We start from the raw sequence: 57671 nt of genomic DNA, 5'->3' as shown, positions 1-57671 counted from the left end.
CAGGATGAGCGACCCCGACATGATCGACGGCATCATCGAGGCCGTGTCGATCCCCGTCATGGCCAAGGCGCGCATCGGCCACTTCGTCGAGGCGAGGGTGCTGCAGGCGCTCGGCGTCGACTACGTCGACGAGTCGGAGGTGCTCACCCCGGCCGACTACGCCAACCACATCGACAAGTGGCAGTTCACCGTGCCGTTCGTGTGCGGGGCCACCAACCTGGGCGAGGCCCTGCGCCGCATCACCGAGGGCGCGGCCATGATCCGCTCCAAGGGCGAGGCGGGCACCGGCGACGTCTCCAACGCCGTCACCCACATGCGCACGATCCGCGCCGAGATCAAGCGCCTCACCTCTCTGCCCGAGGACGAGCTGTACGTCGCCGCCAAGGAGCTGCAGGCGCCGTACGAGCTGGTCGCGGAGGTCGCGAAGCTCGGCAAGCTGCCGGTCGTGCTGTTCACCGCGGGCGGCATCGCCACCCCGGCCGACGCCGCGATGATGATGCAGCTGGGCGCCGAGGGCGTCTTCGTCGGCTCCGGCATCTTCAAGTCGGGTGACCCGGCCAAGCGCGCCGCGGCCATCGTCAAGGCCACGACCTTCTACGACGACCCCGACGTCATCGCCAAGGTCTCCCGCGGCCTGGGCGAGGCCATGGTCGGCATCAACGTCGACGACATCCCGCAGCCGCACCGGCTCGCCGAGCGCGGCTGGTAATCCCGGCGAAAATCGCCGAAAAAGGCGGCATCCATGAAGGATGTCGCCTTTTTCTGTTCTGCTGTTCACCCTCTGGTCATGATCCTGAGTCAGGCTACGGGCGTCCCCCACCCTTGATCGTCCGGGAGCCTCACGTGTCCAAGCTGAACCGCCGGCACTTCCTCGTCACCGGTTTAGCGGCGGGCGCCGCCGCCGCGATCCCCGCGACCGGCGCGCACGCCGACCCCGACCCCGCCGCCGAATCCGCCCAGAGCCTCGCCTCGCGCGGGCTGCGCACCGACCCCTTCGCCCTCGGCGTCGCCTCGGGCGACCCCGACCACGAGGGCTTCGTCATCTGGACCAGGCTCGCCCAGCAGCCGATGGCCGAGGACGGGCTCGGCGGCATGCCGCAACGGCCGTTCCCCGTGTTGTGGCAGGTGTACGCCGACGAACGCGCCCGCAAGGTCGTGCGCAGCGGCGTGACGACGGCCGCGCCCGAATGGGGGCACAGCGTCCACGTGGAGCTGAAGGACCTCGGCTCCGACCGGGACTACTGGTACCGCTTCCGCGTCGGGCCGTACGTCTCGCCGCTCGGCCGCGCCCGCACCGCCCCGCACCCCCTGTCGTACGGCGGTGCCCTGGCCATGGCGTTCGTCTCCTGCTCGCAGTACGAGCACGGCTACTTCACGGCGTACCGCAGGCTGGCCGAGGAGCGCCCCGACGTGATCCTGCACCTGGGCGACTACCAGTACGAGTACACCAAGGACACCTACACCATCCCCGGCGGCAACGTCCGCGACCACGAGGGCCCCGAGACCGAGACCCTCGCCAACTACCGCCAGCGCCACGCCCAGTACAAGAGCGACCTCGACCTGCAGGCCGCGCACGCGGCCGCGCCCTGGCTGGTGGTGTGGGACGACCACGAGCTGGACAACAACTGGGCCGACGAGGTGCCCGAGAAGCCCGAGATCCCCCAGCCGGGCTTCCTGAGCAGGCGCGAGGCCGCCTTCCGCGCCTACTACGAGAACATGCCGCTGCGCCGCACCTCCATCCCGCGCGGCATCGACATGCAGCTCTACCGCCGCATCCGGTGGGGTCGCATGGCCACCTTCCACATGCTCGACACCCGCCAGTACCGCGACGACCAGGGATGCGGCGACGGCTACAAGGACTGCCCCGCCGCGGTCGACCCGGCCCGCTCCATCACGGGCGCCGAGCAGGAGGCGTGGCTGCTGGACGGCTTCCGGCACTCGCGGGCGCAGTGGGACATCCTCGGCCAGCAGGTGTTCTTCGCCCAGCGCGACAACAACGACGGCCCGGCCAAGATCACCAGCCAGGACGCATGGGACGGCTACGTCGCCTCCCGCAAGCGCATCACCCAGGGCTGGCTCGACGCCGAGGTGCGCAACCCCGTCGTACTGACCGGCGACGTGCACGCCCACTGGGCCAGTGACCTCAAACTCGACTACGACGACCCGACGGGACCCTCCGTCGGCTCCGAGCTGGTGGCCACCTCGGTCTCCACCGGCGGGGACGGCACCGACTCCGACCCGGCGGCGCACCCGTTCCTGAAGATCAACCCGCATCTGAAGTTCTACAACAACCAGCGCGGCTACGTGCTGACGAAGATCGAGCGCGACCAGATGACGGCCGACTTCAAGGTGGTGCCGCAGGTGCAGACGCCCGGGGGCGAGGCGTACACGCGGGCCACGTTCGTGATCGAGGACCGGGTGCCCGGGGTGCAGCAGACGTACCTGCGCCCGCTCGACCCGGCCGCGCGCAGCCGCCCCATGACGGTGGACGAGACCGTGCGCCTGGAGACCGAGCGCCCGTGACCCACCCGCCGGCCGGGACCCTCGTCGTGTCCCGGCCGGCGCCCCCGCCAGGAAGATCCCGGCCCGTCGTGGTGTTGAATGAGCAGAACCCGCACCCGGACGGAAGGATCTGCTGTGCCCACGATCGGTGTACTCGCCCTCCAAGGCGACGTGCGCGAGCATGTGCGCATGCTCCAGGAGGCGGGCGCGCGGGCCACGGCCGTGCGCAGGCCCGCCGAGCTGGAGGCGGTCGACGGCCTGGTCATCCCCGGCGGCGAGTCGACGACGATGTGGAAGCTCGCCGAGACCTTCGACATGCTCGACCCCCTACGCATGCGGATCAAGGAGGGCATGCCCGCCTATGGCTCCTGCGCCGGCATGATCATGCTGGCCGACAGGATCGAGGACGGCGTCGCGGGCCAGCAGACCGTCGGCGGCATCGACATGGTGGTCAGGCGCAACGCGTTCGGCCGTCAGGTCGACTCCTTCGAGGAGGATCTCGACTTCGCTGGGCAGCGGGTGCACGCGGTCTTCATCCGCGCGCCATGGGTCGAATCCGTCGGCGCGGACGTCGATGTGCTGGGCAGGTGCGAGCCTGGGGATAGGATCGTCGCGGTCCGACAAGGGCCACTGCTCGCGACGTCGTTCCATCCCGAGCTGACCGGAGACGCTCGCGTGCACCGTTACTTCGTAGACATGCTGAGGGAGCTCTAGGTAATGTCCGGCCACTCCAAATGGGCGACGACGAAGCACAAGAAGGCCGCACTCGACGCCAAGCGCGGCAAGCTGTTCGCGAAGCTCATCAAGAACATCGAGGTGGCGGCCCGGACAGGCGGCCCTGACCCGGATGCCAACCCCACCCTCTTCGACGCCATCTTCAAGGCGAAGAAGAACTCCGTGCCCAACGACAACATCGAGCGCGCCCGCAAGCGCGGCGGCGGCCTCGAGGCCGGCGGCGCCGACTGGCAGACCATCACCTACGAGGGTTACGCGCCCGGCGGCGTCGCGGTGCTCATCGAGTGCCTCACCGACAACCGCAACCGCGCCGCCTCCGAGGTGCGCGTGGCGCTGACCCGCAACGGCGGTTCCCTGGCCGACCCCGGCTCCGTGTCCTACATGTTCAACCGCAAAGGCGTCGTCATCGTGCCGAAGAACGGCCTCGACGAGGACACCGTGCTGATGGCCGTGCTCGACGCGGGCGCCGAGGAGGTCAACGACCTGGGCGACTCGTTCGAGGTGGTGTCCGAGGCGGGCGACCTGGTGCCGGTGCGCAAAGCCCTGCAGGACGCGGGCATCGACTACGACTCGGCGGAGTCGAGTTTCCTGCCCACGATGAGCGTGCCGCTCGACGAGGAGGGGGCCAAGAAGGTCTTCCGCCTCATCGAGGCGCTGGAGGACAGCGACGACGTCCAGAACGTCTACGCCAACTTCGACGTCTCCGACGACGTGCTCGCGGCGCTGGACTGACGTCCCCTCCTCGCCCGTCCCTTCACCGGCAGGTGTGAGCGTCCCGGCGGAGGCTTTCCCGTGTGTGTGCGCGGAGGATTCGGAGCGGCGTAGGGTCAGGCCCCGTGACCTCACCCACCCCTCCACAGGCGTTCCCACCGGCGCTCGGCTGGCTGCTGGCCGCGCCCGCGGTTCTCGGCGCCCTCATCACCCTGGTCCTGCCCACGGTCCAGACGGTCCTGGCCGGCTTCCGGCGCGGAGGCATGCTGCGTGAGAGCGTCGACGTGGGACTGGCCAACCACGCCGAACTGCTGGGAAGCAGCGGCTTCTGGCGCGCTCTCGGCTTCACCCTCACGCTGACCCTGGCGCCGCTGCTGGTCGCCGTGGTGGTGGCGCCGCTGCTGGCCCTGGCGCTCGACCGCGCCGGCACCTGGCCCAGGCGGGCGGGGCGGATCGTGCTCTCGCTGGGCATCGTCACGTTCTCCCCGGTGGGGGTGGCGGTGGCCTGGAGGCGCGGGCTGCGTGCCGACTCCTCCGGTGTGGCGAGCCTGGCCCAGGGGCTGACCGAGGCGGCCACGGCACCGGGAAGCCTGCGCCTGATCGTCGCGGCCGCCACGTTCGGGGTGGTCTGCTCGCTCGCGGTGACGGCGTTCCTGCCCGCCCTGCGCGCTCCCGCCGGCGGGCGCGTCATGCCCGGGATGCTCGCCGTGGGGGCGCTCGTCGCGATCGCCACCGTGGCCGTGGGTCTCCAGACGTTCGCGTACGGCATGGTCCTCACCGGCGGAGGCCCTGAGCGCTCCACAGAGACGCTCGCGAGCCTCCAGTACCACTACGCCTTCAGACTGGCCGAGCCAGGCGCTGGAGCGGCCGTCGCGACCCTCACAGGGGTGATCCTCGGCGTGCTGGGCATCGTCGCCACCGTCATCGCCGTGGCGTGCCGCTTACGCATCACCCTCCTGCCGGGAACCGCGGCCGGCCCCCGCCGCACCGCCACCCCACCCGCGTCCCCGTCTGTGCGCGCGGCCACCGAGGGGCCTGGTGCGGCGGCCGTGGCCGTCGGGGTGACCGCGCTGGTCGTGGTCGTGGCCGTCGCGCTCGTGTGCGCCTGGCCGTGGATCGACGGGCTGCTCACCTCGCCCGGGACCGAGGCGGGCGGGCTGCGTACGCAGGTGAACACGTGGGTGCCCGCGGTCGCCGGCGCGCTGGTCTCCGTGGGCGTCGCTTACTTGGCGGCACTCGGCATCGGCGGCCTGCGCCCGCTGGGGGCCATGAGCGAGTGGCTGCTGCTCGCGTTCGCACCCTGGTTGTTCGCCGGTCCTGGCGTGCTGGCCGTCGCCAACTGGCAGAACGTGCGCAGCCTGGGCCTCATGGACACGTTCGCCGCGCTCGTCCCGCCCCTCCTCGTGAGCGTCCCCGCGCTGCTCGTGCTCACGTTGTTGTGCAAGGGGCTGGCGGAGCGGGCCGGCGGCGACTTCTTCGGCGGCGTGTTCCTGCCCTCGCTCCCCATGGCCGGGATCCTCGCCGGCGCGGTCACGCTGGTGAACGCCCAGGGCCTGCTCTGGCCGCAGCTCGTCGCCCGTCAGCCGGACCTGTTCACCGCGCCCGTCGCCCAGGTGGCCCATCTCGGCGCGTACACCGCCGCCTCACCCGACGTCGGCGCGGCCACGCCGGCGGCCGTCGTCGCCGTCGCTCTGGCCGCCGTCGTGGCCGCCCAGCTGCTCCATCTCGACAGGCTCGTCCTCACGGCGGACGGTTCGCGAACGCGTACGCCCTCCGCATAAGTTGGCTGACTGTGGAGATACGCGACCTCACCCCTGACAACCTCGATGACGCCCTTGACCTTCGCAGACGCGCGTTCGGCCCGCTGCCCGCCCAGAACCGGGAGCGGTGGCGCCAGGCCGTGCTCCCCAGCCTCGGCGAGGGCCGCTACCTGGGCGCCTTCGACGGCACCAGACTGGCCGCCACGGCGCGGCTGCGCGGGTTCACCCAGTGGTGGCACGGCAGGCCGCAGCCGATGGCCGGTATCGCCGGGGTCACCGTGGCGCCCGAAGACCGCGGCCGCGGCCTCGGCACCACGATCATGCGTGCCGTCGTCGAACGCGGCCGGGCGTTCGGGGACGCGGTCTCCGCGCTCTATCCGGCCACCACCGGCATCTACCGCTCGCTCGGCTACGAGCACGCCGGGGCCCAGCACGGCGTACGGATGCCGGCGGAACTGCTGCGCCAGATCAAGCCGTCCGGCCCGGTCAAGCTCCGCAGGATGGGCCGGGGCGACGTGGGGGAGGTCGTCTCCATCCTGCACCGCGTGCACGGCGCCGCCCGCGCCAGCGGGCCGATCTCCTGGGACGAGCACACCTGGAGCCAGTGCCTCGGGAGCGAGGACGACTTCCTCTACCTCGCCGACGACGGTTTCGTCGTCTACCGCTGGGCCGGCGAGGACATGCTGGTCGACAGCCTCGTCGCCGGGTCCGGGGAGACGCTCAGGGCGCTGTGGGGCGTGGTCGGCAGCGCGTCGTCGATAGCGCAGAACGTCGTCGCGCACGTGGCTCCCGACGACCCGGTGTTGTGGTTGCTGCGCGAGCGGACGATCGAGCAGGTCACGCAGCGGCGGTGGATGTTCAGGGTGCTGGACGTCGTCGCCGCGGCCGAGCGCAGGGGTTACCCGGCGCACCTGTCCGATGAGGCCGTCGTCACCGTGGACGACCCCCTGGGCGGGGGCGGCACGTGGCGGCTGGAGTTCTCGGGCGGTTCGGCCGCGGTCACCCCGGCCGAGCAGCCGGGGGTGAGGCTGAGCATCAACGGCTTCTCCGCCCTGTACGCCGGGATTCCGACCTCCACGTTGCGGCTCAGCGGGCTCATGTCCGGAGATGAGCGATACGACGAGACACTCGACTCAGCCTTCGCCGCCAGGCCGTACACGCTGGAGGACTTCTGACGGGCGTTTCCCGGTGCGCGGCCATCCCCGGCGGAGTAGAGTCTCGTGCCGAACAGATGTTCGGCGTACACGGGAGGGCATGCCGGTGCGGGTCATGGGCGTCGATCCGGGGCTGACCCGGTGCGGGCTGGGCGCTGTCGAAGGGCGTCCGGGCGCGCCGCTGACGCTCGTGTCCGTCGGGGTGGTGCGCACCGGCGCCGACGAGGAGCTCGGGGCCCGGCTCGTCGGCATCGAGGCAGGCATCGAGCGATGGCTCGACGACGTGCGTCCCGACGCGGTCGCGGTCGAGCGCGTCTTCAGCCAGCACAACGTACGCACCGTCATGGGCACGGCGCAGGCCGCGGGGATCGCGGTGCTCTGCGCGGCCCGGCGTGGGCTGCCCGTGGCGCTGCACACGCCGTCCGAGGTGAAGGCGGCCATCACCGGCAGCGGCACGGCCGACAAGAAGCAGATCGGCGCCATGGTGACGCGGCTGCTGCGGCTCTCCGAGATGCCCAAACCCGCCGACGCCGCCGACGCGCTCGCCCTGGCCATCTGCCACGTGTGGCGCGGCGGCGCCCAGCACCGCCTCGCCGCGGCCCTCGCCAAGGCCACCAAGAAAGGGCCCGGGTCGTGACCCCGCGTCCAGCCCGGCGGGCGACGTTCTGCTGCGGGGCGTTGAGCGTGGTGGGTGGCTTTCTGCGGCGAAGGGCGGGGTTGTGATCGGAACCAGGACAGGAGGCGTGTGGTGATCGCGTCGGTGGCGGGGAAGGTGACGGCGATCGCGCCCGACGGAGCCGTGATCGAGGTCGGCGGCGTCGGGATACTCACCCACTGCACCCCGGGCACGCTCGCGACGCTCCGGGTCGGTGAGGAGGCGCGCCTGGCCACGTCGCTCGTGGTGCGCGAGGAGTCCCTCACGCTGTTCGGCTTCGCCACCGACGACGAGCGGGCGGTGTTCGAGCTGCTGCAGACGGCCAGCGGCGTCGGGCCGAAGCTGGCGCTGGCGATGCTGGCCGTGCACACGCCCAACGCGCTGCGGGTGGCGGTGGCCGCCGCCGACCTGAAGGCGCTGACGCAGGTGCCGGGCATCGGGCAGAAGGGGGCGCAGCGCATCGTGCTGGAGCTGAAGGACCGGCTCGGCACGCCGGAGGCGGCGGTCGACGCCGCGCTCAACGGCGAGCGCGGGGATGCGGCGGCCTGGCGTGAGCAGGTGCACTCGGGGCTGGTGGGGCTCGGCTATTCCAGCAAGGACGCCGACGAGGCGATCGCCGCCGTCGAGCCCGACGCCGACGCCGAGCTCGCCGCCGGCCGCCAGCCGCGCGTGGCCACGCTGCTGAAGGCCGCGCTGCGCTCGCTGAGCGTGCGATGAGTCATGCGATGAGTCTTTACGGCAAGGCCGGCGTCACCGCACGCGCCGACGTGGCTTGCCGCCCGTCATGGCCGGTCGTGAAGGCTCACGTGGTGCCCGCCGTGACGAGCGAAACGTGCGCCGGCTTCCGTGGTACAAGGGCGGCCGCGACACCGGCCGCGACACCGGCCGCGACACCGGCCGCGACACCGGCCGCGACACCGGGCGGGGACCGCGGCCCGTTGAAGCGTGCGGCGCTGGGCTGGTCCCGTGGGGGTGCGGGATTCGATAGGTTGGCCCGGCCGGGTCGGGACGGGCGGTGTCATGACCGGTCCCGCCGGCCCGGTGCGGTGCGTAGGGTCGTCGGCGGGAGGAGGTGCCGCGGTGAGCTCTGATCGGGAGCTCGTCTCGCCCGACGCCGAGGGCGACGAGCTGCAGATCGAGGCGGCGCTGCGGCCCAAGCGGCTCGGTGAGTTCATCGGCCAGGGCCGGGTGCGCGAGCAGCTCTCCCTCGTGCTGGAAAGCGCGTTGCGGCGGCAGCGGCCCCCCGACCACGTGCTGATGAGCGGCTCTCCCGGGCTCGGCAAGACGACCCTGGCGATGATCATCGCGGCCGAGCTGAACGCGCCGCTGAGGATCACCTCGGGCCCGGCCCTCGAACGCGCGGGCGACCTCGCGGCCATCCTGTCGACGCTGGCCGAGGGCGAGGTGCTGTTCATCGACGAGATCCACCGGATGGCCAGGCCCGCCGAGGAGATGCTCTACCTCGCGATGGAGGACTTCCGGGTCGACATCGTCGTCGGCAAGGGCCCAGGGGCGACCGCCATCCCGCTCGACATCGCGCCGTTCACCCTGGTGGGCGCGACGACCAGGGCCGGGCTGCTGCCCGCGCCGCTGCGCGACAGGTTCGGCTTCACCGCCCACATGGACTTCTACGAGGTCGGCGAGCTGGAGCAGGTGCTCTACCGGTCGGCGAGGCTGCTCGGCGTCGGCCTGCCGGACGACGGCGCCCACGAGATCGCCAGGCGGTCGAGGGGCACACCCCGGATCGCCAACCGGCTGCTGCGGCGGGTGCGCGACTTCGCCGACGTGCGCGCCGACGGGGTGATCAACCGGGAGATCGCGGCGGCGGCGCTCAACCTTTATGAAGTTGACGCAGAAGGGCTCGACCGGCTCGACAGAGCGGTGCTGGGCGCGCTGCTGAAGAAGTTCGGCGGCGGTCCCGTGGGGCTGTCGACCCTCGCGGTCGCCGTGGGCGAGGAGCCGGAGACGGTCGAAGTGGTGGCCGAGCCGTTCCTCGTACGCCAAGGCCTGCTGGCCAGAACACCGCGCGGCCGGGTCGCGACCGCGGCCGCGTGGACCCATCTCGGCATGACTCCACCACCGGACGCATTCGGAGCACCGCTTTTCGACTGATCACAAAACGGTTGCAACCGTTTCAATATGGGAACTTCCCCGCGCGCCGAAACGCTGCTTCGTTGCCGCGTTTCGCAACAAGCGCCTACACTCCGTGGCTTGGCTGGCTGTGTAGGCTGACGGCCCGAGTGGCGCGGTCCGACGCGACGCACGGAATTTCCGGCGCGAGGCCGGTGTCAACTCCTTGTACGACAATGGAAGGTCGCCCCTTATGGACATGGGACAACTCGGAAGCATCCTGCCGCTGATTCTCTTGGTGGTGGTGTTTTACTTCCTGCTGATCCGCCCTCAGCGCAAGCGCCAGCAAGAGGCGGTCAAGATGCAGAACTCCCTCACTCCGGGTACGCGCGTCATGACGACGACGGGCCTGTTCGGCACGGTCGTCACGGTGGACAATGAGGACGTCGTTCTCGAGGTCGCCCCCGGTGTCGAGACCCGCTGGGTGAAGGCCGCCATCGGCCGAGTCGTCACGCCCGGCGACGCCCCCGCAGGTGACGAGGTCGCCGCGTCCGAGGAGGACGGGAACGAGTCCGAGGCCGCCGTCGATCGCAACGGAGACCAGGACTCCAGCACGAAGAAGTCCTGACTAAGCTTCTGCGACAAACCTCTATCTGAAAGAACTGACGACCAGTGGCCCGACCGACCAGCCGCCACAGCCGACCGGGGCGTACGCTCCTGGTGCTTCTGGCGCTCATCCTCGCCCTGTGCGGGACGATGTTCCTGCAGCAGGCGTACACACCCAAGCTGGGGCTCGACCTCGCCGGCGGCACGACGGTGACTCTGTCGCCCGTGACCCAGAACAATGCGGCTCCTCCAGAGGAGATCCTTGACCGGGCGGTCAACATCATCCGCGACCGGGTCAACGGCACCGGCATCTCCGACGCGGAGGTCGCCAAGTCCGGCGACAACATCATCATCTCCATTCCGGGTGTCGGTCAGAACGAGGCCATCAAGCTGGTCGCGACCACCGCGGAGCTGCGTTTCCGCCAGGTGCTCGCCATGGAGGCCACGCAGGCCCCGGCGGACCTGGCCACCAACGCGCCGACGCCGAGCGCCTCTCCCTCGGGCGCCACGTCGGACAAGCCTTCCGACGCCGCGAGCGAGCCGGCCGAGCCTGCGGCTTCCGACCCGGCCAACCCGAAGGCCTCCGAGCCCGTCAGGCCGCCGACGTCCCAGGCGAGCGGTGCGCCGCAGCCGAGCACGTCGCCCACGGGCAAGGCGTTGTCGTCGGCGCTGACCGCGCCGACGCCCAGCACGTCGGCCGAGCCGTCCGCCAGCCCGAAGGGGCAGGACAAGCGGGGCACCAAGGACGGGAAATCCACGCCCGCGCCGAGCGACGACCCCAGCCAACCTCCTGCGGACGATCCCGCCGCCACGGGCATGAACACCGAGGGCATCGACCCCGCGGTGCTGGCCCAGTTCAGAAAGCTCAACTGCGCCGACCCCGCCAACCGCGGGCAGGGCGTCCAGGACGACCCGAACAAGCAGTACGCCGGCTGTGAGAGCGACGGCAGCTTCAAGTACGTCCTCGATGTCGCCAAGGTCGTCGGCACCGACATCGACACCGCCTCGGCGGGCGTCCGCCAGGGCACTACGGAGTGGGTCGTCCAGCTCGACTTCAAGAGCAAGGGTGCCGGCGAGTGGAGCAAGCTCACCACCGCCGCCTACAACTCCCAGGAACCGCGCAACAAGGTCGCGGTCGTGCTCGACGGCGTGGTCATCACCGCCCCCAACATCATCAGCCCGATCCCGGGCGGCCGCGCGGAGATCACCGGCGGCTTCGACCAGGCCGGCGCCACCACACTGGCCGACCAGCTCAAGTACGGCGCGCTGCCGCTGAAGTTCAACCGCAGCTCCGTCGACACCGTCTCCTCGACCCTCGGCCAGGACCAGCTCGAAGGCGGCCTGATCGCCGGCCTGATCGGCCTGGCCCTGGTGGTCGTCTACTGCCTGCTCTACTACCGCGGCCTCGGCATCGTGGCGGTGCTGAGCCTCGTGGTGGCCACGGTCATCACCTACACCTCGGTGGTGGTGCTCGGGCACAACGCCGGCTTCCGCCTCTCGCTGCCCCACATCATCGGCCTGGTGGTCTCCATCGGCATCACCGCCGACTCCTTCATCGTCTACTTCGAGCGCATACGCGACGAGATGAAGGAAGGACGGCGATCTCTCCGCTCGGCCGTCGAGGTGGCCTGGGTTCGCGCCAGGCGCACCATCCTGATCGCCGACGCCGTCATGTTCATCGCCGCGGTCGTCCTGTACTTCCTGGCGGTGGGCGGCGTCGCCGGGTTCGCGTTCGCGATGGGCCTGACCACGCTGATCGACGTCGTGGTGGTGTTCCTGTTCACCAAGCCGTTCATCGCCTCGCTGGCGAGGGTGAAGTTCTTCGCCAAGGGGCACCCGCTGTCCGGCCTCGACGCCGAGCGTATGAGCGAGGTCGGCTCGACCGGCCGCACGACCACTCCGCAGGAGGCCTGAGATGGGACTGGGGCGTCGCCTCTATCGCGGCGAGATCGACGTCGACTTCGTCGGCAAATGGCGGCTGTGGTACGGCCTGTCCGGCCTGCTGCTCGCCGTCTCGCTGGCCGGAATGCTGATCAACGGGCTCAACCTGGGCGTCGAGTTCAAGGGCGGCACGATCTTCTCGTTCAAGTCCTCGCAGGGCACGGTCGAGCAGGTGCGCGAGTCCGTGCTCGACCAGGGCGTGCACCAGGTGATCGTCCAGCAGGCGGGCACCGACGGCTGGCGGGCCACCACCGAGAGCCTGCCGGAGGACGCCCGCGTCCAGGTGCAGAGCGAGATCGCCAAGGACTTCGGGGTGCCTGCCGACCAGGTGAGCATCCAGGCCATCGGCCCGTCCTGGGGCGGTGAGGTCTCCCAGAAGGCCTGGATCGGCCTGGGCGTGTTCATGCTGGCGATCATCCTGTACCTGTCGATGGCGTTCGAGCCGAAGATGGCGCTGGCCGCGATCGTCGCGCTCATCCACGACCTGGTCATCACGGCCGGCATCTACGCCTGGTCGGGCTTCGAGGTCACGCCCGCCACGCTGCTGGGCTTCCTGACCATCCTCGGTTACTCGCTCTACGACGCGGTCGTGGTGTTCGACATGATCAAGGAGGTCACGGCCAAGCTGGGGCACACGTCCAAGCAGACCTACTCGATGGCCGCCAACAACGCGCTCAACCACACACTGATCCGGTCGCTGAACACCTCGCTGGTCGCGATCCTGCCGGTGGCCGCGATCCTGTTCATCGGCACCACGCTGCTCGGCGCGGGCACGCTGAAGGACCTGTCGTTGTCGCTGTTCGTCGGCATGATCGTCGGCACCTACTCGTCGTTGTGCGTCGCCACGCCGCTGCTGGTGACGCTGAAGGAACGCGAGCCGCGCTACCAGGCCATCGCCAAGCGGCTGGCCTCCACGGGAGGCGGCGGCAAGGCAACGAAGAAGGGCGCCAAGACCGCGGCGGCCAAGGGCTGACCCACCCGCCTATGACGACGCCCTCGCCCGGCACCGGGCGGGGGCGTCGTCGTGTCCGCGCCCCCCGAGGCCGAGTCCATGGAGGTCCCTCGGGGATTCGTCCCTGACGGCGTCCCTGGCAGGACCGGCCGGTGCGGGCCTTGAGTGCGGTTCTGACGGCGTACAGGGCGGCGGTGCGCCTTGACCGCCGCAGCAGGCGTCGTCGCGTCAGAAAGGCGCTGAGGCGCGCGGAGGCATGGCGGCGCGGCCACCGGTAAGGAGCGCGGCGCGCCCTGGTGCGGTGCGGTCCCGCTCGGGTTCCGCCGGAACCAGGTGCGGGCTGGACGGGCGGTCGAGCGGACGCTGTCAAGGTGGTGCCGGCGCGGGTGAGGGCCGGGGCACGTGGGGGAGTGCCGGTGACGGGAGGGTGTCCTGTCAGGGCTCGCCATGCACCATCATGGAGCGCGGCAGACGGTCGGTGAGGAATGTGAGGAAAACGCCATGAGTGAGCTGAACTCGTTGATCCTGGAGCGCATCAGGGACGTCCCCGACTACCCGAAGCAGGGCGTCCTGTTCAAGGACATCACCCCCCTCCTCGCCGATCCCGTGGCAATGACGGCCGTGGTGGACGAACTGGCCGGGCTGCACCAGGTGGACAAGATCGTGGGGATCGAGGCGCGCGGGTTCATCCTCGCCGCTCCGGTGGCCTACCGCGCGGGCGCGGGGTTCGTGCCCGTACGCAAGAAGGGTAAACTGCCCGCCGCGACCCTCGAGGAGTCCTACGATCTGGAGTACGGCTCCGCGACCGTCGAGGTCCACCGCGACGCCCTCGCGCCCGGCGAGCGGGTTCTCGTCATCGACGACGTGCTGGCGACCGGTGGCACCGCCGCGGCGACCGTGGAGCTGGTGAGGAGGACCGGAGCCGAGATCGTCGGTGTGGCGGTGCTGATGGAGCTGGCCTTTCTGCGCGGACGCGAGCGGTTGACGGGAGTGCCGCTGCACTCGCTCGTGATCGTCTGAGCCCGCCCCGCGACTGCTCAAGTCGGCTGCCTGGATACACTTGGGGGATCTGGACTCGAACGTGAGGAGTCATTGCGTGAGGAGTCTGTGTGCCCCGTGATGTGGTCGCGCCCGACGTAACCGATTCCGGCAACGCCGAGGCGCCCGGCGTGCCGACGACGGTGCGCCGAAGGCGGTTTGGGGGTGGGGCCATGAATCCGGTGCTGGAGCCGCTGTTCCGTACGGTCCGCGCCACCCACCCCAAGGCCGACCTGCGCCTGATCGAGCGGGCCTACGACGTCGCGGCCTACCACCACCGTGACCAGAAGCGGAAGTCGGGCGACCCCTACATCACCCACCCGCTGGCGGTGGCGACGATCCTGGCCGAGCTCGGCACCGACGACGAGACGCTGTGCGCGGCGCTGCTGCACGACACGGTGGAGGACACCGCCTACAGCCTCGACGAGTTGCGCGGCGACTTCGGCGAGACGATCGCGTCCCTGGTCGACGGCGTGACCAAGCTCGACAAGGTCAAGTTCGGCGACGCGGCGCAGGCCGAGACCGTGCGCAAGATGGTCGTCGCGATGTCGCGCGACATCCGCGTGCTGATCATCAAGCTGGCCGACCGGCTGCACAACATGCGCACCATGCGCTACCTGCCCGAGCACAAGCGCCACCAGAAGTCGCGCGAGACGCTGGAGATCTTCGCCCCGCTGGCCCACCGCCTGGGCATGAACACGATCAAGTGGGAGCTCGAGGACCTCGCCTTCGCCATGCTCTATCCCAAGCGCTACGACGAGATCGCGCGCATGGTGTCGGAGCGCGCGCCGCGCAGGGACCTGTTCCTGCAGGAGGTCATCGAGAAGGTCTCCGGCGACCTGCGCGAGGCGAAGATCCGCGCCGTCGTCAAGGGCCGGCCGAAGCACTACTACTCGGTCTACCAGAAGATGATCGCCCGCGACGTGGCCTTCGACGACATCTACGACCTGGTGGGCATCCGCGTGCTGGTCGACAGCGTGCGTGACTGCTATGCCGCGCTCGGCACGATCCACGCCCGGTGGAACCCGGTGCCGGGGCGGTTCAAGGACTACATCGCGATGCCCAAGTTCAACATGTACCAATCGCTGCACACGACGGTGATCGGTCCCGAGGGCAAGCCGGTGGAACTGCAGATCCGCACCCACGCGATGCACCACAGGGCCGAATACGGCGTGGCCGCCCACTGGAAATACAAGGAGGAGGTCGGCAGCCCCGGCCCCGCGGGCAAGGTCAAGCCGGGCAGCGACATGGCGTGGCTGCGCCAGCTCCTCGACTGGCAGAAGGAGACCTCCGACCCGGGTGAGTTCCTCGAGTCGCTGCGGTTCGACCTGTCGGTGTCGGAGGTTTACGTCTTCACCCCGAAGGGGCAGGTCATCGCGCTGCCGGAGGGGGCCACCCCGGTCGACTTCGCCTACGCCGTGCACACCGAGGTGGGCCACCGCTGCATCGGCGCGCGGGTCAACGGGCGGCTGGTGCCGCTGGAGTCGCGGCTCGGCAACGGCGACACCGTGGAGATCTTCACGTCCAAGTCGCCCGACGCGGGCCCCTCGCGCGACTGGCTGAAGTTCGTCAAGTCGGGCCGGGCCCGCAACAAGATCCGGCAGTGGTTCTCCAAGGAGCGCCGCGAGACCGCGATCGAGGCCGGCAAGGAGGCCATCGGGCGGGCCATGCGCAAGCAGGGCCTGCCGCTGCAGCGGCTGATGTCGGGGGAGGCGCTGCTGGCGCTGGCCCGCGATCTGCGCTACCCCGACGTGTCGGCCCTCTACGCGGCGGTGGGCGAGGGCCACGTCGCGGCCCAGAACGTCGTGCAGAAGCTGGTGGCCTCGATCGGCGGCGTCGACAGCGCCGAGGAGGACATCGCCGAGACCTCGCTGCCGACCCGGCTGCGCGGCCGCCCCAGGGGCGGTGGCGGCGCGGGCGTGGTCGTCGCGGGCGACGCCGACGTGTGGGTACGCCTGTCGAAGTGCTGCACCCCGGTGCCCGGCGACGAGATCGTCGGCTTCGTCACCCGCGGCCACGGCGTCTCGGTGCACCGCGGCGACTGCACCAACGTGCAGCAGCTCAAGTCGCAGCCCGACCGGCTGGTGGAGGTCAGCTGGTCGCCGAGCGACGACAGCGTCTTCCTGGTGGCCATCCAGGTCGAGGCGCTCGACCGGCCGCGCCTGCTGTCCGACGTCACCCGTACGCTCTCCGACCAGCACGTCAACATCCTCAGCGCCTCGGTGACGACCTCGCGCGACCGGGTGGCCGTCAGCAAGTTCACCTTCGAGATGGGCGATCCCAAGCACCTGGGCCACGTGCTGAAGGCCGTACGCAGCATCCAGGGAGTCTTCGACGTCTACCGGGTGAGCGGCGCCGGAAGCTGAGCCGTGCGGTCAGCCGTGCGGTCAGCCGGGGGTCAGCCGGCGAGGCCGGGCAGGTTGACCACGATAGCCTCCTGCGTGCTGCGGGCGATCACCACCACGGCCTCCTGCGACGGGTCCGGGTTCTCCTCGCGATGCGGCACGTACGGCGGGACGTAGATGTAGTCGCCGGGGCCCGCCTCGATGCGCACCTCTTCGGAGTCGGAATCCTCCAGGAAGACGAACGCGGGCGTGCCGCTGACCACGTAGATGGCCGTCTCGGAAGCCCCGTGATGGTGGTCGGAGGAGCGGGTGGCGGGCGCGACATGCGTCTGGCCCATCCACAACCGCGTGGAGCCGGCCGTGGCGCCGCTGATGGCGGCCAGCCGGCGCATGCCGGAACTCTGCGCCGTGTCGCCCGTGAGCTCCCCGGAGGGCACGTGACGCAGCGGCTGGTGGAACGGGTCTCCCTCGGCTCGATAGCCCTCCCACAGCCGCCCTCCGGCCCGTTCCAGCACGCCGGAGGCGACGGCGGCCAGGCGCGGGGAGTCGTCGTGCGCGGCGAGCAGCTCGGCGGCCAGCTCGGGGTCGTGCGCGCGCAGCTCGCGCAGCAGCCACTTGCCGCTGCCCTGCCAGTGGCGCCCGACGCCCAGCGCGGTCCTGGCGGCTTCCTGGACCACCTCCCAGCGGATGAACGCCTGCTCGCCGGCGTCGGCCACCCCCGCCAGGTCGTCGAGGAGGTCGGACAGCACATAGCGGGCCCGTTCGGCCTGGTCGGGCGTCAGCCCGCCGGGCCCTTCCGCCAGGCGCTCGCCGAGCGTGCTCTGCAGGTCGCTGGCCCGCCCGCCCGTCCTGTCGGCCAGCACCGCGCCCTCGGCGCACATGCGCGCCAGGCTCGGCCTGCGCCTGCCGAAGTCCTTGTCGAAGTAGGCGTGCAGGCTGGTCTCGCTGTGCACGAACAACTCCACCGGCCACCCGCGCCAGCGCAGCGACTCGCGGTAGGGGACCGCCAGGCCGTCGAGCACCACCACGACGTCGAGGTCGGACGTGCTGGTGCGGCGCTCGGTGAGCACGCTGCCGCCGACGAAGGCGTACAGGGCGCCCGGGAACATCTCCTCGACGAGGGCGCGCGCGTCGGTGACGGGATCCATGACGTCAGCCTAGATCCCAGGCACAGGCGCGCGCCGCCCTATTCGGCAGCGGCCGCGGCTCAGCTGAACTCGGCCAGCGTGCGCTCGGCCTCCTCCAGCCACGACCGGCGGGCGGTCAGCGCCTCCTCGGCCTCCTTGACGTCCTTGGCGCGCCCTGCGGCCTGCGCCTTGGACAGCCGCTTCTCCAGCTGGTCGATGGAGGTGCGCAGCTGGTCGACCGTGCTCTGGGCGCGCGCCCTCGCCTCGGGGTTGGAGCGCTTCCACTCGGCGTCCTCGGCCTTGCGCACCGCGTCGTCGACCTTGCGCAGCCCGCCCTCGAGGCGGTCGCGCTGGTCGCGCGGCACGGGGCCGGCGGCCTCCCAGCGCTCCAGGATGTGCCGCAGCGCCCCTCTCGCCGTGCGTGCGTCGGTGACGGGCAGGATCTTCTCCGCCTCGGCGAGCAGTTGCTCCTTGACCGCGGCGTTGGCCGCGAGCGAGGCGTCGCGCTCGGCGAACACGGCGGAACGGGCCTGGAAGAACTGGTCCTGGGCGCCCTTGAAACGGGCCCAGAGCTCGTCCTCGGCCTCGCGAGATGCCCGGCCGGCGCTCTTCCACTGCTGCATCAGGTCGCGGTAGATCGCGGCGGTGCCGCCCCAGTCGGTCGAGTCGGCCAGCGCCTCGGCCTCGGCGACGATGCGCTCCTTGGCCGCGCGCACCTCCTCACGCTGCTCGTCGAGCCCCGCGAAATACTGCTTGCGGCGCTTGGCGAACGCTGTGCGGGCGGCCGACAGGCGCTTCCACAGCGCGGCCTCGGTGACCCGGTCGATGCGGTCGGCGGCCTTCCACTCCTCGATGAGCTGGCGCAGCCGCTCACCGCCGGACTTCCAGTGGGTGGTCTCGTCGGCGATGCGCTCGGCCTCGGCGACGATGCGTTCCTTGACCGCCCTGGCCTCGGCCCGCGCCTGTTCGCGGGCGGCCTTGACCTCCTCGCGGCGCTGGGCGACCAGCCCGGTGAGGCCGTCGAGCCTGGCCGTCAGCGCGGCCAGGTCGCCGACGGCGTGGGCGTCCGCGACGGCCTCACGCAGCTTGGTGATGCTGGCCTCGGCCTGCGCCGGAGCCAGGTCGGTGCTCCTGACGCGCTGTTCGAGCAGCTGGACCTGACCGGCCAGCTCGTCGTACTTGCGATGGAAGTAGGCCAGTGCCTCTTCGGGTTCACCGGCCTGCCAGGACCCGACGGCTCGCTCTCCCTCAGCCGTACGCACGTAGACGGTGCCGTCGTCGTCTACCCGGCCCCATGGGTCGGTGCTCACCGTGTCCTCCCGCACTCTCCATCAGACCCTTCGGGACTACTTCGTCCCTAGTTTGTATTACGTCAGCTCTTGCCGGCGAATGTCACGTCTTTGATTTCGACGCTTTGCTTCGGTGCTCCGGTCCCGTCTCCCGCGTCCGCAACGACGCCTGCTTTGCTCACCTTGTCCAGGATGTCCAGCCCCTTGGTGATCGTACCCACCGGCGTGTATTGCGGGGGGAGAGCGATGTCACCGAAAACGAGGAAGAACTGGCTGCCCGTCGTTCCGGGTGCCTGCGTCTTGGCCATCGCCATCACGCCCCGCTTGTACGTGGCGCCCTCCAGGTTCTCCTCGGCCATGACGTAGCCGGGGCCGCCCGAGCCGTCCTGGCTCTTGCCGTCGGCCTTGGCGAACGGGTCGCCGCACTGGAGCATCGGGAACTGCTCGCTGCCCAGCCTGTGGCACTTGCTCCCGTCGTAGTAGTTCTTCTTGGCGAGGTGCTCGAGCGAGTTGGTCGTGCACGGCGCCTTGGCGTTGTCGAGCTCCACCACGATGTCGCCGCGGTTGGTCGCGAACGTCATCGTCTTCTTCGCCGGTTCGGTCTTCACCTTCTTCGGCGGCAGGCCGACGTCCTTCACCTTGCCCCCGGTCGTGTCGGCGGCGTAGTCGCACGTGCCGGCCGCCGCGTCGTAAGGCTTGGGCCCCGTGGTCGCCGCCGCTGAGGCGGTGTCCTGGGGCGCCGCCGTGGGCGACGCGGCCGCGTCCGTCGGCGTGTCACCGCCGCTCATGAACGCGATCGCGGCCACGATGCCGCCGACCACGACCACCACGCCCACGGTGGAGCCGATGATCGCCGTGCGCTTGGCCTTCTGCTCGCGCTCGAGACGGCGCTGCATCTGCCGCTCGTAGTGCTCACGCGCCAGCTGCTTCTGCCGGTCCTTCCCCGTGGCCACCGCTTTGCCTCCCTTAGTGAATCAACTGAGGTGGGCGAATCGTATCGGCCATTGGGTAATGATTCGCAGCCCGGCGACCCGCACCGGTACCCTTCGGTTACATTCCCATTGGCTTTTCGACGAGATCACCTGAGGCAGATGCTCATCGCCGGCTTCCCCGCAGGGGCCTTCCAGACCAACTGTTACGTCGTCGCGCCCGCCGCGGGCGAGGAGTGCGTGATCGTCGATCCAGGCCAGGACGCGACCGACGGCGTCGACGAGCTGCTGCGCGAGCACCGGCTCAAGCCGGTCGCGGTCCTGCTCACCCACGGTCACCTCGACCATGTCTGGTCCGTGGCCCCGGTCTGCGGCGCGCGTGACGTCCCCGCGTGGATCCACCCCGACGACCGCCACCTGCTCAGCGATCCCGCCGCCGGCTGGTCCGACACGAGCGCCCAGCTGTTCGGGGGCCTGACGCTGAGCGAGCCCGACGACGTGCGCGAGCTGTCCGACGGGGCCGTGCTGAAGCTCGCCGGCCTCGAGCTCGTGGTCGACCACACCCCGGGCCATACCAGGGGGTCGGTGAGCTTCCGGCTGCCCGGCGACGAGGTCATGTTCTCGGGCGACCTGCTGTTCGCCGGCTCCATCGGCCGATCAGACCTTCCCGGCGGCGACTACGCCACGATTCTGCGCAGCCTGGCTACCAAGTGTCTGCCGCTGCCGGACGATACGGTCGTTCTGCCGGGCCACGGACCACAGACAACGATTGGCCGCGAGCGAGCCGTCAACCCATACCTGAAAGAGGCGGCGCCGCACGCCGGTCCCACACGAGGGATCTAATGAGCTTCCAAGCACCCAAAGGCACCTTCGACTGGCTGCCTCCCCGCTCCGAGCGGATCCTCGCCGTGCGCGAGGCGCTCGCCGCGCCGCTGCGCCAGGCGGGCTACGGCTACATCGAGACGCCTGTCTTCGAGGACACCCAGCTGTTCGCCAGGGGCGTAGGCGAGTCGACCGACATCGTCTCCAAGGAGATGTACACCTTCCCCGACAAGGCGGGCCGCTCCCTGACCCTGCGCCCCGAGGGCACGGCCTCCGTCGTGCGCGCGGTGCTGCAGCACAACCTGCACGCCGGCCAGCTCCCGGTGAAGTTGTGGTACTCCGGCAGCCAGTTCCGCTACGAGCGCGCCCAGAAGGGCCGCTACCGCCACTTCTGGCAGGTCGGCGCGGAGGCGCTCGGTTCGGAGGACCCGGCGCTCGACGCCGAGCTCATCGTGCTCGGCGCCCGCGGATTCGCCTCGCTCGGCCTGAAGAACGTCAGGCTGCTGCTCAACTCGCTCGGCGACAAGACGTGCCGGCCCGCCTACCGCGCGGCGCTGCAGGAGTTCCTGCGCGGCCTCGACCTCGACGCCGACACCAGGGCCCGCATCGAGATCAACCCGCTGCGGGTGCTCGACGACAAGCGCCCCGAGGTCCAGGCCCAGCTCACCGGCGCCCCCCTGGTGGTCGACCACCTGTGCGCGGCCTGCCTGGCCTACCACGAGGAGGTCCGCTTCCTGCTGAAGGCGTCCGAGATCGCGTTCGAGGACGACCCTCGGCTGGTGCGCGGGCTCGACTACTACACGCGCACCACGTTCGAGTTCGTGCACGACGGGCTCGGCTCCCAGTCGGCCGTCGGCGGCGGCGGGCGCTACGACGGGCTGAGCGAGATGCTCGACGGCCCGCCGCTGCCCAGCGTCGGGTGGGCGCTCGGGGTCGACCGCACGTTCCTCGCCATGGAGGCCGAGGGGCTGCTCGACGATCACGCGCAGGCCCGCGTCCAGGTGTACGGTGTCCCGCTGGGCGACGAGGCCCGCCGCCGGATGTTCCTGGTCGTCAGCGAGCTGCGCGCGGCGGGCGTCAGCGCCGACATGGCCTTCGGCGGCAAGGGGCTCAAGGGCGCGATGAAGGGCGCCGGCCGTTCGGGTGCCGGGTTCGCGCTGATCCTGGGCGAGCGTGACCTCGCGGCCGAGGTCGTGCAGGTCAAGGACCTGACCACCGCCGAGCAGAGCGAGGTGCCGCTGGCCGAGGTCGTCGACGTCCTGAAGGGGAAGGTGCGGTGATCCGCCGCTCGGCCGGTGCCGGGTCGTCGCCGTCCCTTCGCCTTTTCTATCCGTACGAGGGGACGGTGTGGTGATCCGCGAGCCAGCGCCCGCCGGGTCGTCGCCATCCCTTCGCCTTTTCTATCCGTACGAAGGGAAAGTGCAGTGATCCGCACGCATACCGCCGGGTCGCTCCGCGAGGAGCACGCCGGGCAGCAGGTGACGCTCGCAGGATGGGTGGCCCGCCGCCGTGACCACGGCGGCGTTGTCTTCATCGACCTGCGTGACGCCTCCGGCTCGGCGCAGGTGGTCTTCCGCGAGGAGGACCACGCTCACGACCTGCGCGCCGAATACTGCGTGCAGGTCGTCGGCCAGGTCAGGGTGCGCCCGGAGGGCAACGAGAACCCCGACCTGCCCACGGGCGCGATCGAGGTGGTCGCCGACCGGGTCGAGGTGCTCAGCGAGTCCGCGCCGCTGCCGTTCCCCATCGAGGGCAGCGTGGGGGTGTCGGAGGAGGCGCGGCTCAAGCACCGCTATCTCGACATCCGCCGCCAGCAGGTCGCCGAGGCGATGCGCACCCGGTCCAAGGCCACCTACCTCGCCAACGAGGTGATGCACGAGCTCGGCTTCGTCTACGTCGAGACGCCGACGCTGACCCGCTCCACGCCCGAGGGCGCACGTGACTTCCTCGTGCCGGTGCGCCTGCAGCCGGGCAACTGGTACGCGCTGCCGCAGTCGCCCCAGCTGTTCAAGCAGCTGCTGCAGGTGGCCGGGCTGGAGCGCTACTACCAGCTGGCCAAGTGCTACCGCGACGAGGACCTGCGGGCCGACCGGCAGCCGGAGTTCACGCAGATCGACGTCGAGATGTCCTTCGTGGACCAGGAGGACGTCATCGAGGTCGGCGAGACGCTGATCGGCCGGCTGTGGAAGGAGATCGCCGGCTACGAGCTGCCGACGCCGCTGCCGCGCATGACGTACGCCGACGCCATGGCCCGCTTCGGCTCCGACAAGCCGGACCTGCGCTTCGGCCAGGAACTGGTCGAGATGACCGAATACTTCTCCGGCACCGCGTTCCGCGTCTTCCAGGCCGACTACGTGGGCGCCGTCGTCATGCCGGGCGGCGCCTCGCAGACCCGCAAGGAGCTCGACGGCTGGCAGGAGTGGGCGCGCTCGCGCGGCGCCAAGGGCCTGGCCTACGTGCTCGTGCAGGAGGACGGCACGCTGGGCGGCCCGGTCGCGAAGAACCTGTCGGAGCAGGAGCTGTCCGGGCTGGCCGCCAAGGTGGGCGCAGAGCCGGGCGACGCGATCTTCTTCGCCGCCGGCGCCAGGAACGCCTCCCGCGACCTGCTCGGCGCGGCCCGGCTGGAGATCGGCCGGCGCTGCGACCTCATCGACGAGTCGCAGTGGTCGTTCCTGTGGGTCGTCGACGCGCCCATGTTCGAGGAGGACGGCGAGGGCGGCTGGACTGCCGTGCATCACCCGTTCACCGGCCCGAAGCCGGAGTGGGCCGACAGCTTCCAGGACCACCCGGGCGAGGCGCTGGCCTACGCGTACGACATGGTCTGCAACGGCATGGAGATCGGCGGCGGCTCGATCCGTATCCACCGGGCCGAGATGCAGCAGCGCGTGTTCGACGTGCTCGGCATCTCCAAGGAGGAGGCGGAGAGCAAGTTCGGCTTCCTGCTGGAGGCGTTCAAGTACGGCCCGCCGCCGCACGGAGGCATCGCCTACGGCTGGGACCGCATCTGCATGCTGCTGTCCGGCGGCGAGTCGATCCGTGACGTGATCGCGTTCCCGAAGACGGCGTCCGGGTTCGACCCGCTCACGGGTGCTCCCACGCCGATCACGGCGGGCCAGCGCAAGGAGGCGGGCGTCGACGCGCCGCCCAAGCCCTGACCGGTGTTCCCCACGTGTGCGGCAGGCGCCTGGCGACGCCTGCCGTACACGGTCACGGGAAGGTCAGGAGAAGGTGATCTTCTTGATGATCACGGGCTTCTTGGGGGCGGTGGTGCCGCCGTCGCCGGTGATGTCGTCGTTGTTGAGGAGCAGGTCCTCCCCGCTGGTGGCGAGTCCGAGCAGCATGTCCATGCCCTCGCTGACCATGCCGATGACCGAGTAGCCCGCGCCGACCTGGAGGTTCTCGTCCGACAGTGAGATGGCGAACTGGCTGTTGTTCCGGCCCGCCGCCTCACTGGGCTGGGTCATGAACACCACGCCCTTGCCCAGCGGGATGTCGGTGTTCTCGTCGGCGTAGACGTAACCCGCGGTGCCCTGGCCGTCGGTCGGGTTCTTGCCGTCGGCCTTGGCCTGCGGGTCGCCGCACTGCAGCATGTGCACGCCGGCGACGTCGGGCGTGACCAGGCGGTGGCACTTCATGTCGTCGTAGAACTTCTTCTTCGTCAGGTAGCGCATCGAGTTGACCGCGCACGGCGCCGCCTCGGTCATGAGGTCGACGGTGAAGCTGCCGCGGTTGGTGGCGACCGTCATCTTCTTCAGCTTCATGTTGGGCTTCTTGCCCGGCAGACCGACGAACTTGTGCGGGAGTGACTTGTCCCGCTTGTACGTGCAGGTCACCGGACCCTTCTTCGTCGGGCTCGGTGACGTCCCCGGAGGGGTGACGGACGCGCTGGCGGAAGGGGTGCTCTGCGCCGCGGTCTCCTCGGACCCCTTGTCGACCATCGTGGTCCCGGCGAAGATCCCGCCCGCCACCACGACCACCGCCACGCCCGCGCCGAGGAAGGTGTTGCGCCTCCCCTTGGAGGTCTGGTCGGCGGCGCGCTTGGCCTGCCGTTCCTTGTGCTCCCGCGCCAGCTCTCTCTGGCGGTCTTCTTCGTTCTGGCGGTCGTCGCCGCTCACCGCTATGTCCTCTCGCTTTTGCCCACGCATGACCAAACAACTCCGCGCATGCTACCGGCCTCCGATATGTGCCGGACGTAAGTGGCGAAAGCCGGTGGATGCGACCAGTGTGATGGAGGCTCGCCGCCGTCGTGGCGCCCGCGTTCGGCCCGGTCCGTACGGCGCTCGCAGGGCCTCGTGAGGGCGCCGCCGCGCGGGCTCACCGGCCTCGCGGACCCTGTAGCCTCGCGTTGTGGACAGCTTGTTCGATTCGGCGGCTGAGGAGGCCACGCCGCAGCCGCTCGCGGTGCGCATGCGCCCGCGCAATCTCGACGAGGTGATCGGCCAGCGGCACCTGCTCGGCTCCGGCACCCCGCTGCGGCGCCTGGTCGAGAGCGAGGCGCCCATGTCGCTGTTCCTGTGGGGGCCGCCGGGCACCGGCAAGACGACCCTCGCCTACGTGGTCTCCAACGTCACCAAACGCCGCTTCGTCGAGATCTCGGCCGTGTCGGCGGGCGTCAAGGACGTGCGCGCGGCCATCGACAACGCCCGGCGCGAGCTCGGCATGACCGGCCGGCAGACGGTGCTGTTCGTCGACGAGGTGCACCGCTTCAACAAGGCCCAGCAGGACGCGCTGCTGCCCGCCGTGGAGAACCGCTGGGTCACCTTCATCGGCGCCACCACGGAGAACCCGTTCTTCTCGGTCATCTCGCCGCTGCTGTCGCGTTCGCTGCTCCTCAGCCTGGAGTCGCTGACCGACGACGACGTGCGCGCGGTGCTGGAGCGTGCGGTGTCCGACCCGCGCGGCCTGGGCGGGCGCGCGACGCTGTCCCCGCAGGCCCTGGAGCATCTCGTACGCCTCGCGGGCGGCGACGCGCGCCGGTCGCTGACCTACCTGGAGGCGGCGGCGCTGCTGGGCGACGACATCACCGTCGAGGTGGTGGAGAAGGCCGTCGACAAGGCCGCCGTACGCTACGACCGGCAGGGCGACCAGCACTACGACGTGATCAGCGCGTTCATCAAGTCGATGCGCGGTTCCGACGCCGACGCCGCGCTCCACTACCTCGCCCGCATGGTCGAAGCCGGCGAGGACCCGCGGTTCATCGCCCGCCGCATCGTCATCTTCGCCTCCGAGGACGTCGGCATGGCCGACCCCACCTGCCTGCAGACCGCGGTGGCCGCCGCGCAGGCGGTGCAGCTCATCGGGCTGCCCGAGGGGCAGATCAACCTCGCCCAGGCCGTCATCCACTGCGCGACCGCGCCCAAGTCCAACGCGGTCGTCAAGGCCATCGGGGCGGCGGTCGGCGACGTCCGCAAGGGGCTGATCGGCCAGGTGCCCGGCCACCTGCGCGACGCTCACTACTCCGGCGCCGACAAGCTGGGCCACGGCGACGGCTACAAATACCCCCACGACTTCGAGCACGGCCTGGTGCGCCAGGACTACGCGCCCGAGCAGGTGCGCGACAGGCGCTACTACGAGCCGACCAGGCACGGCGCCGAGGGGCCCGTGGCCGAGCGCTGGGCCAGGATCCGCGCCTTCCTGCGCGGCGCCTGAGGTCCGCGCGCGGGCGGGGCCGATGTACGGTTGCAGGAGTGACGGCGGGACACGCCGCGGCTCCGGCCCCGCGAGGTGGCGGGCGCGGCGGCGTGATGCCGGAGCGGCGGCTCGTGCCCGGCTCGGGGTGGCACGCGGTCTCACGCGGGCGGTCACGGGAAGGGCCGGGGCCGACGTGGCGGCCTGATCAAGGTCGCTTTCCCCACTAATGTGGTCGCTCGAACGCGATAGGGTCTTGCCGTTCCGGCCCAGCGTACGAGGGAGATGCGCGGATGCTTACCGCTGGAGAGGTCGCCGGGCTGATCGCGGCCACGGGCTGGATCGTCCTGGTCTGTGTGCTGGTCATGGTGCTCGTCAAGGTCGCCAGGCTGCTCACCGAGACCACCAAGGCGGTCTCCGATCTCAACAACCGGCTGACGCCGCTGCTCGACGACATGAGCGTCACGGTCAACGAGACCAACAGGCAGCTGGTCGCCGTCGAGGCCATCGCCAGGGACGTCAAGCAGGTCAGCGGCCACGCGGCCAAGCTGAGTGCCGTGACACAGACGATCTTCACCGGGCCGCTGATCAAGGTTTCGTCGCTCGGCTACGGCGTGCGGCGCGCCATCGAGGCCCGCACACCGGCCAGGCAGGCCGCCCGGGGGACCCGGAGGACGGCCCAGCAGGCCCAGAAGACGGCGCAGAAGACGGCATCCAGGCGGCCGAGATGATCAGGCGGCTGTTCTACCTCTCGCTCGGCGCGTTCCTCGCCTTCTGGGTGATGCGCAGGCTGCAGGCGCTTCATCCCGACCACGTGGCCCGTCGCACCGCCGACGGGGCGGCGGGCATGCTCCGGCAGGTGAGAGACTTTACTTCCGACGCGCTCGGCGAGGCCGCCGGCCGCGAAACAGAGTTGCGGGCGCGCTTCGGGCTCGACGACGCTGAAGACCACACGTAATTCCACAACCAACGCAAAGGATGGCCACCATGGAGTCGGCAGAGATCGCCCGCCGCTTCCTGCGCTTCTTCGAGGAGCGTGGGCACAAGATCGTGCCCTCGGCCAGCCTGATCGCTGAGGACCCCACGCTACTCCTGGTTCCTGCCGGTATGGTGCCGTTCAAGCCGTACTTCCTGGGGCAGCGCAAGCCTCCGGCGTCCCGGCTGGCCACCGCGCAGAAGTGTGTGCGCACCCCCGACATCGAAGAGGTCGGCAAGACCACGCGGCACGCGACGTTCTTCCAGATGCTGGGCAACTTCTCCTTCGGCGACTACTTCAAGGCCGAAGTGATCCCGTTCGCGTGGGAGCTGCTCACGAAATCCGAGTCCGACGGCGGCTTCGGCTTCCCCGAGGACCGGCTCTGGGCGACCGTCTACCTCGACGACGACGAGGCGTACGACATCTGGCGCAACAGCGTCGGTCTGCCCGACGAGCGCATCCAGCGCCGTGGGCTTGAGGACAACTACTGGCACATGGGCGTGGCCGGACCGGGCGGCCCGTGCTCGGAGATCTACTACGACCGCGGCGCCGAATACGGCAAGGAGGGCGGCCCCGTCGCCGACGAGGACCGCTACCTCGAGGTCTGGAACCTCGTGTTCATGCAGTACCAGCTCAGCCAGGTCCGTTCCAAGGTCGACTTCGACGTGGCGGGCGAGCTGCCCTCGAAGAACATCGACACCGGCATGGGCCTCGAGCGCATGGCGACGATCCTGCAGGGTGTCGACAACCTCTACGAGATCGACACCACGTACAAGATCCTCGACCGCGCGGCCGAGCTCACCAAGACCCGCTACGGGCGCGACCAGCGCGCCGACGTCAGCCTGCGGGTGATCGCCGACCACGTGCGCACCGGCACCATGCTGGTCGCCGACGGCGTCATGCCCGGCAACGAGGGCCGCGGCTACGTCCTGCGCCGCATCCTGCGCCGTACGGTGCGCAACCTGCGCCTGCTCGGCTCCGGCGACGACCGCTACATGCACGAGCTGACCGACGTCGCGATCAATGTCATGGGTGAGCAATACCCCGAGCTCAAGGCCGACGCGCCGCAGATCCACGGCATCATCGACGCCGAGGAGGCCTCCTTCCTCGGCACGCTGCGCACCGGCACCGCCATCTTCGACGTGGCGGTCGAGGAGACCAAGCGCAGGTCGGCCACCACGCTCCCCGGTGAGCAGGCGTTCAAGCTCCACGACACCTACGGCTTCCCGATCGACCTGACGCTGGAGATGGCGGCCGAGCACGGGCTCACGGTCGACGAGGAGGGCTTCCGCCGCCTCATGCAGGAGCAGCGGCACGCGGCCAAGGCCGATGCGGCGGCGAAGAAGACCGGCAACGCCGACATCTCCGTCTTCGGGCAGCTGCTCGAGGCGTCGGGCAAGGTCGAGTTCCTCGGCTACGACCAGACCGAGGCCGACACCAGCGTGGCCGGCATCATCGTCGACGGGGTGCCCGTGCCGGTGGCGGGCGCGGGTTCCAACGTCGAGGTCGTGCTCGCGCGCACCCCGTTCTACGCCGAGGGCGGCGGCCAGCTCGCCGACCAGGGTGTGATCCGCACCAGCGGCGCGGAGGTCGAGATCGTCGACGTGCAGTCCCCGCTCGCGGGGCTCGTCGTGCACCGCGGCAAGGTCCGCAAGGGCGAGCTCAGGGTCGGTGAGGAGGCGCAGGCCGAGATCGACGTCGAGCGCCGCCGCGCGATCTCGCGCAGCCACAGCGCCACCCACCTTGTCCACCGCGGCTTCAAGAACGCGCTCGGCGAGACGGCGGCGCAGGCCGGTTCTGAGAACTCGCCCGGCCGTTTCCGCTTCGACTTCACCGCCTCGGGCGCGGTGCCACAGAGCGTGCTGCGCGACGTCGAGGACGAAGTCAACGCCGTGCTCATCAACGACCTCCAGGTCAACGCCTTCTACACCTCCCAGGCGGAGGCCAGGGCGATGGGCGCGCTGGCGATGTTCGGCGAGAAATACGGCGACGAGGTGCGCGTCGTCGAGATCGGCGACTACTCCCGCGAGCTGTGCGGCGGCACCCACGTGCACAGCTCCGGCCAGCTCGGCCTGGTCAAGGTGCTGGGCGAGCAGTCCGTCGGCGCCGGGGTGCGCCGCGTCGAGGCGCTCGTCGGCATCGACGCCTTCCGCTTCCTGGCGCGTGAGAGCGTGCTGGTCGCCCAGCTCTCCGAGCAGCTCAAGGCCCGCCGCGAAGAGCTTCCCGAGCGCATCGACGGCATCGTCACCCGGCTGCGCACGGCCGAGAAGGAGCTGGAGAAGCTGCGCTCCGCGCAGGTGCTCCAGGTGGCGGGAGACCTGGCCGCACAGGCTCGTGACCTGCACGGAGTCTCCGTGGTGACACACCGCGCGCCTGATGGCACCGGCGCTGATGATCTGCGTAAGCTCGCGCTTGATGTGCGTGGCAGGTTCCCGGCCGACAGACCGGCGGTCATCGTGATCGCCGGCGCCCCCTCCGACAGGCCCGTGGTGGTTGCCGCGGTCAATGAGGCGGGGCGCGAGCGGGGGCTCAAAGCCGGGCAACTGGTCGGCGTCGCCGCCAAGGCTCTTGGGGGTGGCGGTGGCGGCAAGGACGATGTCGCGCAAGGGGGCGGCACACGGCCGGAGGCGATCGGTGACGCGCTGCGCCTGGTCGAGCAGGCCGTCGCTGACCAGGTCAGCCGATAGCCCGGCCGGCATGAGATTCGGTGCGCGGATCGGCGTCGACGTCGGATCCGTACGCGTGGGCGTGGCCCGCAGCGACCCTTCGGGCATGCTGGCCACGCCGGTCGAAACCGTCAGACGCGGCAAGGGCACCCTCGACCGCATCGCCGCGATCGTCGCCGAGCACGAGGCGATCGAGGTCGTGGTGGGGCTGCCCACCTCGCTGTCGGGTCGTGAGGGGCAGGCGGCCACGCTGGCGCGGGAGTTCGCCTCGGCCCTCGCGGCCCGGGTGGCGCCGACGCCGGTGCGGCTGTTCGACGAGCGGCTGACCACGGTGACCGCGCAGCAAGGACTGCGGGCCAGCGGCGTACGCGCGAAGAAGCAGCGCGGCGTCGTCGACCAGGCGGCCGCGGTCATACTGCTGCAGGACGCCCTCGACTCCGAACGCGCCACGGAAAGACCACCAGGCAGGCCCGTCGAACCGCCACCGGCGGCCGGCGGACCTGCCTCATGAGCGGCCGATCGACGGGCCCCTGCCGTGACCGGCGCGGGTGCGTGACCACCCCGTGCGCCCTGCCCGCCCCGGCGGGGAGCGGAAGCGCCCCCGCCACGAGCGGGCGGGGCGAGGTGGTCTCGTGACCGGCATGCCCGAAGACGACGACGTAATTCCGTTCCTCGACACGGATCCCCGTGAGACGGATCCCCGCGACACGGATCCCCGCGACACGGATCCCCGCGACACGGATCCCCGCGACACGGATCCCCGTGAGACGGATTCCCACGACACGGATCCCCGCGACACGGATCCCCGTGAGACGGATTCCCACGACACGGATCCCCGCGACACGGATCCCCGTGAGACGGATTCCCACGACACGGATCTCCGTGAAGCGGATCTCCGTGAAGCGGATTCCCGCAACACGGACTCTCGTGAGGATGGTCTCCGCGATGCGGGCTCGCGCCTGGGAGACGTCCGCGGCACGGGCTCGCGTGAAGGGGATGTGCGCGATGCGGGCTTCCGTGAGGGCGATGTCCGTGAGGGCGATGTCCGTGAGGCGGGCTCGCCTGAGGGGGATGTGCGCGACGCGGGCTCACGCGAGACGAATGTCCGGGACGCGGGTGGTGACGTGGATCCGGCGCCGGAAGAGGGGAGCGGTGCGCGCCCGCCCCGCGCGGACGCACCGTCCTCCGCACCAGGAACGCCGACGACCTCCGGGACGGGTTCCGGGTCTAGGGCCGGGGCGGAGGCCGGGCGGCTGGCGCAGCGTCGCCGCGGGGCACTGCGCCGGGCAGGGCTGCTGTCGACCGGTCTGCTCGTCTCCCTGGTGGCCGTGGGGGCCGGGGCCATCGCGGTGCTCAAGCCGTACATCAGTCCGGATGACTTCGAGGGGCCGGGCAGCGGCTCGGTGACCGTTCGCATCACGCCCGGGTCGAGTGCGGCCGCCATCGGCTCGACGTTGGCCGACGCCGGCGTGGTGGCCAGCGCGCGGTCGTTCGTGAAGGTGTCGGAGGACCGCGCGGTGACCGGGAGGCTCCGTCCAGGCCACTACCGCATGCGCAAGGGCATGGCGGCGGGTGCGGCGCTCGACCTGCTGCTCGCGCCCTCGTCCAGGATCGTGAAGCGGGTCACCGTGCCCGAGGGGCTGCGGGCGGCCGAGGTGCTGGCGCGGGTGGCCCAGCTGACCGGGTTGCCGCTCGAGGAGCTGAAGGGCGTCGACAAGGCCCTTGTGGGGCTGCCTGACTACGCGCCGGGGATCGAGGGGTTCCTGTTCCCCGCGACGTACGAGGTGGAGCCGGGCGACACGGCGGTCGACGTGCTGGCGGCGATGGTGGAACGTTTCCGTGCCGCGGCCCGTCACGTGGGCCTGGCGGCCGAGGCCGCGAGGGTGAACCTGACGCCGCTGGAGGCGGTCACGGTGGCGAGCCTGATCCAGGCCGAGGGCGGCACCGACGCCGACTATCCCAAGATCGCTAGAGTGATCTACAACCGCCTGGCGAAGGACACACCGCTGGAGATCGACAGTACCGTTCTGTACGCCCAGAACCGCCGGACACTTAAGGTCACAGAGCGTGACACCAAAGTCGCTTCTCCGTACAACACCTACCGCCACAAGGGGCTGCCGCCCGGTCCTATCGCCAATCCCGGCGAGAAGGCGCTGATGGCGGCGTTGCACCCGGCTGAGGGCGATTGGCACTGGTTTGTCACCACTGATCCGGCACATAGAATCACCAAATTCACCAACAAAGAGAGCGAGTTCGTGAGATACCGGGAAGAGTTGAATAAGAACCTCGGGACGAGCTGATGTTCGGTGGACCCCCCGCTATCACCGCGCAAAAGCCCCAAAACAGGGCATGCGTCCTCTTCCCGTCCCTTAGCATGGCTACCCAGTGTGATCTCCGCTGGCCGTGGCAGCACGTCCGGCGGGCCCCCCAGTTCCGCTCGGTGACCCCAGCCGGTTGGGCAGTTCCGCTTGACGCCTGGCCGGGCGTGCCGGGAGATTGGCCAGCGAATCCATGAGCGATCTCGATCTGAACTCCTTGCTCGGCGCCGAGGACGACGAAGGTCCTGCCCGGCGCCGCGGCCGTGGTGGCAACAGGCGTGGCAGCGGCCGCAGGCGGCGCAGGCGCCGAAACCGCGGCCGGTTCATCGCGCCGTTGCTGGCCTTCGTGGTGCTGGCCGGCATCATCGGCGGTGGCGGCTACTACGGCTACATGTGGCTCAACGACGCCCTCGTGCCCGACGACTACACCGGCCAAGGCTCCGGCGAGGTCGTCATCGAGATCGAAAGCGGTCAGAGCGCCTCCGACGTGGCCGTGGAGCTGGAACGCCAGGGTGTCGTGGCCAGCGTCAGGGCCTTCACTAACGCGATCGCCACCGCCGGTGCGAGCGCCTCGCTGCAGCCGGGGTCGTACAAACTGCGCAAGCGCATGTCGGCCGAGAACGCCGTGGCGCTGCTCGACCCGAACAACCGGCTGCGCGAGAAGGTGACGATCAAGGAAGGTCTGCGGCTGTCCGAGACCCTGACCAAACTCGCCGACGAGACCGGACTGCCGCTCAATGAGTTCAAGGCCGCGGCCAAGGACGCCGATGCCCTGGACCTGCCGTCCTACGCCAAGGGCAAGCTGGAGGGCTACGCCTTCCCCGCCACGTTCGAGGTGCAGCCGAAGACCACGCCCCAGCAGATCCTCGCGGCCATGGTCGACCGCTACAAGAAGACCGCCAAGTCGGTCGACCTCGAGAGCGGGGCCAAGGACCTCGGGCACACGCCGCACGAGATCGTCATCATCGCCAGCATCATCCAGGCCGAGGCGGGCCGGCACGAGGACATGCCGAAGATCGCCCGCGTCATCTACAACCGGCTGGAGCGCGAGCCGCCGATGAAGCTGGCGATGGACAGCACGGTGATGTACGCCCTGAACAAGAAGGGCTACGCCGCCACCTTCGCCGAGACGAAGATCAAGAACAAGTACAACACCTACCGGTACGAGGGCCTGCCGCCGGGCCCGATCACCAACCCCGGCGACCACGCCATCGAGGCGGCGCTGAATCCGGCGAAGGGCGACTGGCTCTATTTCGTCGCCACCGACCCGAAGAACAGCAACGTCACCAAGTTCGCCACCACGGAGGCCGAGCGGCAGGCGCTGCTGGCCGAATACCGCGCCAACGGCGGCTGACCGGGCAGGAGGGCCGCCCGTCCCTCAGCGGGGACGGGCGGCCCGCGCGGTGGCGATAGGGTCCTTGTCTGTCTGAAGGAGTGTGGATGCGCGCTGCGGTGCTGGGGTCTCCCATCGGTCATTCGCTCTCGCCCTACCTGCACCGGGCCGCCTACCGGGCGATGGGGCTCGACGGGTGGAGTTACGAGGCGTTCGAGTGCGACGAGGCGCGCTTGCCGGGGCTGCTGGCCGAGCTGGCGCCGGTGCGCGGCGGCGAGCCCGGCGGCGGTGACGCCTGGGCGGGGCTGTCGCTGACCATGCCGCTCAAGCGGGCCGTGCTGCCGCTGCTCGACACGGTGTCCGACGTGGCCGTCGAGGTCGGCGGCGCCAACACCGTGGTGTTCCGCGACGGCCTCCGGCACGGCGACAACACCGACGTCCACGGCATCAAGCGGGCGCTGGCCGAGGCCGGGGTGCCCGCGCCCGGCTCGGCGACGGTGCTCGGCGGAGGGGCCACGGCGGCCTCCACGCTGGCGGCGTTGCGCGATCTCGGGCTGTTCCAGGCGACGCTGCTGGTGCGCGACCCCGCGCGGGCGGGAGGGACGGCGCAGGTCGCCGAACGGCTGGGCGTGTCCCTGGCGGTGGAGACGTTCGACAAGCTGGAGGCGGCGACGCGGGTGGACCTGGTGGTGTCCACGTTGCCCGGCGGTGCCGCCGACGCCTTCGCCGACCGGCTGGCGCGGGTGCCCGCGCTGTTCGACGTGGTCTACGCGCCCTGGCCGACCCGGGTCGCGGCCGCCGTCGAGGAGGCGGGCGGCACCGTGGTCGGCGGGTTCGCGATGCTGCTGCACCAGGCGGTGCGGCAGGTGGAGCTGATGACCGGCCGCACGGACGTGCCGGTGGAGGCGATGCGCGCGGCCGGGGAAGCCGAACTCCTCAGACGGTCGTAGCCGCCACAGACTTCCCGGCGTTGGCCAAGGTGGCGGAGAAACCGGGGCCTCACCATCGGCTGGGCCCGGCCGGAGGGCGTGGCGCTGCCCGGGAATGGGGTCACGGGGACGGATCGCGGCGGTAAGGCACCCGGCCCACGACGGTTGGTGGCGGTCATATGGCCATTTGTGGGTAGATGTTTACCGGCAGGCGATGGCCGGCCGGGATGATTCGGGGAGGCGTCGTGGTTGTGGTAATGTAGCTCTCTGATCGGTCCGGCATGCCTTGCTGGACGCGCAAGCGGAGGTCTCCCTCCCACCTGTGTCACCGAAAGGTGGCCGGGTCCAGGATCACGCCGGACTACTCCGGGGAGCTCGCAGGCCACGACGCCACAGAGCTCAGTGGCCCCGCATGCGCGACGTGCGGGGCTTTTCGCGTTCGCCGCGAGCGCGAGGGGCTCCCGGCACGACGAGCACGTAGGGATCGCAAACCTAGGAGGCCCCATCAGCACTGAGCCCCGCATCAACGAGCGTATCCGAGTTCCCGAGGTCCGCCTCGTGGGCCCGAACGGCGAGCAGGTAGGCATCGTCTCGATTCACGATGCGCTCAAGCTCGCCCAGGAAGCCGACCTCGACCTCGTCGAGGTCGCGGCAACGGCTCGACCGCCCGTGTGCAAGCTCATGGACTACGGCAAGTTCAAGTACGAGTCCGCGATGAAGGCGCGCGAGGCGCGCAAGAATCAGGCGCACACGATCATCAAGGAGATCAAGCTCCGGCCGAAGATCGACCCGCACGACTACGAGACCAAGAAGGGTCACGTGGTGCGGTTCCTCAAGGCGGGAGACAAGGTCAAAGTCACGATCATGTTCCGGGGGCGCGAGCAGTCCCGGCCGGAGCTCGGCTTCCGGCTGCTGCAGCGGCTGGCGGACGACGTCCAGGAGCTCGGCTTCGTGGAGTCCCACGCCAAGCAGGACGGCCGTAACATGATCATGGTGATCGGTCCGCACAAGAAGAAGGCCGAGGCCAAGGCCGAAAAGGCCGCAGCCAAGGCGCAGCGTGGCGGCGAGGAGCCTTCCGCACAGGAAGCGTGACCCGCGGTTGGGGTTAGCCTTACAGAGCGGACCCCAGCCAAAGCCACCGGTAGACGAAGACGCCGCGACCGGGTCGGCCAGCACCGGCCCGGCCACCGGCACGACCGAAACGAGGAGAGACGGCGACATGCCGAAGATGAAGACGCACAGCGGTGCGAAGAAGCGGTTCCGGCTCACCGGCACCGGCAAGATCAAGCGTCGCCGTGCCAATCGCGCGCACTACAACGAGTGGAAGTCGTCCACGTTGACGCGCCGTCTCAAGAACGAGGTCGTCCTTTCCGACGCCGACAACAAGAAGATCAAGAAGCTGCTCGCCAAGTAGCGCGAACCCCCGGGGAGAAGAATCATGGCACGCGTGAAGCGGGCGCTCAACGCCAAGAAGAAGCGCAAGGTCGTCCTCGAGAGGGCGAGTGGTTACCGTGGCCAGCGGTCGCGGCTCTACCGCAAGGCCAAGGAGCAGATGCTCCACTCGATGACGTACGCCTACCGGGACCGCAAGGACCGTAAGGGTGCGTTCCGCCGTCTGTGGATCCAGCGGATCAACGCCGCCGCCCGCCAGAACGGCCTGACCTACAACCGCCTCATCCAGGGTCTTCGCCTGGCCAACATCGAGGTGGATCGCAAGATCCTCGCCGACCTCGCGGTCAACGACAGCCAGACCTTCGCCACGCTCGTGGAGGCCGCCAAGAAGGCGCTCCCGGCCGACGTGAACGCTCCGGCCGCGGGCTGAGGCGGTTGCTTGAACGAGGGCCCACCGAAGACGGTGGGCCCTTTGCTGTAGCCGGCCACATCACGCTTCGGCGTGACTGCGGCGCGCTGCGGCATGCGGTGCATCGGATGCGGGCAAGGGGCGTGGGGGAGCATGGCGGGGTCCGAGCTGACCAACGTACGGTCGCCGAGGGTCAAGGCGGCCAGGCGGCTCACCAAACGGGCCTTCAGGGAGCAGGACCGTAGGTTCCTGGCCGAAGGGCCGCAGGCCGTACGCGAGGCGCTCAAGCTCGACGGCGTGCCCATCGAACTGTTCATCACCGCCGAGGCCGAGCTGCGCCACCCCGAACTGATCACCGAGGCCACCCTCAAGGGCGTCCCCGTGCACCGGGCCAGCGGTGAGGTCATGTCCGAGCTTTCCCAGACCGTGACCCCGCAGGGTCTGGTGGCGGTCTGCGGGCTGGTGCACGTCCCCCTGGAGCGGGCGCTGGAGGGCAGGCCGCGCCTGGTCGCGCTGCTTGCGCACGTACGCGACCCGGGCAACGCCGGCACCGTCATGCGCGCGGCCGACGCCGCCGGAGCCGACTCGGTGATCTTCACCGACGCCTCCGTCGACCCGTACAACGGCAAGTGCGTACGCGCCAGCGCGGGCAGTCTTTTCCATCTTCCCGTCGTCATCGGTGCACCGGTCGGCGCGGCCGTGCGTCTTCTCAAGGAGCGAGGGCTGCGCGTGCTGGCGGCCGACGGCACGGGCAAGCGCACGCTCGACGACGTCGACCTGTCCGGTCCCACCGCGTGGATCTTCGGCAACGAGGCCTGGGGGCTGCCGGAGGACGTCCTCGCCGAGGCGGACGACGTGGTGCGCGTGCCCATCTACGGACAGGCTGAAAGTCTCAACCTGGCCACCGCGGCGGCGGTGTGCCTTTACTCTTCCGCCAGGGCTCAGCGAGTGCCCTAGGCGGTGGGAAACCCGCTATTGTCGGCGATGTAGGCGGAGGAGGCGAGGTCGTGCACGGCGCAGACACCGACGGGCGCGTTGTGGCCGCCGCGTGCACGATAGCCATCGACGATCTTCCTGACGGCCTCATCGTGACCGACCGGCACGGCTGGGTGGTGGCCGTCAACCGGGCCGCCGCGAGGCTCACCGGCATCGCCATGGAGCGCGCGGTCGGCCGGCACATGACCGACGTGTTCCCCTTCCGCGACCATGACGGGCGTGACTGGTGGAAGGCCCTCGACCCCGACGGCGGGCTGCGTACGCGGAGCAGGGTCCCGGAGCGGCCGCTGCACCTGCCGGGCGGCCAGGAGCTCCACGTCACGGCCCGGTTCGTCCGCGAGCCCGAGCGCGCCGGCGAGGTCGAGCGCGTCACGATCACCCTCAGGGACGGCGGCGCACGGGCCCGGCTGGAGCGCAGCCGCGCCGACCTGGTCTCCACGGTGGCTCACGAGCTGCGCTCGCCGCTGACCAGCGTCAAGGGTTTCACCGCGACGCTGCTGGCCAAGTGGACGCGCTTCACCGACGAGCAGAAGCGCGTGATGCTGGAGACCGTCAACAACGACGCCGACCGCGTCACGCGGCTCATCACGGAGCTGCTCGACGTCTCGCGCATCGAGTCGGGCCGGCTGGAGGTGCGCAGGCAGGTCGTCGACCTTCCCGCCAGGGCGCGCAGGCTCATCGCGGGGCGGGTGGCGGCGGGCGAGGCCGAACACCGGTTCTGCCTCAAGGCCGGTGACCACCTGCCCGAAATGTGGCTCGACCAGGACAAGATCGACCAGATTCTGGGTAATCTGGTGGAGAACGCGCTGCGCCACGGGCGTGGCACTGTGACGATCGAGATCGAGTCCGTCGGATGGGGAGCCGCCGTGTCGGTGCGCGACGAGGGCGAGGGCATCGAGCCCGAGCTGGCTCCGCGCGTCTTCAGGCAGTTCTGGCGGGGCGGCAACAGCCGCAGGCGCGGCGGCACCGGGCTCGGCCTGTTCATCGTGAAAGGCCTGGTCGAGGCGCACGGCGGCACGATCGCCGTGCAGCGGGCCCCCGAGGGCGGGGCGGAGTTCCGATTTACCGTGCCCACCGGCACGCCTGACTTCGCGACCCCCTAGCGAGCGATTCGGGCCCGGTGGGCGGGTCCCACTAGACTCATTCCGCTCAAGCCCTGGATACGGAGCTCACTCTTGTCTGACTACGACCCCGTCGAGGTGACACCGTTGCATGCCGACGAGGTGTCCCGCATGGAGGCCGACGCCGTCGCGGCGATCAAAGCGGCCGGCGACCTCGACGCACTGAAGCAGGCCAGGCTGGCGCACGCGGGTGACCGCTCGCCCATCGCCCTGGCCAACCGGGAGATCGGCGCGCTGCCGCCGGCCGCCCGGGCGGAGGCCGGCAAGCGCGTCGGCGCCGCCCGTAAGGCGATCAACGAGGCGCTGTCCGCGCGCCAGGCCGAGCTCGAGGCCGAGCGCGACGCGCGGGTGCTCGTCGAGGAGACCGTCGACGTCACCCTGCCGTGGGACCGCCGGCCTCGTGGCGCCCGCCACCCGCTCACGACGTTGCAGGAGCGCATCGCCGACGCGTTCGTCGCGATGGGCTACGAGGTGGCGGAAGGGCCCGAGCTCGAAGGCGAGTGGTTCAACTTCGACGCCCTCAACATCGCCCAGGACCATCCGGCGCGCTCCGACCACGACACGTTCTTCGTCGGGTCCACGGAGTCGGGCATGGTGCTGCGCACGCAGACCTCGCCGGTGCAGGTCCGCGCGCTGCTCCAGCGCGAGCTGCCGGTCTACGTGATCTCGCCGGGCAAGACGTTCCGCACCGACGAGCTCGACGCCACCCACACCCCCGTCTTCCACCAGACGGAGGGGCTGGCCGTCGACGAGGGCCTGACGATGGCCCACCTCAAGGGCACGCTCGACCGGTTCGCGGAGGTGATGTTCGGCAAGGGCATCTCCACCCGGTTCCGCCCCAACTACTTCCCGTTCACCGAGCCGTCCGCGGAGATGGACCTCAAGTGCTTCGTCTGCCGGGGCGCCTCGGCGATCCCCGGCAACCCGCCCTGCCGCACCTGCAAGTCGGAGGGCTGGATCGAGTGGGGCGGCTGCGGCATGGTCAACCCGCGCGTGCTCATCGCGTGCGGTGTCGATCCGTCGCGATACTCCGGGTTCGCGTTCGGCATGGGCATCGAGCGCACCCTGATGTTCCGTCACAACGCCGAGGACATGCGTGACATGGTCGAGGGAGACGTGCGCTTCACGCTCCCGTTCGGAATGGAGATCTGATGAAGGTCCCGCTTTCCTGGCTGCGGGAGTATGTCGATCTCCCGGCGGTCACCGCCCACGAGGTGGCCGACAAGCTCACGGCCGCCGGGCTGAAGCTCGAGTCGATCACCTCGCACGGCCACGACGTCAAGAACGTCGTGGTCGGCGAGGTGCTCACGATCGAGGAGCTGACCGGTTTCAAGAAGCCGATCAGGCACTGCACGGTCGAGACGGGCGAGGCGACGCCGCGCGAGATCGTCTGCGGCGCCACCAACTTCGCCGCCGGTGACCGGGTGCCCGTCGTGCTGCCCGGAGGGGTGCTGCCCGGCGGGTTCGAGGTCGGGGCGCGCAAGACGTACGGGCGGATGTCCGAAGGCATGATCTGCTCCGAGCGCGAGCTCGGGCTCGGCGACGACCACGGCGGCATCATGGTGCTGCCGGCCGGCACCCCGATCGGCGGCGACGTGGTCGAGCTGCTCGGCCTGCGCGACGAGGTGATCGAGCTGGAGATCACCCCCGACATCGGCTACGCGCTGTCGATCCGCGGCGTGGCGCGCGAGGCGGCCACGGCGTTCGGGGTGGCCTTCCGCGACCCCGCGGACGTCGAGCCGCCCGCCGAGAGCGGGCCGTCGTGGCCGGCCTCCATCGCCGACCCGACGGCGTGCGACCGGTTCGTGCTGCGCGAGGTGCGCGGCTTCGACCCCGCCGCACAGACTCCGCTCCCGATGCGCGTACGCCTGACGCGGGCCGGCATGCGTCCCGTGTCGCTGGCCGTCGACATCACCAACTACCTGATGCTGGAGCTCGGCCAGCCGCTGCACGCGTTCGACCGGGCCAAGCTCAGCGGCGAGATCGTGGTCCGCAGGGCGCGGCCCGGCGAGCGGCTGGAGACGCTCGACCACGTGGTGCGCGAGCTCGACCCCGACGACATCCTCATCACCGACCAGTCGGGGCCGATCTCGATGGCGGGCACGATGGGCGGCCTGGAGACCGAGATCTCCGACGGCTCGACCGACATCGTCATCGAGGCGGCCCACTTCTCCGCGACCGGCATCTCCCGCGAGTCCCGCCGGCACGGGCTCGTGTCGGAGGCCTCCAAGCGGTTCGAGCGCGGCGTCGACCGGGAGCTGCCGCTCGTCGCCTCGTGGCGGGCCGTGCACCTGCTGGCCGAGCTGGGCGGCGCCACCGTCCAGCCGGGCGTGACGCACGCCGAGGTCGAGGTGTCGCCTGCGCGCATCGCGATCCCGTCGGGCCACCCCGGGGCCGTGGCCGGCACCACCTACTCCAAGGAGACCGTGGTCGCGCGGCTGCGGCAGGTCGGCTGCGTCGTCGCCGACGGTGACGACGCAGCCGTGCGCCAGGGTGGCGTCGACCCGACCGGGGTCGTGACCGGCGGCGAGCTGGCGGCCAAGCTGGCCGTCACCGGCGACGACATGATCACGGTGACGCCGCCGTCGTGGCGGCCCGACCTCACCGACCCCAACGACCTGGCCGAAGAGGTCATCCGGCTGGAGGGCTACGAGAACCTGCCGTCGATGCTGCCCTCCGCCCCGGCCGGCGCCGGGCTCACCGAGGGGCAGCGGCTGCGCCGGCGGGTGGGCAGGGCACTGGCCGAGGGCGGCTACGTCGAGGTGCTCAGCTACCCGTTCATCAGCGCCGCCGACTTCGATCACCTGCAGCTGCCCGCCGACGACGCCCGCCGCCACGCCATGCGGCTGGCCAACCCGCTGTCGGAGGACGAGCCGCTGATGCGCACGACGCTGCTGCCGGGTCTGCTCAAGACCCTGGTACGCAACGTCGGGCGCGGGTTCGCCGACGTGGCCCTGTTCGAGAGCGGGCCGGTCTACCGGCCGCGCGAAGGCGCTCCCGAGACCGCGCCGGTGCTCGGGGTGGAGCGCCGGCCGACGGCCGAGGAGGTCGCCTCGATCGAGGCGGCGCTGCCCGACCAGCCTCTGCGCGTGGCGGTCGTGCTGGCCGGCGAGTTCGAGCGGTCCGGCTGGTGGGGCGCGGGCCGGCAGGCCTCCTGGGCCGACGCGGTGCAGGCCGCCCGCCTCGTGGCGGCCGAGGCGCGGGCGGAGCTGTCCATCAGCGCCGACCAGCACGAGCCGTGGCACCCCGGCCGGTGCGCGGCCCTCTACCTCGGCGACACGCTGGTAGGACACGCCGGCGAGCTGCACCCGAGGGTCATCGAGGCCTACGGGCTGCCGGTCCGCACGTCGGCGATGGAGCTGGAGCTGTCGCGGCTCGAAGCGGCCATGCCGGGCCCGGTCGAGACGCCTCCCGTCTCCGCCTATCCGGTGGCCACCCAGGACGTCGCGCTGATCGTGCCCGACTTCACGCCGGTGGCCGACGTCGAGGCGGCCCTGCGTGACGGCGCGGGTGAGCTGCTGGAGTCGATCCGGCTGTTCGACGTCTACGAAGGCGCGCAGGTGGGCGAGGGCAACAAGTCGCTCGCCTACTCGATGCGCTTCCGCGCGGCGGATCGGACCCTGACGGTCGAGGAGACCACGCAGGCGCGGGACGCGGCCGTGGCGATGGCGGCCGACCGTGTGGGGGCCCAGCTCCGCGGGTGAACGAGTGTCCGGAGGGCCGGTGCGGCGGGGCGTCGCGCCGGCCCTCGCCTGACGCCACCGATGTCGTGCGCTCGCGGATCGAAGTACCGGAGGTGATGGTCAGGCTATGAGGGTGCTGCTGGTGTTCGGCGAGCGGGATGACGCTGAAGAGGTCGCCGAGACGCTGGGGGAGTGGTTTCCCTCGCTCGGGCTGCCGCGGGTGGTGCGGGAGACACTGGCAGGGGAGGACGACGCCGAGGACGCCCAGTGGCTGGTCGTCGTCGAAGGCGTGGACGACGGCGCGCTGGCCAGGCTGGACGAGCTGGTGGCGCGCTACGAAGGATGGCGGGAGGCGGGCTGAGGCTCAGATGCGGTCGATCGCTTCGAGGTCGATGTCGAGATCGAAGGGGATCGTGAGCTTCAGCCGGTCGTGGTGGATTCCGGTGAGGGCGTAGGACCTGGTGGCGGGGTCCAGCTCGTACACATAGACGACTGCTTTGCCTGACTGATTCTCTATGCGCCAGAAGTGGGGGATGTCGGCGCGTGCATAGAGCTGCGGCTTGCGCTGGCGGTCGCGCGTTCTGGACTCCGGTGAAGCCACCTCCGCCACCAGCAGGACATCCCTCGCGTGATAGAAGGTCTGCTCGACGGTGAGACCGGGGCCGTCGCGCTGCGGTCCACGCCGCTGGACGCGGCGAGGGTGGGGGAGCGGCTGGTCGCCGGGAGGGGTTTCGCGGGCATCGAGGAATGGGTCAGTAACTACGTCACCGATGTCTATTCCGACGCCGAGGCGTTGCGGGAGTTCGCCAAGGTGGAGCGGAGGCCCGGCTAGGCGGGCCCGACCGGTCCAGTGGCCGACCGGTCAGGTGGCGGGCCCGTCAGGCGGGGGTTTCCTCGGTGGGCTTGTCGGCGGTCGCCTCTCTCCGGGCCTTCTCCGCGAGGGCGTGTTCGTCGGTACGGGCGTCGTACCGGCGGAACTTCGGGAGGGCGGCGGCCAGGCTCAGGACGGCGGCGACGCACAGCAGGCCGCCCGCCCCGAGGGAGAAGCGGGTGCCGCCGAGGTTGGCCATCAGGCCGGCCCGGGCGTTGCCGAGCATCGGCCCGCTGGCGTAGGAGAGCAGTTCGATGCCCGCCAGGCGGCCACGGAGTTCCTGCGGGATGGTCTGGTTCCACATGGTCATCCGGAAGATGCCGCTGATCATGTCGGCGGCGCCTGCCAGCGCGATGCAGACGACGATGAGCCAGACGTTCGTGGCCAGGCCGGCCAGGGCCACGGCGGCGCCCCACAGCGCGGCGGCGATGATCACGCCCAGGCCGTGGCGCTGCACGCGGGCCGCCCAGCCGCCGGTGAGCGAGGCGACCAGCGCGCCCACCGCGCCCGCGGAGTACAGCAGTCCCAGCGCGTGGGGCGCGCCCAGCTCGTCGGCCAGGAACGGGAACAGCGCCGTCGCCATCGCGAAGACCATCGCGGCGATGTCGACGAGGTAGGTGCCCATCAGGTCGCTGCGCCCGACCGCGTAACGCACGCCCTCGACCAGCGATCTCAGCGACGCGGGCGCGGCGTCCCCGGCCGGCGGCAGCGACCGGATCCGCCACAGGAGCAGCAGCGACAGCACGAAGGTGAGCGTGTCCACGCCGTAGGCGACCGCCGAGCCGTAGGTCGTCACGAGCAGGCCGCCGAGCGCCGGGGCGACGATGGCGCCGAAGTTCCAGCGCAGGCTCGTCAGCACCGCGGCGGCGCCCTGCTGGTCGTAGCGGACCACCTGCTGGAACACGGCCTCCATGCTGGGCCGTTGCAGGCAGGCGACGCCCGTGGACAGGGCGCCCACGACGTACAGGACCCACACCTGGGGTTCGGGCAGCAGCGCGTTGGCCATGAGCGCGCCGGAGGTGACGAGCAGGCCGATCTCGCTCCACAGGATGACCGTGCGGCGGTCGTACGCGTCGGCGATGGCGCCGCCCCACAGGCCGCACACCACCATCGGTACGAATTCGGCCAGGCTCACCAGCCCGACGGCGAGGTAGGAATCGGTCAGTTCCTTCATCTGGTACGGGACCGCCACCATCGTGATGAACGTCCCGAACATCGTGATGACGCCGGAGACGAAGAGCAGGCGGTAGTCGCGCGAGTCGCGCAACGGGCTCACGTCGATGACGACGTGACGAAGCAGGCGTTTCACTGCAGCGGGCACGACAGGCCATTGTCCGGCGCGGGTCCTGGCCGGGGCAACACGTTATCCGGGGAACGCGGAAGGCCCCGCGGCACGTGCCGGGGGCCTTCCGGAAAGGCAGCGGGTCAGGCGGGCACCTTGTCGAGGAAGCCGAGCACCTTGCGGATCCGGCCGTCGTCGGCCAGTTCCACCACGTCGTAGCCGGTCGCCACCGGCTCGCCGTCCGCGGGGCCGAGGTGCCAGGTGAAGCGGGCCAGATGGCGGTGGGCGTCGTACAGTTCGCCGGGCCTGAAGACCAGGCCGGGGAACATGCCCTGCGCGCCTTCGATCACGGCGGCGATCCCGGCGTGCCCGGCGACGTCGGCGAGCGGGTCGGTGTAGGTGGCGTCCTCGGTCCACAGCTCGGCCACGGCCCTGGCGCGGGCCCGCGGGTCGGTCTCGTTCCAGGCTGCGACGTAACGTTCCACGAGGGTCATCGTTGTCTCCTTGGTCAGGTGGTGGTGCGGATCTTGCGCAGGCCGGTGATCTGGAGTTCGGCGGACCCGGCCGCGGCAAGCGCCTGGGCGATGACCCAGACGGCTCCGGCGGTGGTGAGGTCCCGTGCGCCGGTGACGACCGCGTCGGTGGCCCGTACGCGGCGCGGGAACGTCGTCCGGTCGCCGGTGAGGGTGAGAGCGGTCATCTCGGCTCCTCCGGTGGTCGCTGCGACACCGCAACGATGTCAGCCACGGGATAGGGGCCGCGATTACGCGGGAGGTAAGCGGGCCTGCCGGCGAGCCGGAGAAGGGCGGCTCCACCTGCGTGAACGCCGGTTCTGTGACGACGGGCACAAGGCGCCCGGCCGCCTCGGGGGTAGGGCGGCCGGGCGGGCGGGTCAGGCTCCCAGGATCTCCCGGCGCAGACGGGTCTTCAGGATCTTGCCGCCGGGGTTGCGGGGCAGCTCGCCCTCACGGAACCAGATGTGCGCCGGGATCTTGAAGGCGGCGATCCGGCCGTCCAGGAACGCCCGCAACTCCGCGGCGGTGGCGGAGGCGCCGGGCGCCAGGCGGATGACCGCGCCGACCTCCTCGCCCAGCTCGTCGTGCGGCACGCCGATCACGGCGGCGTCGTCCACCGCCGGGTGCTCGAACATCGCCGCCTCCACCTCGGCGCAGTAGACGTTCTCGCCGCCTCTGATCACCATGTCCTTGGCCCGGTCGACGATGTAGACGAAGCCCTCCGCGTCGATCCTGGCCAGGTCGCCGGTGTGCAGCCAGCCGTCGATGAACGTCTGCGCCGTCGCCTCGGGCTTGTTCCAGTAACCCAGGATGACGTTGGGGCCGCGGAGGCAGAGCTCGCCCACCTCGCCCGGCGGCAGCTCGCCGCCCGCCGGGTCGACCACGCGCACGTCGACCACGGGCAGCGGCCGGCCGATGCTGTCGGGCCTGGCCTGGTAGTCGGCGCCGCCGTTGCCGATGGCCAGGGCCGAGGTCTCGGTCATGCCGTAGCCGTTGGACGGAGCGCGGTCGGGCAGCGTCTCGCTGATGCGCTCCAGCAGCTTGGGCGGGGCGGGGGCGCCGCCGTAGCCGAGGCTGGCGAGGGACGACAGGTCATATTTGCCGAGGTCGGGGTGGGACATCAGCTGCCAGGCGTTCGTCGGCACCCCGATCATCCCGGTGATCTTCTCGCGCTCGATCAGGGCCAGCGCCTGCCCGGGGTCCCACTTGTACATGAGCACCAGGCCGCCGCCGCTGAACATGGCGGTGGTCAGGGCCGAGAAGGAGCCGGTGACGTGGAAGAGCGGCACGGTCAGCAGGGTGACCCGGCGGACGCCCGCCGAGGCCGCGGGGTCCTTGCCGGCCATCGCGAGCGCGCGCATGTGCCCGTAGCCGACGGTCATCGGTGACTGGCCGATGTTGCGGTGGCTGCCCAGGGCGCCCTTGGGGCTGCCCGTGGTGCCGGAGGTGTAGAAGATCGTCGCGGGGTCCTCGGGGGACAGCTCCACGTCGGGCAGCTCGACGCCGGCGGCGACCTCGCCCAGCACCTCCGCGTACGCGCGCGCCCCCTCCGGAGCCGCGCCCCTGGTGACGATCATCGGTACGCCGGTCGAGGCCAGCCTCACGGCGCGCTCACCGTCCGCGATCAGCACCTTGGCTCCCGAGTCGCGTACGCCGTAGGCCAGCTCGGCCTCCGTCCACCAGGCGTTCAGCGGCACGGCGACGGCCCCGGCCGCGAGCGCCGCGGAGAACGAGACCACCCACTCCGGGTAGTTGCGCATGGCCACCGCCACGCGGTCGCCCTTGCGCACGCCGTACTCGTCGACGAGGCGGTGGGCGAGGGTGGCGGCGCGGCGGAAGTGCTCCTCGAACGTGATGTGCTCGTCCTCGTAGACGAGGAAGTCCTTGTCGCCGTGGAGTCTGCTGGTCTCCAGCAGGGCGCGGAAGTGTCCTGGGGCGTGTTTCCAGGTGCGGATCCCGGTGTCGCCGATCTCCTCGATCTCGAACGGCCGGCCGGGGCCGGTGAGCTGGTCCTGGGCCTGGGCGTGCGAAAGAGACATGCGCAGAACTCCCGCAGTGGACGATTATTCCGAAAACACAGTACCGACCGGTAGGTACGTAAGGCTAGACCAGGAAAAACGGGCCGATCCGGGGTTTCCGGCGCGGCCGGATCGGGGAAGGGTGCCAGATGCCGTGATCGCCGGATCGGGGCGGCGGCACCTCCGAGAGATGAAAGTTTCACGACCTTTCCGATACTTTCCGGCTCCCAACTGCCCTTTTAGCGTCCGTACGGGCGCGGCGTTGACCGTGTGGCCCCATGTCCATACCGTCTCCGGTGCGATCCGGTCCGGGTCGAAACTTTCGGAACCGAGTGCCTGCCTCCGGAGGTAGATGTCCGTGCGTTCGTCCTCGCTTCTCAGAGCCCTCACCCTGCTGGGGATGCTCCTGACCTTCCTCCTCCCCGTGACCTCGGCCGAAGCGTCCGCGCCCCTGCGGACGCACGCGCAGAGCCGGGGCAAGTTCATCGGTGCGGCGCTCGCCACCAGCCCGCTGTCCAACGAGACGGCGTACCGCAACATCGCGGCCACCGAGTTCAACCAGATCACCGCCGAGAACGTGATGAAGTGGGACACCACCGAGCCCAGCCAGAACCAGTTCAACTTCTCCGGCGCCGACGCCATCGTCAACTTCGCCACGCAGAACAACCAGCAGGTCCACGGCCACACGCTCGTGTGGCACAACCAGACGCCCGGCTGGGTGCAGGGCCTCGGCGCCGGCGCCATGCGCGACGCGATGGAGAACCACATCGCCGCGGTGGTCGGGCGCTACGCCGACAATCCGGCCGTGGTCTCGTGGGATGTGGTGAACGAGATCTTCGATGAGAACGGCGGCTGGCGCTCGTCGTTCTGGTACAACACGCTCGGCCAGAGCTTCGTCGCCGACGCTTTCAGGGCCGCGCGCGAGGCCGACCCCGACGCCCGGCTGTGCATCAACGACTACAACGTCGAAGGCATCAACGCCAAGAGCACCGCGATGTACAACCTCGTCCGGTCGCTGCGCCAGCAGGGCGTGCCCGTCGACTGCGTCGGCTTGCAGGGCCACCTCTCCATCCAGTACGGCTTCCCGAACGACCTGCAGCAGAACCTGGAGCGCTTCGCCGCCCTGGGCGTCCAGGTGCGCATCACCGAGCTGGACATCCGCATGCAGACGCCCAGGAACTCCTCCAAGGACGCCACGCAGGCGACCTACTACCGCAACGCGGTCAACGCCTGCCTGGCCGTCACCGCCTGTGCGGGCGTGACGATCTGGGGCTTCACCGACAGGCACTCGTGGGTGCCGGACACGTTCCCGGGAGAGGGCGCGGCGCTCATCTACGACGAGAACTACCAGAGCAAACCCGCCTACGACGCCGTGCACGACGCGCTCGACGACGGCTCGGGCAGCGACGACACCACGGCGCCGAGCACGCCCGGCACACCGTCGTCGAGCAACGTCACCGCCAACTCCGCCAGGCTGGCGTGGACCGCCTCGACCGACAGCGGGGGCAGCGGGCTGGCCGGCTACAACGTCTACCGCGAGCAGGGGGCCAACGACACGCAACTCGGCACGACCACCACCAACTCCATCACCCTGAGCGGGCTGAGCCCCGAGACCGAGTACGTGGTGTACGTGCGGGCGCGTGACGGGGCCGGCAACCTGTCCGGCAACTCGCCCACGGTCACGTTCACCACGGCCGAGGGCGGCGGCGGAGAGGGCGGCTGCACCGCCACGGGCACCGTGCAGACCCAGTGGAACAACGGGTACGTGGTGCAGCCGGTGACCGTCACCAACACCGGCACGTCGGGCATCACCGGCTGGACCGTCACCTTCACCCTGCCGTCCGGGCACACGCTGGCCGGCTCGTGGAACGCCGCCGTGTCCGTCAGCGGGCAGACCGTCACGGCCAGGAACGCCAACTACAACGGCACCCTGGCGCCGAACGCCAGCACGAGCTTCGGCTTCCAGGTCAGCCGGCCGAACGGGAACACTGAGACGCCGTCCGGCTACACCTGCGCCTGACGGCCGCCGGATCCTCCGGGGGTGACCCCTCGGAGGATCCGGCGCGCTCACGGCTCCAGGGTGACGCCTTCGCGCCGGAGGTCCTCGATGATGCCGTCGACGAGCTTCGTCGCGGCCGTGTGGCGCAGGCGGCCTTCGTCGCGCAGCTCGCGGACGGCGGGCACGGGGTCGGGGTCGGCGAACAGCCGCTCGTCGGCGTGGTCGGCGGGGCGGCCGGTCGGGTCGAGCGTCCACCAGGAGGCCTCGAGGGCGATCCCGTTGGGGTCGCTGAAGTAGATCGAGCGCAGGAAACCGTGGTCGATGACGTCGGTGACCTCGCAGCCGTGCGCCTTGAGCCGGTCGCGCAGCCGGGTGAGCGCTTCCTCGTCCGGCAGGTGCAGGGACAGGTGGTCGAACTGCGCGGCCCTGGCGTACGGCACGCCGGCGGGCTTGGCGAAGCTGTCGATGGGCTGGTCGGTGTATTCGAAGAAGGCGATGGTGTTGCCCGGCCCCACCTCGAAGAAGTAGTGCCGGAACGCGGGGACGGCGAGGGTGGCCACCAGGCGGGCGTCGAGCACGCCGTGCCAGAACCGCACGGTGGCGTCCATGTCCGCGGTCACCAGGGCGAGGTGGTGCACGCCACGCCAGTGCACCGTGTCGGGGGTCGCAGCCATGCGCCAACCGTACGCCCTGCAACGATTTCCGGTCAGCCAGAACTTCCTTCCGGTGGCGCGCCGGTCACGGGGCGGTGGCGCAGTGTTCGCCGCTGCCCCCGGCGTAGCTGAGGCAGGCCACGTCCCCGCTGACGAGCGGGGTCACGGGCCGGAACTCCCCTTCGATGGCGTTGCCGACGTCCTGCGTCGAGAGGGAGCCCGAGGCGGGGGAGCCGTTGACGGTGAAGGACAGGCCCACGGGCGCCGGCGCATTGTTGATCTTGAACCAGAAGCGGAGGTCGCCGGGCGCCCCGCGCACCTCCTGGCAGACGGGCGTGTCCGGCAGGCACACCAGCACCGACGAGGGGGAGGGCGGTGTGGCCGACGCGGCCGCGGGGGAGAGCGCCGCGGCGAGGGCGAACGTCCCGGCGGCCGTGACTCCCAGGGCCCGTAGGCGTCCGAGGGTGCGCGGGAGACGGGGACGCGGACGCGGACTGGCCGGCGAGGGCATGGGAGCTCCGTTCTCTGCCGAGTGGTGACTCTCATGTCTAACGCCCGGTCAGGCTTTCGGCAAGAGGGGATCGAACGCCCGGCCGCCGCGGAACCGGGCGCAGCGCCCTCAGCCCTTCACCGAGCCGGCGAAGCTGAACGAGCCGGCCAGATACTTGTTCACCGCCACGTACAGGATCACCGCCGGGGCCGTGTAGAGGATGGAGAACGCGGCCAGCTGGCCGTAGGCGACCTGCCCGTACTGGGAGAAGAAGGTGTAGATGGTCACCGCGGCCGGCTGCTTCTCCGGGGTGTCCATCAGCACGAACGGGGCGAAGAAGTTGCCCCACTGCCCGACGAACACGAAGATCGCCACCACCGCGATGCCCGGCGCCATCAGCGGGCCGACCACGGCCGTCAGCGAGCGCACCCAGCCGGCGCCGTCCACCCATGCCGCCTCCTCCAGGCTGACCGGCACGCCGTCCATGAAGTTCTTCATCATCCAGATCGAGAACGGCAGCGAGCTGGCCGTCAGGAACAGCACCATCGCCGGCACGGAGCCGTACAGGTTGAAGCGGAAGAACATCGCGTAGACCGGCACCAGGACCGCCGTCATCGGCAGGCCGGTGGTGAACAGCAGCGTCAGCATGAAGTGCCGGCGGTAGCGGAGCTGGTAGCGGGAGAGCGGGTAGGCGGCCAGGCCCGCCACGAACACCGTCAGGATCGCCGTGGACCCCGAGATGACGATCGAGTTGATCAGCGGGAGGATCAGCGTCTCCCACGTCAGCACCGCCGTGAAGTTGTCCAGCGAGAAGTTCAGGGTCGGCTGGGCGGCGAGCGTCGCCTCCGGCTGGACCGAGGAGATCACCACCCACAGGAACGGGCCGAGGAAGGCCAGGCAGATGATGAGGAGCGACAGTCCTGCCGCTCCGCGGGCCGCGAGCCTGGTCACGCGTCCTCCACTTTGATCAGGCGCAGGTAGATGAGCGAGAACAGGGCGCCGATCACCAGCATGACGAGGGCGATCGCGGAGCCGTAGCCGATCTCGAAGTAACGGAACGCCTGCTCGTACATGTAGAGCGGCGTGGTCTGGCTGGCCGTGCCCGGCCCGCCGCCCGTCAGGGCGTAGATGAGGCCGAAGCTCGCCAGGGTCTGCAGGGTGATGAGCATGAGATTGGCCATGATGGATCTGCGGATCAGGGGCAGCGTGATGTGCAGCAGGCGCCGGCCCGGTCCCGCTCCGTCCACGGCGGCGGCCTCCACCAGGTCCTTCGGCACCTCCGACAGCGCGGCCGAGTACACCAGCATGGAGAACGCGGTGCCGCGCCAGACGTTGGCCAGGATCACCGCCAGCATCGGGGCCGTGTAGAGCCACTCCTGGGAGATGCCCAGCACCGAGTTGAGCGTGCCCTCCTCGGCCAGGAACGAGAACCAGCAGGCCGCCGCCACCACCTCGGGCACCACCCAGGCGGCGATGACGACGCCGTTGACGACGCTGCGCGTCATCCGGCCGCGCCCACGCTGGAGGAGGGCGATGATCAGGCCGAGGGTGTTCTGGCCGATGACCGCCGACCCGATCACGAACACGAACGTGAGGACGAACGAGTTGATGAAGTTGGGGTCGTCGAAGAGCCTGGTGAAGTTGGCCAGGCCCACGAAGTCGGAGTCGACCGAGGCCGAGCCGGTGAGCGTCTCGTTCGTGAAGGCGACGTAGACGCTCCACAGGATGGGACCGGCGAGGAAGAGCGCCAGCAGGACGATGGCCGGCCCCAGCGGGAGCAGCCAGCGCAGCACCCCGCGCCGCGACGAACCGCTGGGCGTCGTGCTCGTCGCGGGCGGGGCGGGCGCTGTGGCGACCGTCATTTGGCCAGGACCTTGTCGGGTCCGCCGACTGCGGTGGGCAGCGCCTTGGCGTAGTCGGCGGTCGCCTCCTCAGGGGTCTTCGAGCCCGTGGTCACCGCCTCCAGCGCCTCCTGGACCTGCGCCGACACCTTCGGATACTCCTCGAACGCCGGCCGGTAGTGGGTCACCGCGGCCAGGTCGGTGAAGAACTTCACACTCGGGTTGTCACCCGTGTACTTCGGGTCGGCCGCGACGTCCTTGCGGGGGGCCAGGTCACCCGAGCCCAGCGCGTACGTCAACGAGTTCTCCTTGTTGGTGGCCACCGCGATGAAGTCCCACGCCTCCTGCTTGTTCTTGGCGTAGGAACTCATCGCCATCACCCAGCCGCCCGACATGCTGACCGAGCCCGGCTCCTCCCCGTTCTGCGTCGGCATGGCCGTCCAGCCCATCTTGTCCTTCCACTCCGCCCACGGCTTGGTGCTGGTCGGCTTCCACGCCGAGGCGGTCCACGCGCCGTCGAGCGCGATGCCCAGCTTGGCGTTGGGGAACCACTCGTAGTTCACCTTGTCGGCAAGCTTGGCGTTGTGCGCGTCGGCCTGCTTGGGCCCGAGCTCCTCGCGGTAGATGGTGTTGACGAACGTCAGCGAGTCGGTGAACTGCTTGCCGCCGGCCACCCACTTCTTCTGCGCCTCGTCGTACAGGGTGCCCTCGGGGGTGCCGTACAGGAGCATCTCGAAGCCCTGCATGGTCGACGCCTCGCCGTGGATCTTCGTCGAGTACATGGTGAACGGCAGGACGCCGGGCAGCTTCTGCTTGATCGTGCGGGCGGCCGTCAGGACGTCGTTCCAGGTCTTCGGCTCCCACGGGACGGGCAGGCCGGCCTTGGCGAAGACGTCCTTGTGGTACCACAGGCCGCGCGTGTCGGTGCTGATCGGGACGCCGTAGATCTTGCCGTCGCTGCCCTTGGCGGCCTGCTTGACCGAGTCGGGGAACTGCTCCTTCCAGTCGGGCCACTTGGCCAGGTAGTCGTCCAGCGGAGCCAGCTTGCCCGCCGCGACATCGGCGTTCACCTGGAACGTGTCGTGCAGATAGACGTCGGGAGCCGAGTCAGGAGACCGGTTGAGCAGGGCCAGCTTGGTGTAGTAGGCCTCGTTGTTGCCCTGGACGGGCGTGAGTTTGATGGTGACGCCGGAGTGAGCGGCTTCGTACTGCTTCTTGGCGTCCGTGAGCATCTTCTCCAGATGCGGCCACGTCGGCTCGACCTTGTACAGGACCTCGAGTTCCTTGCTGCCGGAGGCGTTCTGCTCAGTGTCGGCGCCACAGCCGGCCACGGCTGTCAACAGCAGGAGGGAACCGGCCAGCGTACGTCTCATCACGGGCTCCCGGTGGTTCTGGGGGTTGTGCCAGGGAAGTTTCCTTGGAGTTGCCGAGAAGCTAAATCTATTTGATTTACAAAGTCAACAGTTTGTGTGATATTGGCGACATGCAACTGGGCACGAACCTGCCCAAGGTGGGGAGCTACAACCGCGCCGTGGTGCTGGAGGCGATCCAGGCCTCCGACGGGATCAGCCGGGTCCAGATCGCGGCCCGCACCAGGCTGACCGCGCAGACCGTGTCGGTGATCGTACGCCGGTTGCTGGAGGAGGGGCTGGTCATCGAGGACGGCTCCGCGCCGTCCAACGGAGGCAAGCCGCGCACGATCCTGCGGGTCGACGCCGGCGCCGGCTACGCCATCGGCGTGCACTTCGATCCCGGTGAGATCTCCTGCGTGCTCGCCGACCTGGCCGGACGGCCCGTCGCGCGGCTGCGTCTGCCGGTGCGTCCCGGGCGCCATGCGGACGCCGTGGTGCGGCAGATGGCCAGGGCCGCCCGGCGCATCCTCAGGGAGGCGGGCGTCGCCGACGGCAAGGTGCTGGGCGTGGGCCTGGCCTGCCCGGGGCCCTTGGACGGCGACGGCGTGATGGTCTCGCCGCCGCGGCTGCCCGGCTGGGACCAGGTGCCGATCAAGAGCCTGCTGGAGGAGTACACCCGCTTCCCCGTCACCGTCGACAACGACGCGACCGCCGCGGCGATCGGGGAGCGGTGGGCCGGGACCGCACGGTCCACCCCGAGCTTCGCCTACCTCTACCTGGGCACGGGCATCGGCGGCGGGATCTTCCTCGACAACCAGGTCTACCGCGGGCGCTCGCTGAACGCCGCCGAGTTCGGCCACATGACGGTCGAACCGGACGGCCCCGAGTGCTACTGCGGCAACCGGGGCTGCGTGGAGGCCGTCTGCTGCCCGAGCGCCATCGAGGCGGCGCTGGGCGACGGGTCCGACCACGCCGCCATCTGCGCGGCCGCCGCGCGCGGCGAGCCCGAGGCCCGCGCCGTGATCGAACGCGTCGCCGGGAGGCTGGCCGACGCCGCCGTGAGCGTCGTGAACATGCTCGACATCGACCTGCTCGTGCTCGGCGGGCCCGCGCTCAGGGAGGTGGGCGAGATCTACCGCGAGGTGGTCGCGGCGGCCGTGTCGAGCAGGTCGCTGGCCAGGCGGCTGCGCGCCGTCCGGGTGGAGACCTCGCCGATCGCGGCGGACGCCGCCGCGATCGGCGCGGCCTCGCTGGTCTTCCACGCCACGTACGCGCCCCGCCTGGGGGCGCTGCTCAGCGGCTGAGCGGGCCGCCCGGCCCTCGCCGGGCGGCCACCACGACCACATCACCAGGTCATGCGCGCTTCATGCGCAGGGTCACCAGCTCGAACGGGCGCAGCGTCAGCGGCACCGGCCCGTCGTGGCGCCGCGGCTCGGCCGTGGGACGCTCCAGCAGGTCCGTCTCCACCACCTCCGCCACGGGGAAGCCCGGCGTCAGCGTGGCTCGCGCCCTGCCGCCCCTCGACTCGTGGAAACGGACGACCACGTCACCGCTCTCGTCGTCGGCCAGCTTGACGGCGGTCACCACCACCGCGTCGTCGTCCACCGTCACCAGCGGGGCCACCTCGGCGTCGCCGGGCACGCGGCGCTCGGGCAGGTTGACGACGTAACCCTCGCGGACCGCGTCGCCGATCGTGGCGCCCGGCACGAGCGCGTGGCGGAAACGGTGCACGCCCTGGTCGGTCTCCGGGTCGGGGAAGCGGGGGGCGCGCAGCAGCGAGACGCGCACGGTCGTGGTCGTGCCCGCCTCGCCGGCGGTGCGGGTGACGTCGTGGCCGTAGGTCGAGTCGTTGACCAGCGCGATGCCCCAGCCCGGCTCCTCCACGTGCACGAAACGGTGGTTGCAGGCCTCGAACTTGGCCGCCTCCCAGCTCGTGTTGGTGTGCGTGGCGCGGAAGACGTGGCCGTACTGGCTCTCGGAGGCGTATCGGTCGGCGTGCACGTCCAGCGGGAACGCCAGCTTCAGGAACTTCTCCGTCTCGTGCCAGTCGACCTCGGTGTCGACGTCGAGCCGGCGGCCGGACAGCGTGAGCACCTGCGTCACGCTCGACGAGCCGAAGGAACGGCGGACGCGCACCGAGCCGTCCACCAGGCTCACCTCGTCGGCCTCCGTCAGGTCGGTGACCGTGTTGCGGTAGAACTCGTCGACGTCCCAGGCGTCCCACTTGTTGGGGAAGTCGGGGTGCAGCTGCAGCAGCCCCGCCACCTTGCCGGGCGCGACCGTCTCCCGATCGGCCTCCACATCGTAGATCGACACGATCAGGCCGCGGGCGTCCACCTCCACCCTGAGCAGGCCGTTGTCCAGGACGTGGCCGCCGCCGTCGCGCTCGCGCACGGAGGTCCGCACGCCGGGCTCCGGCCGGGCCGCGCCTCCGGCGGGCACGCCGCCGCGGGCGTGCGGGGCGCCGTTGAAGACGAGCGTGCCGCCGGAGGCGTCACCGGCCAGCGCGCGCTGCGCGGCGTCGATGATGCCGTTCAGCTCCTCCGCCACCAGCTCGTACGTCCTGCGCGCCTCCCGGTGCACCCACGCGATCGACGAGCCGGGCAGGATGTCGTGGAACTGGTGCAGCAGCACCGTCTTCCAGATCCGGTCGAGCTGCGCGTACGGGTAGGGCGCCCCGGCGCGCACGGCCGCGGTCGCCGCCCACAGCTCGGCCTCCCGCAGCAGGTGCTCGCTGCGCCGGTTGCCCTGCTTGGTCTTGGCCTGGCTGGTCAGGGTGGCCCGGTGCAGCTCCAGGTAGAGCTCGCCGGCCCAGACCGGCGGGTGCGGATATTCCGCCTCGGCCTTGGCGAAGAAGTCGGCGGGCGTCTCCCACCTGACCGCGGGGGAGCCTTCGAGGTCGCGCACCCTGGCGGCCTTGGCCACCATCTCGCGCGTCGTGCCGCCGCCCCCGTCGCCCCAGCCGGTCGGCGCGAGCGAGTGCCGGGCGACGCCCTTGTCCTTGAAGTTGCGGGCCGCGTGCGCCAGCTCGCCGCCCGTCATCGAGCAGTTGTAGGTGTCGACGGGCGGGAAGTGCGTGAAGATCCGGGTGCCGTCGAGGCCCTCCCACAGGAACGTGTGGTGCGGGAACGTGTTGGTCTGGCTCCACGAGATCTTCTGCGTGAGCAGCCGCTTCGACCCGGCCGCCTTGATGATCTGCGGCAGCCCGGCCGCGAAGCCGAACGTGTCGGGCAGCCACACCTCCTCGTTGTCGACGCCGAACTCGTCGATGAAGAAGCGTTTGCCGTGCACGAACTGCCGGGCCATGGCCTCGGAGCCCGGCATGTTCGTGTCGGACTCCACCCACATGCCGCCCGTCGGGACGAACCGGCCGGAGGCCACCGCCTTGGTCACCTTGGCCCAGACCTCGGGCCGGTGCTCCTTGATCCACGCCCACTGCTGCGCCTGCGACATCGCGAACACGAAGTCCGGCTCGTCCTCCAGCAGCGCCGTCATGTTGGATGCGGTGCGGGCCACCTTGCGTACGGTCTCGCGCAGCGGCCACAACCAGGCCGAGTCGATGTGCGCGTGGCCGACGGCGCTGACGCGGTGCGCCGACGGCACGGCGGGCGCCGACAGCACGCCGGTCAGCTCGGCCCTGGCGGCGGCGGCCGTGCCGTTGACGTCCTGCAGGTCCACGGCGTCCAGCGCGCGGTTGACGGCCCGCATCAGCTCCCAGCGGCGGGCGCCCTCGACCGGCAGCTGGTGCATCAGCTCCCCGAGCACCTCCAGGTCCATCACGAGCTGCCACACGTTCTCGTCGAAGACGGCCAGGTCCATGCGGGTCAGCCGGTAGAGAGGGTCGCTCCCGGCCGTCTCCTTGTCGCCGAGCCGGGTCGGCTGGAACGGGTGGCGGCCGAGGATGACGGGGTTGGAGGCGGCCTCGACGTGCAGGCGCACCTGCTCACCGCCCTTGACGGGGGCGCCGACGCGGACCCACTGGTTGCGCGGGTTGAGCCCCTTCACGGGGGCGCCGTCGGGGAGGTAGACCAGGCCCTCGCACTGGAAACCCGGCATGTCCTCGTCGAAGCCCAGGTCGAGCAGGGCTTCAACGGTCCGGCCCGCCCATTCCCGCGGCACCGTGCCGGTGACGGTGAACCAGCTCGTGCCCCACGGAACACCCCAGGCATCGCCCACCGCGATCGGCTCAGGCGTCGCGGCCAGCCCTTCGGCGACCGGCACCGGCTCGTCGGGCGCATGCCAGACGGCCACCTCCAGCGGCACCGACTCAGGGTAGAGAGCGGGGCGGATCCGCTCGTTGAGCACACGCTTCAAGCGGGCTTCGACCAGGTCGCGGTCGTCGTGCATCAGGGACTCCTCAAACAAAAGGGGGATTTATCAGCCTTTGATGGCGCCTTCCTCCACGCCCTTGAAGAAGAAACGCTGGAGGACGGCAAAAACGATCATGATCGGCAGGAACGAGATCATCGAGCCCGCCGCGATCAGCCGCGGGTTGGCGCTGAACGTGCCGTTCAAATACTGCAGGCCGACCGTGAGAGTGTAGTTGGCGGGGTCGGTCAGGAC

At 70.4% G+C, this 57671-nt stretch carries 52 protein-coding genes (2 of these 52 cut by a window edge); 36 read left to right on the top strand and 16 right to left on the bottom strand.

Going from position 1 to position 57671, the window contains the following annotated elements; translation table 11 throughout:
* The 14 genes from pdxS to E1295_RS03495 all read left to right on the top strand — a co-directional run.
* Positions 1 to 709: the 3' portion of a pyridoxal 5'-phosphate synthase lyase subunit PdxS gene (pdxS, locus tag E1295_RS03560; RefSeq protein ID WP_132628193.1), read on the top strand. Its footprint begins 200 nt before the window's first position; 709 of the gene's 909 nt are visible here — the last part of the coding sequence; the start codon falls outside the window, past its left edge; it ends in the stop codon at positions 707 to 709.
* Positions 710 to 843: 134 nt separating this feature from the next.
* Positions 844 to 2523 carry an alkaline phosphatase D family protein gene (locus E1295_RS03555; protein ID WP_132628192.1) on the top strand — a complete coding sequence of 560 codons (1680 nt, stop codon included), beginning with the start codon at positions 844 to 846 and terminating at the stop codon, positions 2521 to 2523.
* Positions 2524 to 2601: 78 nt separating this feature from the next.
* The gene (gene pdxT, locus E1295_RS03550; RefSeq protein WP_132628191.1) at positions 2602 to 3216 is read left to right on the top strand and encodes a pyridoxal 5'-phosphate synthase glutaminase subunit PdxT; all 615 of its coding nucleotides are present in this window, start codon (positions 2602 to 2604) and stop codon (positions 3214 to 3216) included.
* A gap of 3 nt (positions 3217 to 3219) precedes the next feature.
* Positions 3220 to 3969, top strand: coding sequence for a YebC/PmpR family DNA-binding transcriptional regulator (locus E1295_RS03545; RefSeq protein WP_132628190.1), 750 nt, complete (start codon positions 3220 to 3222; stop codon positions 3967 to 3969).
* Between the two features lie 104 nt (positions 3970 to 4073).
* On the top strand, positions 4074 to 5729 hold the full coding sequence (locus E1295_RS03540; protein WP_132628189.1) for a carbohydrate ABC transporter permease: 1656 nt from the start codon (positions 4074 to 4076) through the stop codon (positions 5727 to 5729).
* 11 nt (positions 5730 to 5740) lie between these two features.
* On the top strand, positions 5741 to 6883 hold the full coding sequence (locus tag E1295_RS03535) for a GNAT family N-acetyltransferase (protein ID WP_132628188.1): 1143 nt from the start codon (positions 5741 to 5743) through the stop codon (positions 6881 to 6883).
* An 85-nt stretch (positions 6884 to 6968) separates the two neighbouring features.
* Positions 6969 to 7499 (top strand): crossover junction endodeoxyribonuclease RuvC, encoded by a 531-nt coding sequence (ruvC, locus tag E1295_RS03530; protein ID WP_132628214.1) that lies wholly within the window; start codon positions 6969 to 6971, stop codon positions 7497 to 7499.
* A gap of 111 nt (positions 7500 to 7610) precedes the next feature.
* A complete protein-coding gene (ruvA, locus tag E1295_RS03525) occupies positions 7611 to 8234 on the top strand; it encodes a Holliday junction branch migration protein RuvA (RefSeq protein ID WP_132628213.1) in 624 nt (207 codons plus the stop codon).
* 363 nt (positions 8235 to 8597) lie between these two features.
* Entirely contained in the window at positions 8598 to 9629 is a 1032-nt protein-coding gene (ruvB, locus tag E1295_RS03520) for a Holliday junction branch migration DNA helicase RuvB (RefSeq protein ID WP_132628187.1), read from the top strand.
* A 211-nt stretch (positions 9630 to 9840) separates the two neighbouring features.
* Positions 9841 to 10215, top strand: a complete 375-nt coding sequence (gene yajC / locus E1295_RS03515) for a preprotein translocase subunit YajC (RefSeq protein WP_132628186.1) — start codon at positions 9841 to 9843, stop codon at positions 10213 to 10215.
* 92 nt (positions 10216 to 10307) lie between these two features.
* On the top strand, positions 10308 to 12107 hold the full coding sequence (gene secD / locus E1295_RS03510; protein WP_132628185.1) for a protein translocase subunit SecD: 1800 nt from the start codon (positions 10308 to 10310) through the stop codon (positions 12105 to 12107).
* Between the two features lies 1 nt (position 12108).
* Positions 12109 to 13107, top strand: coding sequence for a protein translocase subunit SecF (gene secF / locus E1295_RS03505; RefSeq protein WP_132628184.1), 999 nt, complete (start codon positions 12109 to 12111; stop codon positions 13105 to 13107).
* Between the two features lie 480 nt (positions 13108 to 13587).
* Positions 13588 to 14106, top strand: coding sequence for an adenine phosphoribosyltransferase (locus tag E1295_RS03500; RefSeq protein ID WP_132628183.1), 519 nt, complete (start codon positions 13588 to 13590; stop codon positions 14104 to 14106).
* A gap of 191 nt (positions 14107 to 14297) precedes the next feature.
* Entirely contained in the window at positions 14298 to 16490 is a 2193-nt protein-coding gene (locus E1295_RS03495) for a RelA/SpoT family protein (protein WP_132628182.1), read from the top strand.
* A 32-nt stretch (positions 16491 to 16522) separates the two neighbouring features.
* Here E1295_RS03495 and E1295_RS50630 read toward each other — a convergent pair whose 3' ends face one another.
* The 3 genes from E1295_RS50630 to E1295_RS03475 form a co-directional block, all read right to left on the bottom strand.
* Positions 16523 to 17617, bottom strand: coding sequence for a cupin domain-containing protein (locus E1295_RS50630; protein WP_246079811.1), 1095 nt, complete (start codon positions 17615 to 17617; stop codon positions 16523 to 16525).
* A gap of 59 nt (positions 17618 to 17676) precedes the next feature.
* Positions 17677 to 18906, bottom strand: a complete 1230-nt coding sequence (locus E1295_RS03480; RefSeq protein WP_132628181.1) for a DUF349 domain-containing protein — start codon at positions 18904 to 18906, stop codon at positions 17677 to 17679.
* 62 nt (positions 18907 to 18968) lie between these two features.
* Positions 18969 to 19838 carry a peptidylprolyl isomerase gene (locus E1295_RS03475; protein WP_132628180.1) on the bottom strand — a complete coding sequence of 290 codons (870 nt, stop codon included), beginning with the start codon at positions 19836 to 19838 and terminating at the stop codon, positions 18969 to 18971.
* Positions 19839 to 19976: 138 nt separating this feature from the next.
* On the opposite strand from E1295_RS03475, the gene E1295_RS03470 reads away from it, so the two are divergent.
* From E1295_RS03470 to aspS, 3 genes are all read left to right on the top strand, one after another.
* Positions 19977 to 20657: an MBL fold metallo-hydrolase gene (locus E1295_RS03470; protein WP_132628179.1), complete on the top strand. Its 681-nt coding sequence runs from the start codon at positions 19977 to 19979 to the stop codon at positions 20655 to 20657.
* Positions 20657 to 21916: a histidine--tRNA ligase gene (gene hisS / locus E1295_RS03465; protein WP_132628178.1), complete on the top strand. Its 1260-nt coding sequence runs from the start codon at positions 20657 to 20659 to the stop codon at positions 21914 to 21916. The genes E1295_RS03470 and hisS overlap by 1 nt, the downstream gene beginning before the upstream one ends.
* A 144-nt stretch (positions 21917 to 22060) precedes the next feature.
* Positions 22061 to 23791, top strand: coding sequence for an aspartate--tRNA ligase (aspS, locus tag E1295_RS03460; protein ID WP_132628177.1), 1731 nt, complete (start codon positions 22061 to 22063; stop codon positions 23789 to 23791).
* A 63-nt stretch (positions 23792 to 23854) separates the two neighbouring features.
* On the opposite strand, the gene E1295_RS03455 is transcribed toward aspS, so the two are convergent.
* Positions 23855 to 24751, bottom strand: coding sequence for a peptidylprolyl isomerase (locus E1295_RS03455; RefSeq protein ID WP_246079810.1), 897 nt, complete (start codon positions 24749 to 24751; stop codon positions 23855 to 23857).
* Between the two features lie 232 nt (positions 24752 to 24983).
* On the opposite strand from E1295_RS03455, the gene E1295_RS03450 reads away from it, so the two are divergent.
* From E1295_RS03450 to E1295_RS03375, 16 genes are all read left to right on the top strand, one after another.
* The gene (locus E1295_RS03450) at positions 24984 to 26285 is read left to right on the top strand and encodes a replication-associated recombination protein A (protein ID WP_132628175.1); all 1302 of its coding nucleotides are present in this window, start codon (positions 24984 to 24986) and stop codon (positions 26283 to 26285) included.
* A gap of 272 nt (positions 26286 to 26557) precedes the next feature.
* Entirely contained in the window at positions 26558 to 26995 is a 438-nt protein-coding gene (locus E1295_RS03445; RefSeq protein ID WP_132628174.1) for a DUF948 domain-containing protein, read from the top strand.
* On the top strand, positions 26992 to 27222 hold the full coding sequence (locus E1295_RS03440) for a hypothetical protein (protein ID WP_132628173.1): 231 nt from the start codon (positions 26992 to 26994) through the stop codon (positions 27220 to 27222). The genes E1295_RS03445 and E1295_RS03440 overlap by 4 nt, the downstream gene beginning before the upstream one ends.
* A gap of 29 nt (positions 27223 to 27251) precedes the next feature.
* A complete protein-coding gene (gene alaS, locus E1295_RS03435) occupies positions 27252 to 29927 on the top strand; it encodes an alanine--tRNA ligase (protein ID WP_132628172.1) in 2676 nt (891 codons plus the stop codon).
* 10 nt (positions 29928 to 29937) lie between these two features.
* Positions 29938 to 30417: a Holliday junction resolvase RuvX gene (gene ruvX, locus E1295_RS03430; protein WP_132628171.1), complete on the top strand. Its 480-nt coding sequence runs from the start codon at positions 29938 to 29940 to the stop codon at positions 30415 to 30417.
* Positions 30418 to 30547: 130 nt separating this feature from the next.
* Positions 30548 to 32206, top strand: coding sequence for an endolytic transglycosylase MltG (gene mltG / locus E1295_RS03425; protein WP_246079817.1), 1659 nt, complete (start codon positions 30548 to 30550; stop codon positions 32204 to 32206).
* A gap of 211 nt (positions 32207 to 32417) precedes the next feature.
* Positions 32418 to 33578, top strand: a complete 1161-nt coding sequence (gene mltG, locus E1295_RS03420; protein WP_132628170.1) for an endolytic transglycosylase MltG — start codon at positions 32418 to 32420, stop codon at positions 33576 to 33578.
* An 86-nt stretch (positions 33579 to 33664) separates the two neighbouring features.
* A complete protein-coding gene (locus E1295_RS03415; RefSeq protein WP_132628169.1) occupies positions 33665 to 34507 on the top strand; it encodes a shikimate dehydrogenase in 843 nt (280 codons plus the stop codon).
* A 462-nt stretch (positions 34508 to 34969) separates the two neighbouring features.
* The gene (infC, locus tag E1295_RS03410; RefSeq protein WP_132628210.1) at positions 34970 to 35578 is read left to right on the top strand and encodes a translation initiation factor IF-3; all 609 of its coding nucleotides are present in this window, start codon (positions 34970 to 34972) and stop codon (positions 35576 to 35578) included.
* A gap of 127 nt (positions 35579 to 35705) precedes the next feature.
* Entirely contained in the window at positions 35706 to 35900 is a 195-nt protein-coding gene (gene rpmI / locus E1295_RS03405) for a 50S ribosomal protein L35 (protein ID WP_132330209.1), read from the top strand.
* 24 nt (positions 35901 to 35924) lie between these two features.
* Positions 35925 to 36308 (top strand): 50S ribosomal protein L20, encoded by a 384-nt coding sequence (rplT, locus tag E1295_RS03400; protein WP_132330207.1) that lies wholly within the window; start codon positions 35925 to 35927, stop codon positions 36306 to 36308.
* A gap of 132 nt (positions 36309 to 36440) precedes the next feature.
* A complete protein-coding gene (locus E1295_RS03395; protein ID WP_132628168.1) occupies positions 36441 to 37244 on the top strand; it encodes a TrmH family RNA methyltransferase in 804 nt (267 codons plus the stop codon).
* A gap of 50 nt (positions 37245 to 37294) precedes the next feature.
* Positions 37295 to 38386, top strand: coding sequence for a sensor histidine kinase (locus E1295_RS03390; protein WP_132628167.1), 1092 nt, complete (start codon positions 37295 to 37297; stop codon positions 38384 to 38386).
* A 129-nt stretch (positions 38387 to 38515) separates the two neighbouring features.
* Positions 38516 to 39556 carry a phenylalanine--tRNA ligase subunit alpha gene (gene pheS / locus E1295_RS03385; RefSeq protein ID WP_246079816.1) on the top strand — a complete coding sequence of 347 codons (1041 nt, stop codon included), beginning with the start codon at positions 38516 to 38518 and terminating at the stop codon, positions 39554 to 39556.
* On the top strand, positions 39556 to 42108 hold the full coding sequence (locus E1295_RS03380; RefSeq protein WP_132628165.1) for a phenylalanine--tRNA ligase subunit beta: 2553 nt from the start codon (positions 39556 to 39558) through the stop codon (positions 42106 to 42108). Before pheS ends, E1295_RS03380 begins: the two co-directional genes overlap by 1 nt.
* 106 nt (positions 42109 to 42214) lie before the next feature.
* Positions 42215 to 42448 carry a hypothetical protein gene (locus E1295_RS03375; RefSeq protein ID WP_132628164.1) on the top strand — a complete coding sequence of 78 codons (234 nt, stop codon included), beginning with the start codon at positions 42215 to 42217 and terminating at the stop codon, positions 42446 to 42448.
* 3 nt (positions 42449 to 42451) lie between these two features.
* Here the strand turns inward: E1295_RS03375 and E1295_RS50625 are convergent, their stop codons facing one another.
* A complete protein-coding gene (locus tag E1295_RS50625) occupies positions 42452 to 42697 on the bottom strand; it encodes a Uma2 family endonuclease (protein WP_425465330.1) in 246 nt (81 codons plus the stop codon).
* 18 nt (positions 42698 to 42715) lie between these two features.
* Here E1295_RS50625 and E1295_RS50620 point away from each other — a divergent pair, with 18 nt between their 5' ends.
* Entirely contained in the window at positions 42716 to 42919 is a 204-nt protein-coding gene (locus E1295_RS50620; protein ID WP_246079808.1) for a hypothetical protein, read from the top strand.
* Between the two features lie 46 nt (positions 42920 to 42965).
* On the opposite strand, the gene E1295_RS03365 is transcribed toward E1295_RS50620, so the two are convergent.
* The 4 genes from E1295_RS03365 to E1295_RS03350 all read right to left on the bottom strand — a co-directional run bounded on the left by E1295_RS03365 (position 42966) and on the right by E1295_RS03350 (position 46794).
* Positions 42966 to 44279, bottom strand: a complete 1314-nt coding sequence (locus E1295_RS03365; RefSeq protein ID WP_132628162.1) for an MFS transporter — start codon at positions 44277 to 44279, stop codon at positions 42966 to 42968.
* Positions 44280 to 44383: 104 nt separating this feature from the next.
* Positions 44384 to 44734 (bottom strand): nuclear transport factor 2 family protein, encoded by a 351-nt coding sequence (locus tag E1295_RS03360; protein WP_132628161.1) that lies wholly within the window; start codon positions 44732 to 44734, stop codon positions 44384 to 44386.
* Between the two features lie 14 nt (positions 44735 to 44748).
* Positions 44749 to 44940, bottom strand: coding sequence for a hypothetical protein (locus E1295_RS03355; protein WP_132628160.1), 192 nt, complete (start codon positions 44938 to 44940; stop codon positions 44749 to 44751).
* A 192-nt stretch (positions 44941 to 45132) separates the two neighbouring features.
* Complete coding sequence (locus E1295_RS03350) at positions 45133 to 46794, bottom strand: class I adenylate-forming enzyme family protein (RefSeq protein WP_132628159.1); 1662 nt, start codon at positions 46792 to 46794, stop codon at positions 45133 to 45135.
* Positions 46795 to 47173: 379 nt separating this feature from the next.
* Here E1295_RS03350 and E1295_RS03345 point away from each other — a divergent pair, with 379 nt between their 5' ends.
* The gene (locus tag E1295_RS03345) at positions 47174 to 48793 is read left to right on the top strand and encodes an endo-1,4-beta-xylanase (RefSeq protein ID WP_246079807.1); all 1620 of its coding nucleotides are present in this window, start codon (positions 47174 to 47176) and stop codon (positions 48791 to 48793) included.
* A gap of 47 nt (positions 48794 to 48840) precedes the next feature.
* On the opposite strand, the gene E1295_RS03340 is transcribed toward E1295_RS03345, so the two are convergent.
* From E1295_RS03340 to E1295_RS03320, 5 genes are all read right to left on the bottom strand, one after another.
* Entirely contained in the window at positions 48841 to 49446 is a 606-nt protein-coding gene (locus E1295_RS03340) for a VOC family protein (protein ID WP_132628157.1), read from the bottom strand.
* A gap of 64 nt (positions 49447 to 49510) precedes the next feature.
* Positions 49511 to 49936, bottom strand: coding sequence for a hypothetical protein (locus E1295_RS03335; protein WP_132628156.1), 426 nt, complete (start codon positions 49934 to 49936; stop codon positions 49511 to 49513).
* A gap of 108 nt (positions 49937 to 50044) precedes the next feature.
* Entirely contained in the window at positions 50045 to 50866 is an 822-nt protein-coding gene (locus E1295_RS03330; protein ID WP_132628155.1) for a carbohydrate ABC transporter permease, read from the bottom strand.
* Positions 50863 to 51777 carry a carbohydrate ABC transporter permease gene (locus E1295_RS03325; protein WP_132628154.1) on the bottom strand — a complete coding sequence of 305 codons (915 nt, stop codon included), beginning with the start codon at positions 51775 to 51777 and terminating at the stop codon, positions 50863 to 50865. Before E1295_RS03325 ends, E1295_RS03330 begins: the two co-directional genes overlap by 4 nt.
* Positions 51774 to 53129 (bottom strand): extracellular solute-binding protein, encoded by a 1356-nt coding sequence (locus E1295_RS03320; protein WP_132628153.1) that lies wholly within the window; start codon positions 53127 to 53129, stop codon positions 51774 to 51776. The genes E1295_RS03325 and E1295_RS03320 overlap by 4 nt, the downstream gene beginning before the upstream one ends.
* 110 nt (positions 53130 to 53239) lie before the next feature.
* Here E1295_RS03320 and E1295_RS03315 point away from each other — a divergent pair, with 110 nt between their 5' ends.
* Positions 53240 to 54412, top strand: a complete 1173-nt coding sequence (locus tag E1295_RS03315) for an ROK family transcriptional regulator (RefSeq protein WP_132628152.1) — start codon at positions 53240 to 53242, stop codon at positions 54410 to 54412.
* 49 nt (positions 54413 to 54461) lie between these two features.
* Here the strand turns inward: E1295_RS03315 and E1295_RS03310 are convergent, their stop codons facing one another.
* Complete coding sequence (locus E1295_RS03310; protein WP_132628151.1) at positions 54462 to 57455, bottom strand: alpha-mannosidase; 2994 nt, start codon at positions 57453 to 57455, stop codon at positions 54462 to 54464.
* A gap of 30 nt (positions 57456 to 57485) precedes the next feature.
* A protein-coding gene (locus tag E1295_RS03305; RefSeq protein WP_246079806.1) for a carbohydrate ABC transporter permease crosses the window boundary here: on the bottom strand, positions 57486 to 57671 show its 3' portion. Its footprint extends 591 nt past the window's final position; 186 of the gene's 777 nt are visible here — the last part of the coding sequence; its start codon lies off the right edge, out of view; its stop codon occupies positions 57486 to 57488.

Source organism: Nonomuraea mesophila (assembly GCF_004352805.1).
GTDB classification, from domain to species: domain Bacteria; phylum Actinomycetota; class Actinomycetes; order Streptosporangiales; family Streptosporangiaceae; genus Nonomuraea; species Nonomuraea longispora.
The sequence above is the reverse complement of the archived record's forward strand: the minus strand, read 5'-3'. Positions and strand labels throughout refer to the sequence as shown.

Excerpts from the sequence above, each read along its gene's own strand:
- E1295_RS03380 (WP_132628165.1), top strand. The coding sequence starts at position 39,556 with ATGAAGGTCCCGCTTTCCTGGCTGCGGGAGTATGTCGATCTCCCGGCG.
- pheS (WP_246079816.1), top strand. The coding sequence starts at position 38,516 with ATGGAGGCCGACGCCGTCGCGGCGATCAAAGCGGCCGGCGACCTCGAC.
- ruvX (WP_132628171.1), top strand. The coding sequence starts at position 29,938 with ATGAGATTCGGTGCGCGGATCGGCGTCGACGTCGGATCCGTACGCGTG.
- E1295_RS03440 (WP_132628173.1), top strand. The coding sequence starts at position 26,992 with ATGATCAGGCGGCTGTTCTACCTCTCGCTCGGCGCGTTCCTCGCCTTC.
- E1295_RS03375 (WP_132628164.1), top strand. The coding sequence starts at position 42,215 with ATGAGGGTGCTGCTGGTGTTCGGCGAGCGGGATGACGCTGAAGAGGTC.
- hisS (WP_132628178.1), top strand. The coding sequence starts at position 20,657 with ATGAGCTTCCAAGCACCCAAAGGCACCTTCGACTGGCTGCCTCCCCGC.
- secF (WP_132628184.1), top strand. The coding sequence starts at position 12,109 with ATGGGACTGGGGCGTCGCCTCTATCGCGGCGAGATCGACGTCGACTTC.
- E1295_RS03355 (WP_132628160.1), bottom strand. The coding sequence starts at position 44,940 with ATGACCGCTCTCACCCTCACCGGCGACCGGACGACGTTCCCGCGCCGC.
- E1295_RS03315 (WP_132628152.1), top strand. The coding sequence starts at position 53,240 with ATGCAACTGGGCACGAACCTGCCCAAGGTGGGGAGCTACAACCGCGCC.
- pdxT (WP_132628191.1), top strand. The coding sequence starts at position 2,602 with ATGAGCAGAACCCGCACCCGGACGGAAGGATCTGCTGTGCCCACGATC.
- E1295_RS03500 (WP_132628183.1), top strand. The coding sequence starts at position 13,588 with ATGAGTGAGCTGAACTCGTTGATCCTGGAGCGCATCAGGGACGTCCCC.
- E1295_RS03360 (WP_132628161.1), bottom strand. The coding sequence starts at position 44,734 with ATGACCCTCGTGGAACGTTACGTCGCAGCCTGGAACGAGACCGACCCG.
- E1295_RS50630 (WP_246079811.1), bottom strand. The coding sequence starts at position 17,617 with ATGGATCCCGTCACCGACGCGCGCGCCCTCGTCGAGGAGATGTTCCCG.
- E1295_RS03320 (WP_132628153.1), bottom strand. The coding sequence starts at position 53,129 with ATGAGACGTACGCTGGCCGGTTCCCTCCTGCTGTTGACAGCCGTGGCC.
- rplT (WP_132330207.1), top strand. The coding sequence starts at position 35,925 with ATGGCACGCGTGAAGCGGGCGCTCAACGCCAAGAAGAAGCGCAAGGTC.
- E1295_RS03335 (WP_132628156.1), bottom strand. The coding sequence starts at position 49,936 with ATGCCCTCGCCGGCCAGTCCGCGTCCGCGTCCCCGTCTCCCGCGCACC.
- E1295_RS03340 (WP_132628157.1), bottom strand. The coding sequence starts at position 49,446 with ATGGCTGCGACCCCCGACACGGTGCACTGGCGTGGCGTGCACCACCTC.
- mltG (WP_132628170.1), top strand. The coding sequence starts at position 32,418 with ATGAGCGATCTCGATCTGAACTCCTTGCTCGGCGCCGAGGACGACGAA.
- E1295_RS03395 (WP_132628168.1), top strand. The coding sequence starts at position 36,441 with ATGGCGGGGTCCGAGCTGACCAACGTACGGTCGCCGAGGGTCAAGGCG.
- mltG (WP_246079817.1), top strand. The coding sequence starts at position 30,548 with ATGCCCGAAGACGACGACGTAATTCCGTTCCTCGACACGGATCCCCGT.
- E1295_RS03345 (WP_246079807.1), top strand. The coding sequence starts at position 47,174 with ATGCTCCTGACCTTCCTCCTCCCCGTGACCTCGGCCGAAGCGTCCGCG.
- yajC (WP_132628186.1), top strand. The coding sequence starts at position 9,841 with ATGGACATGGGACAACTCGGAAGCATCCTGCCGCTGATTCTCTTGGTG.
- E1295_RS03495 (WP_132628182.1), top strand. The coding sequence starts at position 14,298 with ATGAATCCGGTGCTGGAGCCGCTGTTCCGTACGGTCCGCGCCACCCAC.
- E1295_RS03325 (WP_132628154.1), bottom strand. The coding sequence starts at position 51,777 with ATGACGGTCGCCACAGCGCCCGCCCCGCCCGCGACGAGCACGACGCCC.
- E1295_RS03545 (WP_132628190.1), top strand. The coding sequence starts at position 3,220 with ATGTCCGGCCACTCCAAATGGGCGACGACGAAGCACAAGAAGGCCGCA.
- E1295_RS03415 (WP_132628169.1), top strand. The coding sequence starts at position 33,665 with ATGCGCGCTGCGGTGCTGGGGTCTCCCATCGGTCATTCGCTCTCGCCC.
- alaS (WP_132628172.1), top strand. The coding sequence starts at position 27,252 with ATGGAGTCGGCAGAGATCGCCCGCCGCTTCCTGCGCTTCTTCGAGGAG.
- E1295_RS03310 (WP_132628151.1), bottom strand. The coding sequence starts at position 57,455 with ATGCACGACGACCGCGACCTGGTCGAAGCCCGCTTGAAGCGTGTGCTC.
- E1295_RS03470 (WP_132628179.1), top strand. The coding sequence starts at position 19,977 with ATGCTCATCGCCGGCTTCCCCGCAGGGGCCTTCCAGACCAACTGTTAC.
- rpmI (WP_132330209.1), top strand. The coding sequence starts at position 35,706 with ATGCCGAAGATGAAGACGCACAGCGGTGCGAAGAAGCGGTTCCGGCTC.
- E1295_RS03350 (WP_132628159.1), bottom strand. The coding sequence starts at position 46,794 with ATGTCTCTTTCGCACGCCCAGGCCCAGGACCAGCTCACCGGCCCCGGC.
- E1295_RS03445 (WP_132628174.1), top strand. The coding sequence starts at position 26,558 with ATGCTTACCGCTGGAGAGGTCGCCGGGCTGATCGCGGCCACGGGCTGG.